This window comes from Pseudomonas brassicacearum subsp. neoaurantiaca (genome assembly GCF_013608025.1).
GTDB lineage: Bacteria > Pseudomonadota > Gammaproteobacteria > Pseudomonadales > Pseudomonadaceae > Aquipseudomonas.
In genome coordinates this window covers 57,672-115,342 of record NZ_VDLV01000010.1, presented here as the reverse complement: position 1 = coordinate 115,342, position 57,671 = coordinate 57,672, and the positions used below count along the sequence as shown (strand labels likewise).

The following is a 57,671-nucleotide window of genomic DNA, read 5'->3' as shown; positions in this document are numbered from 1 at the left end:
TTTTTGCTGACCGTTGATCTCCAGGTAATCGTTGAGTGTCCAGGGAATGATCAGGTCGAGGTTGCGGTAGGCCAGGCCGACACGGCTGCAAGCGGTGAGTGTCAGCAGCAGGGCGAGGAACATGGCGGTGCGTGTTAACCAGCGCGACATGAGCGAGTCCTTGCGAAAGCGGAGGTGCTTTGTTTGAGCATGGCAGGCGCGCGGCAGTTCAGCCGATTGAATAAGTAACGCTTAGTAAAAAGGATGGGCCATCTTCAGGGTCAGCAGGCTATCGCATTCGCTGTTGTGGCCGGAGTACGCCGAGCAGCTGGCACCGCTGAGGCTTGAGTCGCTGTAGATCAGGTCCAGGTCGATGCCCCGCCACGGACGGGAAATTTTCAGCGACCAGTCACTGAAACTGCCTACATAACCGTCTTCCACCGAGACTGGAGTATTGAGTTGGTGGGTGGTGTATTTGGCGCTGATGCCGATGCCGAAGGGCACGTTGCCACCGAGGTCGGCAAACAGGGTGCTGTTCTGTTTATCCGGGTCGTTGCTCAACGCCGCACCGAAGCGGCTGCCGAGGATGGTCAGGCCGCCATAGAATTCCTGGCTGTCGAGGGTGTCGACGGTGGGGTAGCTGTAGTGGATCAGGCCGACTTCGTAGCCCAGGGTCTGGTCGAAAGGGTGTTTGAAGCCCATGTAGGAATCGACTTCAAGGTCGGCGGAGTAGCCGGCACTGGGTGACCATTGTCCGACGTACCAGCCACTGTCGTGGCTCAGGTCCAGGCCGCCGTGGAACGAGCCGGTGCTCGACGGTGTGACAAGGCCTTGGGCCATGCTGCGGCTGGGAGTTGTGCCAAGCTTGAGGTCGAAGTCACCGAGCTCGCGCTGGAATACCTGCCCATAGGCAAAGGGGCAAGCGAGCAGGCTGAACGTCAGCAGGACAACAGGAATGCGCATGCTTCACTCCATCAATAGCGAGGAGCAGGGAACCGTAACCAAGCTGGAACGCTTGAGCTAGAGAGGTGCAAGCATACCGGCGAATGTTCGGCAGCGATGGCCGTTCGTCGATTTCTGCGGGAATGGATATCAGGAGAGGGGTTCCAGCCCAAGCGCTTCGGGATTCAAAGCGCTTTGGGACCAGGTGACGCGGGGGATTACTTCTTGCCCAGGCTGATCTGCTTGGACGGACCGAAGGTCTGGCCGCTGACACCTTTGGCAATCTGCTGGATTTCACCGCCGGACTTGAGGAACGCAGCAATTTGGTCGTTGATCGACTCGCTGGTTTCAACGGCTGGAGCTGGCTTTGCTTTGCTGTTGGATGCTTTTACGCGCATGACGGCCATTAACCTATGGATAATTAATTGGGCCAGGCATCGTACAGGAAATACTTGACAATTGCTTGGCAAATATCCCCTTGGATTATTTTCGACAAGGCCTGAATATTGACCGATTCATGCCCGTTTATTACCGCTAAGCCACTGTTTTTAAATAACAACCGTTCCTTTTATACAAAGCTGAAACGGGGCGGATCGAGCCCTTCGCCGTCTGACGAATGGCTTTGTCAAGGGCGAAAACCCTTGAAAATCAAGGCCTACGCGGTCAGATCTTTCAACGTCACGAATCGCACCGCAAAACCGGGTAGAATGCCGCCCACGCAATGAGGGTATTTGGAAATGGCTTTAGTCGGGCGCTACAACAGTTTGCAAGTGGTTAAACACACCAACTTCGGTTTATACCTGGACGGCGGTGCGGACGGTGAAATCCTCCTGCCCAACCGTTATATCCCCAAGGATATTCCCAGTGAAGATGAAGACTGGCTCAATGTTTTCATTTATCTGGACAGCGACGACAAACTGATCGCCACCACGGAAAAACCGAAAGTCCAGGTTGGGGAATTCGCCAGCCTGAAAGTGGTTGAAGTCAACAGCATTGGCGTGTTCCTGGACTGGGGCCTGCCAAAGGATCTGCTGCTGCCGTATTCCGAAGAAAAACGCCAGCTGACGGCGGGCGAGTACTGCGTGGTGCACGTCTACCTCGACAAGCACACCCGCCGCATCACCGCCACGGCGCGGTTGGATCGTTATCTGGACAAGACCCCGGCCAACTACACGCCTGGGCAGGAAGTTGATTTGCTGGTCGCCGAAGCCACCGACATGGGCTTCAAGGCGATCATCAACAACAAGCACTGGGGCTTGATCCACAAGAACGAAATCTTCAAGTTCATGCGCGCCGGCAAGCAGGAAAAGGGTTTCATCAAGGAAATCCGTCCGGACGGCAAGATCAGTTTGAGTTTGCAGCCGGTGGGCCAGGAAGCGGCCACCAGCCTCAACGCGAAGATCCTTGCCAAGTTGCGTGAAAACAACGGCACGCTGCCGGTCAGCGACAAGAGCGACCCGGTGTTGATCAGCAGTCTGTTTGGCGTGAGCAAGGGCAACTTCAAGAAGGCCATTGGTGCGCTGTACAAGAATGGGCAGATTGTCATTCATGCTGATCGTATTGAGCTGACTTGATCGTTAGGCCGAGCAAACCACCGTTGGCTAGGTCATCCTGTGGCGAGGGGATTTATCCCCGCTGGGCTGCGAAGCAGCCCTGATTCGAACGCCTCGGTGTACCTGCCAGATTGAGTGGTTATTTTGGGGCTGCTCCGCAGCCCAGCGGGGATAAATCCCCTCGCCACAATCTTCGCTGTATACAAAAATCCCTGCACCTTAAGCATGCATCCGCGCCCCGTTCGTGGGCGTTCTGCTGTGTTCATTCGGTTTTTACCTGCGCTGAAAAGCACGGTTTGTCTCGCATCCAGCGCCCATGGCACGCATTCTGCCTAGCAACCCGTATACAAACCACGCCGGCTCCCGTGCGCAGTGTGGTGGACAATCAACTCGGGGGCACGGCGGCACCCTAAGGAGCCCCGCAATGTCCGAGCAATTGCCCAACGGCTACAGCCCCCGTCTCTATAACGAAGACCTGGGCCCGCTGCCGCAGAAATGGAATTGGTACAACATCTTCGCGTTCTGGATGAGTGATGTGCACAGCGTCGGCGGTTATGTGTTTGCCGCCAGCCTGTTCGCCTTGGGCCTGGCGAGTTGGCAGGTGCTGATTGCGTTACTGGGCGGGATTTGCATCGTGCAGTTGATCGCCAACCTGGTCGCCAAGCCGAGCCAACAGGCGGCGGTGCCTTATCCGGTCATTTGCCGGCTGGCATTTGGCGTGTTCGGGGCGAATATCCCGGCGGTCATTCGCGGGCTGATCGCCGTAGCCTGGTATGGGATCCAGACGTACCTGGCCTCCAGTGCGCTGATCATCGTAGTCCTGCGGTTTTTTCCTTCGATGGAAGCCTACGCGACGCCTCACTTTGCCGGTTTGTCCTACCTGGGCTGGTTCGGTTTCCTCAGCCTGTGGTTCGTCCAGGCATTGGTGTTCTGGACGGGCATGGAGTCGATCCGTCGTTTTATCGATTGGGCCGGGCCGGTGGTATACGCCGTGATGTTCTTGCTGGCCGGTTGGATCGTCTGGAAGGCTGGTTGGAGCAACATCAGTTTTACCTTGGCGGAAAAATCGCTGTCCGGCTGGCAGGCATTCGGACAAGTGATCGTGGCGACGGCTCTGGTGGTGTCGTACTTTTCCGGTCCAACCTTGAATTTCGGTGATTTCAGTCGGTACTGCCGGAGTATGTCTGACGTACGTCGCGGCAATTTCTGGGGGTTGCCGGTGAATTTCCTGGCGTTCTCCCTGGTGACCGTGGTGATCGTTTCCGGCACGTTGCCGGTGTTCGGTGAGATGCTCCACGATCCGATCGCCACCGTGGCGCGCATCGACAACAACGTTGCCGTCCTGCTGGGCGCCTTTGCCTTCGTCACCGCGACCATCGGCATCAACATCGTCGCCAACTTCGTCTCCCCGGCCTTTGACTTCGCCAACGTCGCGCCGAGCAAGATCAGCTGGCGCGCCGGCGGCATGATTGCGGCGGTGGCCTCGATTTTCATCACGCCGTGGAACCTGTTCAATAACCCTGAAGTGATCCACTACACCCTGGACGTGCTGGCGGCGTTTATCGGCCCGCTGTTTGGCATCCTGCTGGTGGATTACTACCTGATCAAAAAACAGCAGATCGATGTCGACGCACTGTTCAATGACGGCCCGACTGGGCGTTATTACTACAGCGGGGGAATCAACTGGACGGCGGTGAAGGCGTTGATCCCGGCGACGCTGATGGGCGTGGCGATCACTTTCACGCCGTTCCTTCAACCGATGGCCAACTTTGCCTGGTTCACCGGTTGTTTCCTCGGCGGCGTGTTGTATTTCGCCTTGGCGCGACGCGAACCTTTCCCACAACTGAACACCTCGCTGAACCCGGCAGGCCAGGCCTGATCAACGCAGGGCAGTTTGGGCGCAGCGTTTCGCTGCGTTTTGGTTGGCGGGCTGCAGCAACAGGCCGCCCGCCAGCACCAAGCCGCTGCCGGCAATGATCAGTGCGGGTTGCAGGCCGCCGCTGAAATGGCTGCTCAGCGCCGCCAGCAAGGGGCCGCTGAGTTGGCCAATGGCAAAGCAGGCGGTCAACAGACCTGCGTTGCGCTGGGTGGCGTGGGGTGCCAGCTCTCGGGAGCGCAGCATCACCAGCTGCATGCAGGCCAGGAACGGCGTGCCACAGAGAAGCACGCCCAGCGCCAATCCTGCGCCGCTGCCCAGCAGACAGGCAAACACACCAGCGGCTTGCAACCACAGCGTCGCCGTCAGCCAGCGGCTGGTGGTGTTCGGGTTGGGCCGGCGCAGGCTCACCAGCAGTACACCGATGGCAGCGGCCAGGCCGAAGCAAGGCCAGAACAGATCCGCTTGCCATTGCCCGTGGAATTGCGCGGAAGCCATCTGCGACAGGAACGTCGCTGGAATGATGTAGCCCACGCCGTACAAGGCGTAGACCACGCCGAGTCGGGCGATGCCGTTATTGCTGGATACAACGGCGGGCGCAGCATGGGATGCCGTCGGCGCAGGTTTTGGCAGGACCGGCAGGATCACGAGCAACATCACCAGTGCAGCCCCGGCGTACACCAGCCACAACACATCGGAGGTCTGGCCCAGCAGGTTCGAGCCAAGGGCCAACAACCCTGTGAGAAAAATCCCCAATCCCGGTCCGGCGAATACCAGTGCGCCGAGCCGTGGCCGTCCCGCCGCCGCGGCCAAGGGTTGGCTCAGGGCCGTGATCATCACCATCACCCAGGCACTCGCCACGCCCGTGCCAAAGCGCAACGCCAGGTGCGGCCAGAAGCCCCAGGCCCAGAACGACGCCAGGGTCAGCAGCACGCACAGCCAGAGGCCGCCGAGCAGCCGTCGCCGCACCTGTTCCGGGCGACGGGCGAACATGGCGTCCAGCGCACCGAGGAAATAACCCAGGTAGTTGGCGGCGGCGATCAGACCGGCGGCGGTCAAGTCCACCTGACCTTCGCCGATCAAATGAGGTAACTGCGGTGTAAGGGCGAAGCGGCCGATGCCCATGGCCATCATCAGGGCAATGAAGCTGGCGAGCAGGCGAATCAAGGGCGACATGGTCGATCTCCGGCGTCGAGGTGATTGACCGTCAGGCTAGGACTGATTGACTTTCATTAAAAATGAATAATAGTGAGTAACTTGTTCTTTTTTGGAGAGGGTCGTGGAGTTCAGCCAGTTACGGATTTTCCAAGCGGTGGCCGAAGAGGGTTCCATCACTCGGGCCGCCGAGCGTCTGCACCGGGTGCCGTCAAACCTGTCGACGCGGCTCAAGCAGCTCGAAGAGCAGTTGGGCGTGGATCTTTTCCTAAGAGAGCGTCAGCGGTTGCAGTTGTCGCCTGCGGGAAAAGTCTTGTTGGACTATGCGACCAAGCTGTTCGCCCTGCATGACGAAGCCCACGCGGCGGTGCAGGGCGGCCAGCCGGCCGGGGATTTTGTCCTCGGCACGATGTACAGCACGGCGGCGACGCATTTGCCGGACCTGCTGGCGGCTTATCACCGGGCTTATCCGGCGGTGAACCTGCAAGTGCAATCGGGACCGAGCGGAGAATTGCTTGAAGGCCTGCTCACCAATCGCCTCGATGCGGCGCTGGTGGATGGTCCTTTGGAACTGGCGGGATTGGATGGCGTGCCGTTGTGCGACGAGCGGTTGGTGCTGATCACCGAGGCCGATCATCCGTCAGTGCGCAGTGCGCTGGACGTTCAGGGTCGCGCGGTGTTCACCTTCCGGCGTGGCTGTTCGTACCGTATGCGCCTGGAAGCCTGGTTCGCCCACGACCATGCAACCATGGGCCGGGCGATGGAGATCGAGTCGTATCAAGGAATGCTCGCGTGTGTCATCGCCGGGTCCGGTGTGGCGCTGATGTCCGAGTCGATGCTCGCCAGCCTGCCGGGTCGCGAGCGCGTGAGGGTGCATCCGCTGGCCGAGCCGTTTGCCAGCGCGACAACGTGGTTGATGTGGCGCAAAGGCATGGTTGGCGCCAACCTGAACGCCTGGGTCGAATTGCAACAACAAGACTGGCCGCGCGCGCCAATGATCCCGGCGCAATCGGCTTGAACTCACCACCTGGGATTTGGATCAATTCAGTAACAGATCATTGCAATCTGTAACGAGCATTGAACAGGACTTCGGACTATTATCAGTGCGAAGGGGCCACAGAAATCTGCCGCTCGCACCACCTGAGGGGGCACCACGATGAAAGAGAAAATCCAGAACTGGCTTCATGACCTGGGTGTCGCGCTTGGACTGATCGAGCCGCCCATGCAGCCGATACCGATCCGCACTGACGACGAGCAACGCCGCCGCCAGCCGCGCCGCCGGTAAACCCACTTTTTTAGAGAGATCGCAGTCTCGGGCTGTTTCAGTTGAAACAGCCCGGGACTGCGATCTTTTTATTTGCGATGTGAACCCTGTGGCGAGGGAGCTTGCTCCCGCTGGACTGCGAAGCAGGCCCCGGCGTCCTGTCTGGCACACTGTGGTGATGGATGCATCTTGGGGCTGCTGTGCAGCCCAGCAGGAGCAAGCTCCCTCGCCACTGGGGACCCATGTTTGGCAAAAAAAGGGGTATGGCCACCGACGCCATACCCCTCGAAGAAAACCGTTCGTACTCCTCTTATCAAACCGCCTTGGCCACCACGTTCGACCGTGGTGACAGCAGGCTGACCACCACAAAACTCACCAACGCCACGCTCAGGCTGTAATAGATCGGCGTATTCGCGTCCAGACCATCCTTGAACATGAAGAACAGCGCGGTCACGAAGCCCAGCGACATGCTGGTGATCGCGCCCGCGGTGGTCGCGCGTTTCCAGTAGATGGCGCCGATCAGCGGGATCAGCATGCCGCCCACCAGCAGGTTGTAGGCCAGCGTCAGGGCGCTGATCACGTCGCTGACCACCAGTGCGATCGCCAGCACCACCGCGCCCAACAGCAGGGTCGCGATGCGGTTTTCATGGACGTCGCCGTTGCCGCTTTCACGGCCCTGGCGCAGACGTGGCAGCAGATCCTGGACAACGGTGGTGGACGCCGCGAGCAGGCCCGCCGCTGCGGTGGACATCAGCGCCGCGAGGGCTGCGGCGATCACCAGGCCGCGGATCCCGTTGGGCAAGCTGTGTTGCACCACGCTCGCAAAGGCGTTGTTGACGTTTTCCAGGTCCGGCAGCAACACCTTGGCGGCCATGCCGATCAGCGCGCCGGCCAGGCCGTAGAGCACGCAGTACAGGCCGGCGGCGGTGCCGGCGACTTTGGCCACGCCTTCGCTGCGGGCGGTGAACACCCGCTGCCAGATGTCCTGGCCGATGAAGATGCCAAAAAAGTAGATCAGGAAGTACGTGACGATGGTGTCCCAGCCAATGGCGGTGAAATCGAAATAGCGCGCCGGCAAGGCCGCCACCATCGCGTCCCAGCCGCCGGCGTCACTGATGGACATCGGCATCAGCAAGAACACCAGGCCGATGGTCATGATCAGGAATTGCACGATGTCGGTCAGGGTCAGCGACCACATGCCACCGATGGTGGAATACAGCACCACCACGCCGCCGCCCACCAGGATCGAAACCCAGAAGGGCAGGCCGAACAGCACTTGCATGACCGTGCCGATGGCGATGGTCGACGTGGCGCCGATCATCAGCGCGTAGACCAGCATGATCAATGCGCTGGCGTGGCGCGCGGCCGGGTTGTAGCGGCGCTCCAGCACCTGGGTCACGGTGTAGATCTTGAGCTTGAGCAACGGCTTGGCAAGGAACAGGCTCAGCCCGACGATGCCCAGGCCGATGGCGCCGCACAACCAGAATCCGGAAATGCCGTGGACATAGCCCAGGCGCACGGTGCCGATGGTCGATGCGCCGCCCAGCACGGTGGCGGCCATGGTGCCCAGGTAAAAGCCCGGGCCGAGGTTGCGCCCGGCGACGAGGTAGTCGTCACGGGTCTTGGCGCGGCGCATGCCGTACCAGCCGAGGGCGATCATGCCGGTGGCGTAGATGAGAACGACGATTAAATCCAAGGCCATGATGGCGTGTCTCCGATTTTATTTTTTATGTACGGGATGAAGTGCTGCTGTCCCTGGCGAACGAGCTTTTGTGGCGAGGGAGCTTGCTCCCGCTCGACTGCGCAGCAGTCGCCGCTTTTCAAGTCGGAAAACCTTGGGGTCGCTGCGCAACCCAGCGGGAGCAAGCTCCCTCGCCACGGGAATTGGTCAGTCAGGCGGTCTGCCGCAGTTCTGACGGGGTGAGCGGATCTGTGCTCCGCGGATCCTGCGGCCCATACACGGCCGCCGGTTCTGGAAACAGCCCCAACAACGTCAGGTACACCACCGAGGCCAACCCCAGGGTCACCGGCAGGCTGATGTCGATCCCGCCGGCCAGTTCGCCCAGCGGCCCGACGAATTGCCCCGGCAGGTTGACGAAGCACAGGCCGACCAATGCGCTGGGAATCCACGCCCCCAGGCCACGCCAGTTCCAGCCATGGCTGAACCAGTAGCGCCCGCCGGTTTCGCCGCGGGTGAACACTTGCAGGTCATCCGGGCAGTAGAAGCCGCGGCGCACCAACAGGCCGATGATCATGATCACCATCCACGGCGTGGTGCAGGTGATGATCAGCACGGCGAAGGTCGACACGCTTTGCACAAGGTTCGCCGCGAAGCGACCGATGAAGATGAAGGCGATCGACAGCACGCCGATCAGCAGCGTCGCCTTGACCCGCGACAGCAGCCGTGGAAACACGCTGGACATGTCCAGCCCGGTGCCATACAGCGACGTGGTGCCGGTGGACATGCCACCGATCACCGCGATCAGGCACACCGGCAGGAAGAACCACGTCGGCGAAACTGCGAGCAGCCCGCCCACGTAGTTGTTGGCCGCGATGTAGTCCGGCGCCTTGATCGCCACGATGGTGGCGGTGGCGAGGCCGAACAGGAACGGGATCAGCGTCGCCAGTTGCGCGGCGATCACGGCCAGCATGATGCGCGGCTTGGGCGTGTTGCGCGGAATGTAGCGCGACCAGTCACCCAGGAAGGCGCCAAAAGAAATCGGGTTGCTCATCGCGACCAGCGCCGCGCCGATGAAGGCGGCGTAGAAACCCGGCTGGCCGAGGGCGACCGTGCCGGCGAACTGGCTGTCGAAGCTTGGCGCGAAGGCGAAGATGCCCAGCAGGAACAACAGGCTGGCGGCCCACACGGCGATGCGGTTGACCCACAGCATGAAGCGGAAGCCGTAGATGCACACCGTCAATACCAGCAGGGCGAACAGGCCGTACGCCAGGCCCAGGCTCAGGTCGGTTTCCGGTACGCCGATCAGTCGCTTGGCGCCGCCGATCAGTGCATCGCCCGAGCTCCATACCGACAGCGAGAAGAACGCGATGGCGGTCAGCAGCGACAGGAACGATCCGACGATCCGCCCGTGCACGCCGAAGTGCGCACCGGAAGACACCGCGTTGTTGGTGCCGTTGAGCGGGCCGAACAGGCCCATCGGCGCGAGGATGATCGAACCGACCAACACCCCCAGCACAATCGCCCAGACCCCGGCCTGGAACGAAAGGCCGAACAGCACCGGGAAACTCCCGAGCACGGCGGTGGCAAAGGTGTTGGCGCCGCCGAAGATCAGCCGAAACAGATCACCCGGGCCGGCGGTTCGTTCATGGTCCGGGATCTGCTCGACCCCGTTGGTTTCAATCTGCGTAAGGCTTTTATCGTTATTGTTATGCATGATCTGCTCCGATCATCGAGGCGCGCTCATCGTGCGTGAACGTCGCCTGCTTGGCTAAGGGGGTGGCAGCCCTTCCGGCATTGCGGACAAATGTTCATGACAGGCCAGCCATAGGCCTTGTTGTTCTTGGCGAAACACAATGGTTTCGCGCTCCTGGCTAAAGTGAAGCTCCCCTTGCATGCGCAGCTCGGTGGCCACGTCATGGATGAAAATCGCCACGTCCCCTTGCAGGCTGACGAAGGCGTTGCTCGAGGTGCAGCTCAGCACCTCGAAGCCATCCTCGGACCGCCAGAGATCCCACAACACCTGGTAGGCATCGCGCGACAGCAGGGGGTGTTCGAGGGTGTAGAACACGAAACTCGCATCGGCCGTGAACGCGCCAAAATAGGCGTCGCGGTCATTGCGGGCGAAGGCCGACACCAGTTTGGCGGCGGCCTCGAGGACTTGGTCTCGATCGTTCATGGCCGCGCCTCAGCGATGGACCACGCCGGGCAGTACGCAGAGCATCTCGTACAGCAGGTTGGCGCCCAGCAGCGAGGTGTTGCCGGTGGTGTCGTAGGGCGGCGAAACTTCTACCAGATCGCAACCAACCAGGTCGAGGCCCTGGCAGCCACGGACAATTTCAATCGCTTGGATAGTGGTCAAGCCACCGATTTCCGGGGTACCGGTGCCCGGTGCCCAGGCCGGGTCGATGCCGTCGATGTCGAAGCTCAGGTAAACCGGACCGCCGCCGACTTTCTCGCGCACTTCGGCCATGAGGGGGGCCAGGGATTTGTGCCAGCACTCTTCGGCCTGGACCACGCGGAAACCCTGGTTGCGGCTCCAGTTGAAGTCCTCGGCGGTATAGCCCTGGGCGCGCAGGCCAATCTGCACCACGCGGTCGCAATCAAGCAGGCCTTCCTCCACGGCACGGCGGAAGGTGGTGCCGTGGGCGATTTTCTCGCCGAACATGTGATCGTTGACATCGGCATGGGCGTCGATGTGCACGAGGCCGACCTTGCCGTGTTTCTTGTGGATCGCCCGCAGGATCGGCAGGGTGATGGTGTGGTCACCGCCCAGGGTCAGCGGGATGACGTCGTGTTCGAGGATCTTGTGGTACGACTCTTCGATGATCCGTACCGCGTCCAGCAGGTTGAAGGTGTTGATCGCCACATCACCGATGTCCGCCACCGACAGCGAGTCGAACGGCGCGGCACCGGTGGCCATGTTGTAGGGGCGGATCATCACGGATTCGGCGCGGATTTCGCGCGGGCCGAAACGGGTACCGGCGCGCAGGGACGTACCGATGTCCAGCGGCACGCCGACGAATGCAGCGTCGAGGCCGGCAGCGGTTGGCAAATGGGGAAGTCGCATCATGGTGGCGATGCCGCCGAAGCGCGGCATTTCGTTGCCGCCCAGTGGTTGGTGAAGAATCTTGTCCACGGGTAGGGCCTCATCGTTTGTTTTATTTATCAGGCGCCGATTCTGCGAAAAGCCGTTGCCCTGAAGAATCGCTGGCGGCAAATACTTAGTTCAGATTTTTCTAAACTAATCGCGGGCGGGGCGATAGACTCCGCATCAGTGCGATCCCAGGGGGCAGATGATTCCTCCTGTGGCGAGGGAGCTTGCTCCCGCTGGGCTGCGAAGCAGCCCCAAAACCCTTCACCTCGGTGCATCAGGTAGATCGCGTGGGCAGGTTTTGCGACGGCTGCGCCGCCGAGCGGGAGCAAGCTCCCTCGCCACAAGAGCGCTACCAAGCCCTGAGTAATTCGGAGACACCCCAATGGCCAACGCTCTACCCGACCTGAAACTGCTGCGCATCTTCGTCAGCGTCGTCCGGCACCAGGGGTTCGCCAATGCCCAGCACGAACTCAACCTGTCCACGTCGGCCATCAGCACCTACATGAGCCAACTGGAATCGGCCCTCGGCCTGGTGCTCTGTCATCGCGGCCGGGGCGGGTTCAGCCTGACCAGCAAAGGTGAGTTGTTCCATCAGGAAACCTTGCGCCTGCTCGGCGAGCTCGAAGGCTTCGAGCAATATGCCGCCGCCCTCAAGGGCGAGTTGCGCGGCACGCTGAACCTCGGGGTGATCGACTCCACCGTCAGCGACAAGGCCTTGCCGTTCGCCGAAGCCATCGGCGCGTACAGCCAGGAACATCCGGCGGTGCACCTGCACCTGTCGGTCCTGAGCCCTTACGAATTGCAACTCGGCGTGCAGGACAACCGCCTGGACTTGGCCATCGGCGCGTTTTCCACGCGCATGAGCGGGCTGGTCTACATGCCGTTGTACCGTGAGCAGCACTGGTTGTATTGCAGCAATCGCCATCCGTTGTTCACTGAACGGCGCATCCCCGAACAACTCATCACCCAGCAACGCATGGTCGGGCGCGGATATTGGAGCCAGGCAGAATTGGCCCGCCATGGCTTCAAGCACAGTGCGGCGACAGTAGAAAGCATGGAAGCCCAGCTGATCCTCGTGCTGTCGGGCGCCTACATCGGTTATCTGCCCGAGCACTACGCCCAGGCCTGGGTCGACAAGGGCGACTTGCGCGTGCTGCTGCCGGCGACGTTTGGTTATCAGGCGCCGTTTTCGATGATCGTGCGCCGTGGCCGCAGCCGCGAGCCGCTGATCCAGACCTTCCGTGATTTGCTCAAAGCTCAACTGAACCAGGCCTGACCATGTCCAGAATCCACTGCCCGCGCTGCCAACGACCGCAAAGTCATTGCCTGTGCCCGTTGATCCCCAGCCTCGACAGCCGCACCCGCGTGCTGCTGTTGCAGCATCCCAGCGAAGTGAATCACGCCTTGAACACCGCCCGGTTGGCGGCGTTGGGGCTCAACAATGCCGAGCTGATCGTGGGTGAAGTGTTCGAGGATTTGCCCCGGCTGCTCAACCAACCGGGTTACCGGGCGCGGTTGTTGTTCCCCGCTGACGATGCGCAGCCAATCCAGGCCTATGGCGCGTCGGATGAGCCATTGCTCTTGGTCGTTCCCGACGGCACCTGGCGCAAGGCCCGCAAGATCTTGCACCTCAACCCGCTGCTGGCGGCGCTGCCGAGGGTGACGTTGGCCGACGGCGGCGTGTCCCGCTACCGCTTGCGCAAGGCGCCAGGGCCGGGGGCGTTGTCGACGGTGGAGGCCATCGTGCAGGCCTTGCAGGTGCTGGAGGCGCCGGCGAGCTTCGAGCCGTTGCTGAGGCCGTTCGAGGCGTTGATCGAGGGCCAGATTGCGGCGATGGGAGAGGAGACCTATCAGAAAAACCATGGAAGTGAATAGCGGCCCCGTGGCGAGGGAGCTTGCTCCCGCTCGGCGGCGTAGCCGTCGTAAAACCTGCTGGCGCGGTCTGCCTGACACTACGAGGTGGATGGTCTTGGGGCTGCTGCGCAGCCAGCGGGAGCAAGCTCCCTCGCCACAGGGTTGAGTGAAGTCCGGATCACCGTTCGCGCATCGCCTCGGTCCGCGCCTTCAGCACCGGTTTCAGCAGGTAGTCCAGCACACTTTTCTCCCCAGTGATGATGTCCACCGTCGCCACCATGCCCGGGATGATCAGCAACGGTTTCGCATCCCCGCCCAAATGGTTCCTGTCGGTCCGCACCTGAATCAAATAGAAGCTGTTGCCCTTGTCATCGGTGATGGTGTCGGCGCCGATCAGTTCGAGTTTGGCGCTCAGGCCGCCATAGATCGTGTAGTCGTAGGCACTGAACTTGACCATGGCTTTTTGGCCAGGGTGCAGGAACGCCACGTCTTGTGGCCGGACCTTGGCTTCGATCAGCAGGTTGTCCTCCAGGGGCACGATTTCGATCATGTCGCTGCCCGGCTGGACCACGCCGCCGATGGTGTTGACCTTCAACTGCTTGATCACCCCGTGCACCGGCGAGACCACGGTGGTGCGGGTCACGCGGTCGTCGATGGCGATGCTCGTGGCGGTGATTTTCGACAGCTCGGTGCGTTTCTCGTTGAGGTCTTTCGCGGCATCGGAACGGAAGCTCTGTTCCGATTCGTCGATCTTGCTCTTGATCTCATTGATCGCTGACTCAGCCCGAGGAATCGCCAAAGTCGTGGCGTTGAGCGAGCCGCGGATTTCCACTGCGCTGCGCTTGAGCCGGAGGATTTCGACGGGTGAAACCGCCCCGGTGCGCACCAGCGGCGCCGACATGTTCATCTCTTCTTGCAGCAAGGCCAGCGCCGAGCTGAACTGGCCTTGCTTGGAGCGAAACTCGGCGAGCTCCTGGGTTTTCTGCCGCAGCTGTTCGGTCAGGGTCCGCTGCTCGCTGGCCAGGCGCCGCTGACGTTGCTCATGGAGCGCGCGCTCGTCTTCGGCCACCTGCGGCGCCTTGCCGGTCACTTCGCTGGATAACTGCATGGGTCGTCCTTCAGCCTCTGCCGACAAGCGTTCGACCTGTGCCATCAGCGCATATCGATCTGCCTCGCTCTCACCCTTGTTCGACAGGAACCGCGTGTCGTCCAGGCGCAGCAGGGTGTCGCCCTTGTTCACCATCTGGCCTTCGCGCACGAAAATCTCGGTGACGATGCCGCCTTCGAGGTTCTGGATCACTTGGATCTTGCTCGACGGAATCGCCTTGCCTTCGCCGGTGGTGACTTCCTGCAGCACCGCCAGTTTGGCCCAGACCAAACCGCTGATGATCAGCCCTGCGGCCAGCCACACGGTGACGCGCGACCGGCGCGGCGAGTCCTGCAGCGTCGCGCCGGCAGTTTCCGGCATGAACTCGCTTTCGGCGCTTTTGCTGAAACTTCCGAAGTAGCTTCGGGCGGCTGAATCCGGTGTATGAACGGCCATGGGGCGGTCCCCGTCAGTGAGAGAAAATAAAGCCGAATACTCTTGTTGTCATAGGCAGAACACTGCTTTTGTGGCGAGGGAGCTTGCTCCCGCTGGGCTGCGAAGCAGCCCCAAAAACCATTCACCTCGGTGCATCAGTTAGATCGCGCGGGCAGGTTTTACGACGGCTGCGCCGCCGAGCGGGAGCAAGCTCCCTCGCCACAGGTGTTAACCATGTCCCCGGACCAAACAGGGTATGTGTCGGCTTCTAAACCGCCGCTGAGCCCACCCGCCCTTTGCGCAACGCCTCGATCACCGTTTCCTTCGGCCCATCCGCCACGATCCGTCCGTTATCCAGTACCACCAAACGATCCACCAGGCTCAGCATCGAGGTGCGGTGGGTGACCAGCAGCACGGTCTTGCCCTGTACGTGGGTATGAAGTTTCTGCCGCAGGGCGTCTTCGCTGCTGTTGTCCATGGCGCTGGTGGGTTCGTCCAGCAGCAGGATCGGCGGGTCGAGCAACAAGGCCCTGGCCAGCAAAACGGCCTGGCGCTGGCCGCCGGACAGCAATTGCCCGCGCTCACCCACCGGGCGATCAAAACCCTGCGGATGCTGGCGCGCCAGTTCGGTGACACCGGTCAGTTCTGCCACTTCGAGCATGCGTGCGTCGCTGATGTAGCGGGCACCGAGAGTGAGGTTATCGCGCAGGCTGCCGGCCAAGAGCGGCAGGTCATGGGCGACGTAACCGATCTGTTGGCGCAGGTCGGCGACGTCCAGTTGCCGCAGGTCCAGGCCGTCCAACAGCAACTGGCCTTCCTCGGGTGCATAAAAACCCATCACCAGTCGCGCCAGGGTGCTTTTGCCCGAGCCGCTGCGGCCGATGATCCCGACTCGTTCGCCCGGCTTGAGGCTGAAACTGACGTTCGCCAGCGCTGGGGTGTTCTGGCCGTTGTAGTGGAAGGTCACGCCGCTCACGTCCAGCGCGCCTTGCAATTGGGTGCGGTCTAGCGGGCGCTGCTTGGCATCGCGTTCCTGGGGCAAAGCCATCAGGGCATCAGTGCTGCGCATGGTGAGCTGGGCCTGCTGGTAACGGGTGATCAGCCCGGCGATCTGGCCCAACGGCGCGAGCACCCGGCTGCCGAGCATACAGGTCGCCACCAGCGCACCGACGCTGAGGTTGCCGGCGATGATGCTGTAGACCCCGGCGACGATCGTGGTCATGCCCGCCAACTGTTGGAGGAACAGCGTGCCGTTGGTCGCCAGCGCCGAGAGGTTGCGCGCATGGCTGTCGAGGCGGGTGAGGGCGCCGTGGGTGCTTTCCCATTGATGCTGGCGCTCGCTTTCGGCGCTGCAGGCCTTGAGGGTCTCCAGACCGCCGAGGGTTTCGATCAGCAGGGCCTGCCGTTGGGCGCCCAAGGCCAGGCTCTTCTGCACGGTGTCGCGCAGGCGCGCCTGGATGATCATGGCGAAGACAATGGTGATCGGAAACGCCACCACGGGGATGACCACCAGCCAGCCGCCCAGCAGGCCGATCACCACCAGCATCAGCAGGGCGAAGGGCAGGTCGATCAAACTGGTTAGCGTCACCGCCGTCAGGAATTCCCGAAGCCCCTGGAAGTCATGGATGCTCTGGGCAAAGCCGCCAATGGTCACGGGCTTGGCTTTCATTGCCATGCCGGTGATGCGTTCGAACAGGGTGGCGGAGAGAATCACGTCGGTTTTCTTGCCAGCGGTGTCCAGCAAATGAGCCCGCACCACCCGCAACACCAGTTCGAAACCGGTGCCGATCAACAGCCCCACGGCCAGCACCCACAGCGTCGATGTAGCCTGGTTCGGCACCACGCGGTCGTAGGTCTGCATGACGAACAGCGGCACCATCAGTCCCAGCAGGTTAATCAGGAAACTCGCCAGGATCGCATCGCTGTACAACCAGCGCGACAGTTTCAAGGTGTCGCGAAACCAAGCTTCGACTCGCGGCACCAAGGGCGCGCGCAGGTCTTCGAGTTCGTGACGCGGCCGGGCGAACAAGGCCTGGCCGCTGTAATCGGCGGACAGCTCTTCGCGGCTGACCCATTGTTCGCCGCCATCGGCCTCGCTGGGCAGGATCAGCGCGCGACCGTCTTCGCCCCAGCGCCGCAATATGGCGCAACGACCCCCGGCGAGGATCAGCATCACCGGCAGGTTGAGCGCCGAAATGTCCGCCAGGTCGCGACGCAACAGCCGCGCCTGCAAGCCGGCCCGGGCCGCTGCGCGCGGCAGCAGGTCCAGGCTCAAGCGTTGGTGCGCCATAGGAAGCCCGGCGCTGAGGCTGGCGCGGCTGACGGTCGCGCCATGGAGTTTGCAGAGGATCAACAAACCGTCCAGCAAGGGATCATCAAAGTTCAAGCGCGGGTCGGCACTCGGGGTTGCGGGTTCCATGCTGGTCACGTCGGTCGCTCCCACGGGATTACTTCAGTTCCGGCAGCCGTGCCTGGTTCTTGACTTCGGTCTGCGCGACCGCATCGGCCGGCAGCACGATCCGCTGCTTATGCAGCAGCAGGCCCATGTTTGCCAGCACCCGGTACATCGAGAACTCCTCGGTGTAGCGCACCTCGGTGTAGCGACGGTTGGCGTTGTACAGCTCGTTTTCGCTGTCGAGCAGGTCGAGCAGGGTCCGTTGGCCGAGGCCGAACTGATCCTGGTAAGCGGCGCGCACGCGGGCGGTGGTGTCGGCGTATTCGCGAGCCGTCGGGGTCTGTTTGCGTGCATTGGTCATCGCGTTCCAGGCCAGGCGCGTGTCTTCGTTGAGCTGGCGCAAGGCGTTGTTGCGGATGTCCATGGCCTGGTTGATTTGATGGGCGTTGGACGCCAGCCGCGCCTTGTCGCTGCCGCCGCGGAACAGGTTGTAGTTCATCACTACGCCGACCCGCCAATTATTGTCGTGACCTTCTTCACCACCGATGTTGTTGTTGGCGCCCACCGCAGCCTCGGCGTCGAAGCGCGGGTAGAACGGTGATTTCGCCACTTCATATTGGCTTTCGGCGGACTGGATGTCGGCCTGGGCCGATTTCAGGTAAGGGTTGTTATCCACCATGCTTTGCTGGGCTTCGCGCAGTTCGGCAGGGATCTCGCCTTTGGTGGATGGCGGCGTCTCCAACTCATCGGGCATGCGCCCGACCACGCTATAGAAGTTCGCCTCGGCGTCGGCCAGGTCAACCTGGGCGGTGTCGTAGTTGTTTTCCGCCAGGGCCCGACGGGCATTGGACTGGTCGGAGTCGGCGGTGCTGCCCACGCCACGTTCGGTGCGCAGGCCGATCTGGTCGTTGACCCGCAGGTGCGCCTGCAGGTTGTTCTTGGCCAGGGTCAGCAGCTCTCGACGCTTGAGCACTTCCAGGTAGACCTCGATGGTGCGCAGGGCCAGGTCTTGCGCAGTGCCCTGGGCGTAATAGGCCCGGGAATTGACCACCCCCTGGGTACGCTCGACTTCATTGGCGGTATTGAACCCGTCAAAGATCATCTGCCGCAGGCGCAGCTCCGACTGGGTGTAGGTCAGGATGTTCGTGTGGTGGTTGCCCAGCGCCCGGGTATTGGTGTTGTCGCTGTAGCCGCGACCATATCCGGCGTTCAAATCCACTGATGGATAAAAGCCCCCTCTTGCCACTTTGACGTCTTCGTTGGCCGACAGGCGGCTGTCCACCCGTTGTGCCAATTCGGGGTGCGTCGCGATGGTGCTCTGGATGGCTTCGGTCAACGACATTGCCTGCGCCTGAGAAGAACAGGCCATGGCCAGCAAAACCGCGCTGCAGAGGGGTGTAAGAACGCGCATGGGGTGTATCTCCTGAGGTCTGTTGTGCTTCGTTGTCGCCAGAAAATTGACGTTTAAAAGATCAAAACCGTTTCAACCTTGTAACAACACAGCTAAGAACATCCTGCGCAAAACCTAAGAAGAATTTCTCATAACGCATATTTCGAAAAAATCTTATGTCCTTGGAAAAAACCGGCACATTGTTCAGAGCGAGAGCCTTTGTATTTGCGGGTTCTGACGGTTTTAAGACGTCAATAAAAAGTTCCATTCAAATTTTGAAACAACGTGAAGAACTGCAAAAAAGTTGAAAAATGGGGCGTTTTTGGGTGACGGTTTTTTGTCATTCTGGCAAAACGCTAGTGTCGCCAGGCCCCGTGAAAGCTGGCAGATTTTCCAGACTCTGACGGTCGACTTGAGCACGACTTCTTCACCCAGACAGATGCCGACCACGGTTGGCAACGGAGGGAATGCACATGGCAGCGCTCATCGGTACCGTCAGTAAGGTGGTAGGGCAGGTTTTCGCGGAGGCCGCCGGTGGGTTGCGACGCCCACTGGTCGAAGGCGATCGGTTGTATGCCGGCGAGCACTTGATCACCGGTGCCGAAGGCGCAGTGGCCGTGCATTTACAGAACGGCCATGAATTGACGTTGGGGCGCGGCAGCGACCTGACCTTGACCTCGCAACTGCTCGCCAATCAGGCCCCGCACGTCGACACGCCTGAAACGTCGGCGCCGAGCGATGCGCAACTGACCGATGTGCAAAAGCTGCAGCAAGCCATCGCGGCCGGTGCCGACCCGACCCAAGCCGGCGAAGCCACGGCAGCAGGACCCGGCAACGCAAGCGCGGCGGGCGCGCTGGGGGGCGGGCACAGTTTTGTGCTGTTGGAGGAGGTCGGTGGACAAGTCGCTCCACAGATCGGCTTTCCCACGGCGGGGTTCAATGGAATTCCGGAATTTCCCCAGTTGGAATTGGCGGCCGATCCTGATGGCCGCGACGACGGTACCGTGCCGCCAGTAACGCCCGAGACACCGGACAATCCCGTCACTTTGGACGGCCTTACCGTGGACGGCGGAGAACTGACCGCCAACGAGGCCAACCTCGCTGACGGTACCGCCAGCAATCCAGGCGCGTTGGTGCAAAGCGGTACGTTCACGGTTTCTGCACCCGACGGGCTGAGCAGCCTGAGCATCGGCGGCATCAGCGTGATTAGCGGCGGCGTGCCCGCAGGTTTCCCACAATCCGTCACCTCGCCCTTGGGCAACACCCTGACCGTTACTGGCTATGACCCGACCACCGGCGTTGTCAGCTACAGCTACACCCTGAACGACAATGAAACCCATCCGGTGGGCGGCGGTGCCAACAGCATCAACGAGCAATTCCCAGTGGTGGCTGTCGACACCGATGGCGACACCGCCAACGGAACCCTGGACGTCAACATCACCGACGACGTGCCCCAGGCGATCGACGACAGCCACGCCAGCACGGCCTCGGAAACCCTTGTCACGCTCACCGGCAATGTCTTGCCCAACGACCACCAAGGCGCCGACCGTATTCCCACCGGCCCCGCCAGCGGGCCGATTATCGGCGGCACCTTCACTGGCACTTACGGCACCCTGGTGCTCAATCCCAACGGCACCTACACCTACACGCTGAACACCAGCGATCCGCAATTCGTCGCGTTGCACGGCGGTGGCAGCGGCACCGAAACCTTCACCTACACCCTGACCGACGCCGACGGCGACACCAGCACCGCCAATCTGGTGCTGCAAGTCCACAACAACGACGATCCAGTGATCATCACCGGCCTCGACACCGAAGGCGGCGAGCTGACGGTGCAGGAGAAGAACCTCAGCGACGGCAGCAGCCCGGACGCTCCGGCGTTGACCCAAAGCGGCACCTTCACCGTGACCGCGCTGGACGGTGTGCAAACCCTCAGCGTTGGCGGCATCACCGTGGTCAGCGGTGGCGTAACCGCTGGCTTCCCACAATCGATCACCACGGCGCTGGGCAACACCTTGACCGTGACCGGCTTCAACGCCGCGACTGGTGTGGTCAGCTACAGCTACACCTTGCTCGACAACGAAGCGCATCCAAATGCGAACGGCGCCAACAGCCTAAGCGAGCAATTCACCGTGGTCGCCACCGACGATAACGGCACCACCGCCACGGGCAATCTGGATGTGAATATTGTCGACGACTTGCCCACTGCCCACGCGGATTCCGCCTCGGTGGATGAGGGCGGCACCGTCAGTGGCAACGTGTTGAACAACGACGACGGCGGTGCCGACGGCCCCGCCGCGAGCGGCGCGGTGGTCGGTGTTCGCGCTGGCGGCGATACATCCACGTCGGCCATCGGCGGCCTCGACACGCAGGTTAACGGCGCCTACGGTTACCTGACCCTGGACACCAACGGCAATGCGGTTTACCACAGCAATCCGAACACCGTCAGCGCACCGGGCGCCACCGACGTGTTCACCTACACCGTGCGCGACGTCGATGGCGATGAAAGCACCACGACCATCACCATCGATGTGCACGCCAGTTGCTTCGTCGCCGCGCCGGATCATGAAGTCAGCGTGCATGAAAGCGCGCTCGACCTGAATCAGGACGGCCAAGACCTTGCCCCCGGCACGGTTACCGGCAGCGACCCGAGCGCCACCGGCGAAACCGCCACGGGCAGCCTCGTGGATGCGGTCACCGGCGCCATTGGTGCCGTCACCTTCGCCCTCGTCGGCAGTGCCACGGGTGCCCACGGTCAACTGCTCCTCAACCCCGACGGCTCTTACACCTACACCCTGACCTCGCCAGCCTCCACTTCACCCGCCGCCAACGACGGCCCGAACGTGCTGAGCGAAAGCTTTATCTATCAGGCCACCGATTCACTCGGCAACACCGTCACCAGCACCATCGTCATCAATATCGTCGACGACGTGCCCCAGGCTCACGCTGATAACGCTTCGGTGATAGAAGGTGGGATGGTCAGCGGTAACGTATTGGATAACGACGTGCTTGGCGCCGATGGCGGCGCAGTGATAGGCGTGCGGGCCGGCAGCGACACGTCGAGCCCGGCCACCGGTGGCTTGAACACACAAATCAATGGCACGTATGGCTACCTGACCCTGGATGCCAATGGCAACGCGGTCTATCACAGCAACCCCGGCTCCGTGGGCGAAGCGGGCGCCACCGACGTGTTCACCTACACCGTGCGCGATGCTGATGGTGACGAAAGCACCACGACCATCACTATCGATGTGCACAACAGTTGCCTGGTCGCGGAAACCGATCATGACGTCACCGTCTTCGAGAAAGCCCTCGACCTGAAACAGGATGGCCAGGACCTGGCTCCCGGTACCGCGACGGGCAGTGAGCCGGGTTCCACCAGCGAAACCGCCAGCGGTACCCTGGTGGGCTCGGTCAGCGGCGCCACCGGGGCCGTGACGTTCACACTGCTGGGCGACGCTACTGGCGCCCACGGCCAATTGCTGCTCAATCCCGACGGCTCCTACACCTATACACTGACTTCACCGGCGACCACCTCGCCCCACGCCAACGACGGCCCGAACGTGTTGAGCGAAAGCTTCACTTATCAGGCCACCGACGCCCTGGGCAACAGCACCACCGGCAACCTGGTGGTCAGCATCGTTGACGATGTGCCCACGGCCGTTGCGTCCGAACGCTCGGTCACGGCGACGGAGATCGATTCGAACCTGCTGATCGTGCTCGACGTGTCCGGCAGCATGGACGATGCTTCCGGCGTGGCGGGGCTTTCGCGGCTGGACCTGGCAAAACAGGCCATCAGCGCCTTGCTTGATAAATACGATGACCTGGGCGATGTGAAAGTCCAGCTCGTGACCTTCAGCACCAGCGCCACCGACCAGTCGTCGGTGTGGGTAGACGTGGCGACGGCCAAGACGCTTCTCAGCAGTCTCTCGGCAGATGGCATGACCAACTACGACGCAGCGGTGGCAGCGGCCAAGACCGCGTTTCTCACCTCTGGCCAATTGACCGGCGCGCAGAACATCGGCTACTTCTTTTCCGACGGCAAGCCCACCTCGGGCCAGGAAACCGGCACCGCGGATGAAGCGGCGTGGAAAGCCTTCCTCGACGCCAATGGCATCAAGAACTACGCCATCGGCCTGGGCAGCGGCGTCAGCAACGCCCACCTCGATCCGTTGGCCTATGACGGCAGCACTCACACCGACACCAACGCGGTGGTGGTCACCGACCTGAACCAGCTCAACTCAGTGCTCTCGGGCACTGTCCAAGGTATCCCGGTGACGGGCAACCTGTTGGGCGAGGGCGGTTCGTTCGGCGCCGACGGCGGATTTATCAAAAGCCTGGTGGTGGATGGGACGACCTACAGCTACAACCCGGACGCCAACGGTGGCCAAGGTGCGCTGACCGCCAGCGGCGGGACCAACCACGGTACGTTCAACACCGCAACCAACACCGTGAGCATCGCCACCGACCATGACGGCACCCTGGTGGTCAATCTTGACACCGGTGCGTTCAGCTACACCTCGCAGACCACCACCAGCACCTTGATCACCGAAAACATCGGCTACACCGTCAGCGACAACGACGGCGACCTGGCGGGTTCCAGCCTGGTGATCAAGGTCGTGCCCAACAGTGCGCCGGTGGCGATCGCCGATAACATCATCACCAACGTACTGTCAGGCAATATCGTGGTGCCCGGGGAGTTGCTGCTGGGCAACGACAGCGACGCCAATGGCGATCCGCTCACGGCTTCACCCACCGGTTTCAATACGGGCTGGGCCGTCAAAGGTGGGGACTTCACCGGCACTACCGGCACTGCCAGCTTCACCGGTAACAATGTCCAATCGATCAACCTCGACCGCAGCGCCTTCGTCGCCAACGCCGTGAGCATGACGGCGATGCTGGTGGTCAGTGGCGCGCTGGGGGCGGTGTCGAACAACAACGCCAACGATGAAGACCGGCTCAACATCAGCCTCAAGCAAGGCGAAACCCTGACCTTGGACCACAACCTCGCCGCCGGTCGCATCGCCATGGAATACTCCCTGAACGGCGGGCCTTTCGTCGCGATCAATGACGGCGCCTCGTTCACTGCCGCGGCGGATGGCAACTACCAGATCCACATCACCAACATCCCCAACCCTGGCAACGGTAACGTCAATGGCTCGGAAAGTTATCAACTGACCATGACGGTCAATTACGCCGGCGCCCAGGACAGCACGTCGGATTATCACGGTACCTATACCGCCAGCGACAACCACGGCGGCAGCGACAGCGCCGCGGTCGACATCAGCTATCAAGCGGGCCACACCCTGACCGGGACGGCGGCTGACGATGTGCTGCTGGCCGACAATGGTGACAACGTGCTGAACGCTGGTGATGGCAATGACATCCTCAGCGCGGGTACGGGCAACAACACGATGCATGGCGAGGCGGGCGATGACTTGCTCTACAGCGGCAGCGGTAATGATTTGCTCGACGGCGGCACTGGCAACGACACAGCCAGCTACGCCCACGCCACCGCTGGCGTCACCGTGAACCTCGGCCTACTGGCCGCGCAAAATACCCTGGGGGCTGGAACAGATACCCTGGCCAGCATCGAAAACCTCGTCGGCTCGAACTTCAACGACACCTTGACCGGCGACAGCGCGAGCAATCGCATCGACGGCGGCCTGGGTCATGACGTGCTCAATGGCGGTGGCGGCGATGACATCCTGATCGGCGGCCTGGGCAACAACACCCTCACCGGCGGCAGTGGCGCCGACACCTTCCAATGGCAGGCGGGCAACAGCGGACACGACGTCATCACCGACTTCACCCCGGGCCTCGACAAACTCGACCTGTCCCAACTGCTACTGGGCGAAAACGGCAGCGCCGCCTCCCTGGACGACTACCTGCACTTCACCGTCACGGGTACCGGCGCATCCGTCATCACCAGCATCGACGTCAGCAGCACCGCCGGCGCCACGCCGAACCAGACCATCGACCTGGCCGGCGTCGACCTCGCCACGCATTACGGCGTTACGCCGGGATCGGGCGGGATGGTGGGTGGGGCGGACACGGCGACAATTATCAACGGCATGTTGAACGATCATTCACTGAAGGTGGATACGGTGTGAAGCCAAGAACCTGTGGCGAGGGAGCTTGCTCCCGCTCGGCTGCGCAGCAGTCGTGAAACCGGCTGGCGCGGTCTGCCTGGAGGAGTGTGTTGGCTGATTTCAGGGCGGCTTCGCCACCTCGCGGGAGCAAGGCTTCCTCGCAACGGGAACACCGAATCATTGCTCAGCGGGTGCGCAGCGTCTTCTGCCTGAGGATATAAACCGTCACCAGCACCGCGCTGGTCAGCATGAATCCCCGCGCCCACGGCAATGGCACCAGATAGCAGGAAAACAGGATACTGGCCCACATCAAACCGATGGCGTAGACCTTGCCCTTGAGGGGAATGCCGTTGCCACTGAGGTAGTCTTTGATCCACGGACCGAGGCGGGGGTGTTCGACCAGCCATTGATAGAAGCGGGGCGAACTGCGGGCGAAGCACGCGGCGGCCAGGAGCAGGAAAGGGGTGGTGGGGAGCACGGGAACGAAAATGCCAATGACCCCCAGCACTACGCTCAGCCAGCCGATGGCCAGCAGAGCGTAACGCAGGATCAGCGGGCGGTTGCCGACTGGCGAGGGCACCCGGTCACTCAGTGGTGGCGAGGCTTGAGGATCGCCGGTTTCTCGTCCGGGGCGTTGCACAGCAGGTACAGGGCGGTCAGCGCTTCGGGGATCTGCACGATCATGTCGTCCATCAGGTTCGCGTCGGCGGCAATGTCCGAAAACTCTGGTTGCTCGTCGAACAGGCCCGAACCGACCATGATCGGCAACAGCATTTCGCTGACTTCTTCTTCCGCGGTTTCGAACCAGGCGGCTTCGCGCAGGAACACGCCTTCCATGAAACCGATGCACCAGCCGCGCAGTTCCGAATCGTCCGGGTCGTCGCCCAGGTCCAGCTCGCACGGCAATTCGAACTCTTCATCGGAGGCCAGTTGGCGGGCGATGTGGGCCTTGAGGCCGACCAGCGTGGCTTCGATTTCGGCGCGCTGGGCTTCGTCGCTGTAATGCGGCTCTTCGGCGAACAGGGCGTCGATCCACTCACGGTCCGGCACCGGCTCGGAACAGATCGACAGGGCGGTCAGATAGCCATGAGCGGCCACGTAGTCCAGCGCCTCTTCGTGCAGCTCATCGGCGTCGAGGAAGACTTGCAGGCGGGTCAGTTGCTCAGCGAAGGACATTACGGGCTACCTTGGGGAATAAACAATGCGGGAATTCTAGGCCTTCTTGAGCGGGCAGGCCAGCCGCGTAGTGGATTTGCCTTTTTGTTGGCCGGGCTTGACTCAATGTCAGGGCTTCCTGTGGCGAGGGAGCTTGCTCCCGCTGGGGCGCGCAGCGGCCCTGTTTTTTGGGGCGGCTTCGCCACCCAGCGGGAGCAAGCTCCCTCGCCACAGGTTCGGTGGGACCCCGGCGTTGATCATCAAACCTCTGGTCAGCAGCCCCCTTCGCAACGAAGCCCTCGGGTATACTGCCGCGTTTTGTGATGCCCTGCGGTCGGTTGGAAACGCGCACTTACGATTTGCCGGTGCAGCGTTTGTGATTCTGAACCAGCCTTGCAGGGATGTTTCGGTGATTTTGGAGTTTCTATGCTCGAACAGGCTCAACGCGTTCTCAAGGACATCTTCGGCTACGACAGTTTCCGTGGCCGCCAGGGTGCCATTATTGAGCGCGTGGCCAGCGGTGGCGATGCCCTGGTGCTCATGCCCACCGGCGGCGGCAAGTCGCTGTGCTTCCAGGTGCCGGCCCTGCTGCGCAACGGCCTGGCGGTGGTGGTTTCGCCGCTGATCGCCTTGATGGACGACCAGGTCGCTACCCTTGAAGAATTGGGTGTCGCCGCTGCGGCGCTGAACTCCACCTTGAGCGCCGAGCAGCAACGGGACCTGGCCGCGAGGATCAAGCGTGGCGAGGTGAAGATGCTTTACCTGGCGCCGGAACGCCTCGTGCAGCCGCGCATGCTGGCGTTTTTGCAGAGCCTGGAAATCGCCCTGTTTGCCATCGACGAAGCCCACTGCGTGTCCCAATGGGGCCATGATTTCCGTCGCGAATACCTGCAACTGGGGCAATTGGCCGAGCTGTTCCCCGACGTCCCGCGTATCGCCCTGACCGCCACCGCCGACAAGCGTACCCGCGAAGAAATCGTCGACCGTCTGCATCTGCAGAACGCCGAGCGGTTCCTCTCCAGTTTCGACCGCCCGAACATTTTCTACCGCATCGTGCCCAAGGAGCAGCCACGCAAGCAGCTGCTGGCGTTCCTTGCCGAGCGGCGCAGCGACGCGGGCATCGTCTATTGCCTGTCGCGCAAGAAAGTCGAGGAAGTGGCGGCGTTCCTCAGCGAGCAGGGTTTTCCGGCATTGCCTTATCACGCCGGCCTGCCCAACGATTTGCGTGCCTATCACCAAAAGCGTTTCCTCAACGAGGAAGGCCTGATCATGGTGGCCACCGTGGCGTTCGGCATGGGCATCGACAAGCCCAACGTGCGTTTCGTCGCTCACCTGGATTTGCCCAAGTCCCTGGAAGCCTATTACCAGGAAACCGGGCGTGCCGGTCGTGACGGCTTGCCAGCCGATGCCTGGATGGCCTACGGCCTGCAAGACGTGGTGATGCTCAAGCAGATGCTGCAGAACTCCGAAGGCGATGAGCGACACAAGCGCCTGGAACAGCACAAGCTCGACGCCATGCTGTCGCTATGCGAAGAGACACGCTGCCGCCGCCAGACCCTGCTGGCCTATTTCGACGAAGACATGCCCCAGCCCTGCGGCCATTGCGACAATTGCGTCGATGGCGTGGAAACCTGGGACGCCACGGAGCCGGCCCGCCAGGCGTTGTCGGCGATTTATCGCACGGGCCAGCGCTATGGCGTCGGGCATCTGGTGGATGTGTTGCTGGGCAAGGACAACGAGAAAGTCCGCAGCTTCGGCCACCAGCACCTGTCTGTGTTCGGCGTGGGTAAAGACCGCAGCGAGAGCGAATGGCGCTCGTTGTTCCGACAGCTCGTGGCGCGCGGCCTGGCGGACATCGACCTGGAAGGCTATGGCGGCCTGCGCCTGAGTGCGACGTGCCGGCCCTTGCTCAAGGGCGAAGTCACCCTGGAGCTGCGCCGCGACCTCAAGCCGGCGACCGCGGTCAAGAGCAGCAAGAGCCAGGCCAGCCAACTGGTGCGCGGCGAAGAGCGCGATCAGTGGGAAGCGTTGCGGGCACTGCGCCGCAAGCTGGCCGAAGAACACGGCGTACCGCCGTATGTCATCTTTCCCGATTCCACGTTGCTGGAAATGCTCCGCAGCCAACCGACTTCCCTGGCGGAAATGGCCCGGGTCAGCGGCGTCGGTGCGCGCAAGCTGGAGCGTTATGGCGAGGCCTTCCTCCAAGTGCTGGGTGGCGAAGCCGAGACCCCGCCGGCGGTGGCCGATGTTCGCCACGAACTCATCACCCTGGCGCGGGCCGGCATGACCCCGTTGCAGATTGCCAGTCAATTGCAGTGCTCGGAAAAGAATGTCTACACGATGCTGGCCGAGGCCATTGGTCAGCAACAGCTTTCCTTGGAACAGGCGCTGGACCTGCCCGAAGAATTGATGGGCGAGGTCCAGGATGCGTTTCTCGACGGTGAAGGCGAGCTGCCTCCCGTATCGGAAGTCGCCGCGTTGTTCGCAGGACGGGTTCCGGAAGGGGTCTTGTATTGCGTCAGGGCTGCGCTGCAATCGGAATTCGAAGTCTGATCAAACAGTTACGCTCCTTTAACGATTCACTACAGCGCGAGCCTTGCTTGAATCCGAAGGTCATGCTTAGCTGACTAATAATTAGTTTTTCTCTATTTCAGATCTGATGAGTTTTTTATGCCTTTGACCGATCAACACCGTTTTGGCATGCAACTGGCGCAGATGTCCCGTGGCTGGCGCGCCGAGCTGGACCGTCGCCTCGCCGGGCTGGGCCTGTCCCAGGCGCGCTGGCTGGTGCTGCTGCACCTGGCCCGTTTCGAACAGGCCCCGACCCAGCGGGAGCTGGCCCAGAGCGTTGCCGTTGAAGGCCCGACCCTGGCCCGTTTGCTCGACAGCCTGGAAACACAGGGTCTGGTTCAACGCCAGGCCGTGGCCGAGGACCGCCGCGCCAAGAAGATCGTACTGTGCGCGCCGGCGTTGCCGCTGATCGAACAAATCGAAACCATTGCCACGCAGTTGCGCCGGGAATTGTTCGAAGGCGTCGACGAAGCGGACATGCGCGTCTGCATGCGGGTCCACGGCACGATCCTGGCCAACCTGGAAAGATCCTGAGGCATATCCCTGACGCCAGACTTTTGAGATTCGGCGGTTAGCGAACTATAACCAGTACTAAGCGATCGTATTGGAAGCGTTTCGCACAGGTCGTTGATCAAAGGGATACCCATGCTTGAAAGTTTGCAGTCCACGTTGCGCAGTTGGATCAACGTGTCGGTCGTCGTGGGTGCCCTGGGGTTTCCAGCCTTGGCGTCGGCGCTGGGGCTCGGGGAAATCACGCTTCACTCCGCCTTGAACCAACCGTTGCGCGCCGAGATCGCCCTGGTTGATGCGGCGGGACTCAGCGAGGGTGATCTTTCCGCCAGCCTGGCGAGTCCGGACGACTTCAGCCGTTCCGGGGTGGAGCGGGTGTTCTTTCTCAATAACCTGCGGTTCACCCCTGTGCTGCGGGGCGGACGCAGTTTCATCCGGGTGACCTCCAGCAAACCGGTGGAAGAACCATTCCTCAACTTCCTCGTACAGCTCAACCAGCCCAACGGGCGCCTGTTGCGCGAATACACCGTGCTGATCGATCCGCCCGGTACGCCAGGCCTGGTGCCGACCGTTGACGAACCCTCCAGCCCAGCCGAGGCGACACCCGCCATCAAGCCGCCCCCGGCGACACAGGGCAAGCGCTATACCGTCGTGCAGGGCGATAATCCCTGGGTGATTGCCAAGCGCTTGCATGATGCGGGCAGCAATGCTTCGGTCAATGAACTGATGCAGGGGATCCAGGCGCTGAACCCTGGCAGCGAGCGACTTTCCATCGGCCAGCGCTTGTTGTTGCCCGATTCGGCGATCTTGCCAGCGCCAGCCCAAAAACCTGCCGCCCCGGCTCCCGCCGCCACCGACGGTAATACCGAGCAACTGGCCGCCAGCGTGCTGCAAAACCAGCAGCAACAGCAGACCATCGAACAATTGCAGGCCCGGATCCAGGCCCAGGACCAGGAAATCGCCGGGCAACGCCAGCAGATCAGCGAGCTTCAAGCGCAGCTGACCCAGGCCTCACCACCTGCGATCACTTCGGAACTCGCGCTCGAACCTGCCGAATCTACTGCACCCGTCGAATCCGCTCCGCAAGCCGAGACGGCGCCAGTGGCGGAAACCGAAGGCATCGACTGGCTGTGGGTGGGCGGATTGGTGGGGCTGCTCGGGTTGCTGGCGCTTTTGCTGTTTGTCCGCCATCGGCAACAGCAGGAGACGGCGGCCCCGGTGCCATTGGCCGATCGCCCCGACCTGGCCCTGAATGACGACACCGACACCTACGCAGATGGCGCGGACTTGGAGCCCCCCGAAGTCGCCGCGTCGTTCAACAACGGCGATGCTCCCCTGGGCGATGTGCTCGAGGGCGTTGGAATTTACCTGACCTATGGCCGCTTCACCGAAGCCGCAGGACTGCTGCGCGCGGCATTGCTGGCCGAGCCGGAGCGTACCGATCTGGGGCTCAAGTTGTTGGATGTGCTGGGCAAGCAGGGCGACGTCATCGGCTTCCAGGCCCAGGAGAACCACCTCTTGTCCCAAGGCGTCGATCGCCAGACGCTGGAAGAAACTCGCAAGCGCTACCCCAAGATCGCCATGGTTAACGCCCCGATGGAGACATCCGCGCAGCCCCTGGCCCCAATGCCCGCCCCCGAACCTGTTGCGGCGCCCAGTGATGAATTCGAGTTGAACCTGGATGGGCTCTCCCTCGAAAACAGTTGGGACCTGGCCGATGACCCCTCGACGGCTCCTGCACCAGCTACGCCGCCGTCTACAGGCGCCGACACGCTGGCGCTATCGGGCTTCGACGAACCGGACCTGCAATGGGGCGCACCGTTGGAAACCGAGTCGCTGGATGATGATTTCCTCGATGGGTTTGCCGACGAAGAGCAGGCGCTGGAGCTGGAACCGCTGTCCGTTGAACCTGAGTTCGAGTCACTGTCCCTGGAACCTGTGTCCTTCGAGCTGCAGGCGTCGGAGCATTCGGAAAAGCTGGAAGAAGCCCAGAATTGCATCGACGAGGGCGACCTGAAGAGCGCCATCACCCTGCTGGAAGAGTTGCTGCAAGAGGGCGATGAACCGCTCAGGGAAACCGCCCGTGTTCTGCTGGCCGGGATTCGTTGAGATGATTGCACGGCCGACGCAGATCCCCTGTGGGAGCGAGCCTGCTCGCAAAGAGGCCATCACCTTCAAAATATTCATCGACTGACACTCTGCCTTCGCCAGCAGGCTCGCTCCCACATAAGGCTAGGTGCAGGGCTTAGAACGTCTGCCCCAGGTTCAAGTACACCGCCTGCTCATCGTCATCATTGAAGCCGTAGCTGAAGTTCAAGGGGCCCAGCGGCGTATCAAAGCCGAGGAAGACACTGGCGGCGTTGATGTAGCCGCTGTCGAACTCGTTGTCGTTGTTCCAGGCCCGGCCACGCTCGAGAGAACCGCCGATGTACAGCGGGAAGTCCAAGGGCAGGTAGGCTCGCGGCGTGAGCCGGCGGTAATACACGGCGCGCATCAGGCTCATGTTCTGGCCGGATATCCCATTCTCGCGAAAGCCCGACAATTGCCGCGCGCCGCCGAGCACGAAACTGGAGGTCACGACTTCGGCCGTGTCCAGCGTTCGACCGTAGCGCCCGCCAAGGATGAAGGTGTCCGGGCCGCTGCTCAGAACCTTGTCCAGCTTGAATTCCCACTGGCGATAACGTTGATCGGACCCCAGGCCAGGTTCGTATTGGCGCCAGGACAGGCCGATGTCTTCACCTTCATGGGGGAAGTAGACGCTGTCCAGGGAGTCGAACGAATACTTGAGCTCGTAGAAGCCTTCGTTGAAGTTTTCGCTCGGCTGGTCGTGATCGCCAATGCGCACATCAGCCTTGCCCCAAGCCTGGCCAACCCCGAAGCGGATCTCTCCGCTGTTACCGATCTGGCGACCCAGGTTCAGACCGAAGCCATAGCGCTCGACCCGATATTGGGCGACCGGATCGTTATCGAGAATCGACTCGACGTTGCGCGACTCGAACTGCCCGTAAGGCGCGATGAAGTAGCGTGAGCCGACGTCCAGTGGCTGATAGAACTCGCTGTACAGCTCCTGTTTGTCGCCGATCTGCGCCCGGGTCAACCATTCGGCGCCCAGGCGATTGATGCCGTTGACCCGGTAACTGGCGCCGAGGTTGAAGGCGCTGTCGCCGCGCATGTCGTCCGACAGGCTCAGGCCCACGCGCAAGTAATCAGTGCCGGTGCGCCTGCCCCGGGCGTTGATCACCAGCGTGTTGTCCGGGCCTTTATGCACCACGCGGTATTGCACCTGCTCGAAGTAATCCAGGCCGTACAGCGTGCCCATGTCGGTTTGCAGGCGCCCCAGGTCCAGCGGTTCGCCGATTTGCTGGCGGATGTAATAGCGGATCACGTCGTCGCCGACTTTAGAATCGTTTTCCACCCGGATCGCGGTGATGACCGGAGTTCGCTCGCTGGGTGTACGCGCCGCCATCAGCACGGCGTCGGTCGGCTCGGCGGGCCGCAAGTGCGCCAGGCGCGCTTGGAGTATCCGTGTGGCGCGGTAACCGGCATCGATCATGTCACGGGCTCGACCGAAGTCGGTGGAGCCGAAACTCGCCAAGGCCGGTTGGATCAACACGTCTTGTTTGCCCAAAGTGGCTAGCTGCTCTTCGGAGTTGCGCCGGGTCATCAGCGTCGTCGACTGATTCAACACATCCACTACCGTGACCAGTTGCTTGCGGGTGCGCAGTGGCGTGCCGATGTCCACGACGATGGCCACATCCACGCCCATTTCCCGAGCCACGTCCAACGGGATGTTGTCGGCCATGCCGCCGTCAACCAGCAGGCGACCGTCCAGCTCCACCGGCGCAAACACGGCGGGGATCGACATGCTGGCGCGGATGACCTTGGGCAAGTGACCCTTGCGAAACACGACTTTTTCGCCGGTGGCGATGTCGGTTGCCACGGCGCGGAAGGGGATCGGCAATTTATCGAAGTCTCGGGTGTCACTGGCGTGGGCCAGCAGGCTTTCCAGGAGCAGGGCAAGGTTCTGTCCCTGGATCACCCCCAGCGGCAGGCCGAGGCTGCCGTCGTCGCGAAAGCTCAGTTTCTGTTTTACCAGGAAATCCCGGTCGTCCTGCTTGCGTCGAAAGGGTACGTCCTTGCGCGGCGGGGCATCGGACAGGGCTTGCTGCCAATCGATGCCCAGGGCGAGCTTCTCCAGTTCATCGATCTTGTAGCCCGAGGCATAGAGCCCGCCGATGACTGCGCCCATGCTGGTGCCGGCAATGGCATCGATCTTGATGCCTTGTTCTTCCAAGGCCTTGAGCACGCCGATGTGAGCCAGGCCACGGGCTGCGCCACCGGACAGTACCAGGCCGATCTTCGGGCGCGGTGTTTCGGCAGCGGGCTCGTTGGCATGGCCGAGCAGGGGCAATAATAGAAGAAGCAGGCAAGGCAGCAGGCGGCGCATGGTCGATCTCGAAGCGGGCGATCAAAGGCGAGTAGTATAACGACGCCTTTGGAGCCAGGAGTTCACCCGCAATGAGTACGCACAAACCGGAAATCGTCATCACCTACTGCACCCAGTGCCAATGGCTGTTGCGTGCCGCCTGGCTGGCCCAGGAACTGCTCAGCACATTCGGCGACGACCTCGGCAAGGTGTCCCTGGTGCCGGGCACCGGTGGGGTTTTCCACATTGGCTGCGATGGCACCCAGATCTGGGAGCGCAAGGCCGATGGCGGATTCCCCGAGGCCAAGGTGCTCAAGCAGCGGGTCCGCGACCAGATCGACCCGGAGCGTGACCTGGGGCACAGCGACAAGTCCAGTAATCGGGCTCAGTGAGACGGGGCCTGGGCGCCGGTGCTGGATTTCTTCGTGCCGTCCATTTGGCTCGACACCACGATCGCAACGATGATCAGCACGCCACCGAGCAACATGCGCAGTGTCGGATTTTCATCGAACAGCAGCCAGGCGATGGTAATGCCGTAGACCGGCTCCATGGCGAACACCACGGCAGCGGTGCGGGCCTTGATCACCGCCAGGCTGGCGACGAACAGGCTGTGGGCCAGGCCGGTGCAGAACACCCCGAGCAGGCCGATCCACAACCAGTCGAGCGGGCGAACGTCGCTCAGTTGCGGCGCAGCCATCGGCAACAGGCAGAGGCCGACCACAACGTTCTGGCACAGCGCGGCCTGTACCGGTGGTACGTGGGCGGAGCCGGCGCGGTTGGTCAGCGACAAAAGTGAGAACAACAGTCCCGAGGCCACCGCCCAGAGCAGGCCGGTGGTGGCGCCGCTGGCCAGGTCGAAGTCCGGCGTAACCAGCACCAGGCCGATGCTCACCAGGACCACGAGGAGGATTTCGTTGGCGCGGATTCGCTCGCGGAAAACCAACCCTTCGAGCAGCACGGTAAAGGCCGGGAAACTGGCGAATCCCAGCGTGGCGATCGCGACGCCGGCGACTTTCACTGAAATGAAGAAACTCACCCAGTGCCCGGTCAGCAAGAGGCCGCCCAGCAGCAACCGGCGCATGTCCCGGCCCTGGAGTTGCTGCCAGCGGGTAGGGCTGGCGAATCGGGCAAATGCCGCCAGGGCCAGCACGGCGAATACGGCGCGGCCAAACACGATCACGGCGGGCGAGGCCGCGGCGAGTTTGCCGAAGACGCCAGTCAGGCCGAACATGAGTGCGCCGATGTGCAGGGCGCCGAGGGCGGTACGGGGTGTCATTGCAATCCTTGGTGAACGGTTGGACGTTCGGGTATTAAGCCCGTCGCCAGCCGTATTTGTCTGTCGCGATCCTAGCGATTTTTAGCGCAAGACTAGCGTGGCCGCCGAAGCTTGCCCGGCGAGGCACCGAATTCGCGTTGCACGGCTGCGGCGAAAGCGCTCTGCGAGCTGTAGCCAACCCGTTGGGCAATCTCACCGATCGGCAGCTGCGAGTCACGCAGCAACGCCACGGCCTTGTGCAAGCGGCGGCTGCGGATGTATTCCATCGGCGTCTGCCCGCATTCGGCGACGAAACGGGCATGCAGGCGCGCGCTGGAAAGCCCGGCGACGCGCGCCAGGTCTGCTACTTGGAGTGGATAAGCGGCGTATTGGTCGATATGAGCGTTGAGTGCGGCATAGGGCAGGCGCCGGCCACCGGTGGTTTCCTGGCGCCCGCCGTTGAGGCTGGCGAGCAACAGCACCGCGCCTTGCTGGGCGATCACCGGGTCGTCCACCGGGCTGCCGGCCAGCCAACTGACCAAGTGGCTTTGCCCTGCATCCAGCGCCAGGCGAGTATTGCTGTCGAGCAAGCGACGGCTCGCGTCGGCATGATCGCCCAGGCATTGCCCGACCCACTCATCGTCCGGCACGTCCAGCACCAGGCAACGGCTGCCCTGGGGACTGCCGCACGCATGATGGGCGCCCGCCGGCACGACAACGAAACTCTGCTGCACCACCTGGCTGCCACGCCCCTCGACTTCGAAGTCCAGCGCGCCAGACAAGCCGAACACCAGTTGCGCGTGGTCGTGGCTGTGGACGATCAAATCGTGGCTGTAGTGGCGTAGCGTGAGGATCGGTCTCATCGCAGTCTCCCGTGGCTGGTGGTCAGTCTACACCGAGGGCGCGGCGCCTCGCGCTGTCATGCAATCGACTTATTGCTGTCATGGGTCATTAACCGCTGGGGTGCACTGTGGTGAAAACGATCAGAGGGTTGCCCAATGACCAGCGCCGAGCTCGCCAGACCCAGCCGCAAGCAGCGTGTACGCACCCTGTGGATTTCCGATGTGCACCTGGGCACCCGGGATTGCCAGGCCGAGCACCTGTCGCATTTCCTCAAGGGCTACCACGCCGACAAGATCTACCTGGTGGGCGATATCATCGACGGCTGGAAGCTGCGTGGCGGCATGTATTGGCCCCAGGCCCATACCAACGTCATTCGTCGCCTGCTGACCATGAGCAAGCGTGGCACCGAGGTGATCTATGTCACCGGCAACCATGACGAATTCCTGCGGCGTTATTCGAAGCTGATCCTCGGTAATATCCAATTGGTGGACGAGGCGGTGCATGTGACCGCCGACGGTCGGCATCTGCTGGTGATTCATGGCGATCAGTTCGATGTGATTACTCGTTATCACCGTTGGCTGGCGTTCCTCGGGGATTCGGCCTACGAATTCACGCTGACGCTGAACCGCTGGCTCAATCACTGGCGGGCCCGTTATGGCTATGGCTACTGGTCGCTGTCGGCGTACCTGAAGCACAAGGTCAAGACCGCCGTCAGTTTCATCAGCGACTTTGAAGAAGCCATCGCCCATGAGTGTGTGAAGCGTGAACTGCACGGCGTGGTGTGTGGGCACATCCACCATGCCGAGATTCGCAAGGTCGGCGAGGTGGAATACCTCAACTGCGGCGACTGGGTCGAATCCTGCACCGCGCTGATCGAGCATTGGGACGGAACAATCGAGTTGTATCGCCTGGCGGACGCCCAGGCGCGGGAGGCGCTGCTCAAGGCTGAGTTGAAAGTGGCTGAGCCTGCCTAGGGCGCGTACATAAAACCCGTGGCGAGGGAGCTTGCTCCCGCTGGGGTGCGCAGCAGCCTCCTTTTTGTGAGCGCTTCGCACTCAAGCGGGAGCAAGCTCCCTCGCCACGGGATTTGCTGCGTCTGCAAAAGCTCAGGCTTGTTCTGCCATCGCCGCCTTGTAGATGGACTGCTTCGGCGCGGCAAACACTCTTTCCAGCATCGGCTCGAAGAAACTCAGCGGCAGCGTGTCGTACTCCGGATCGAACGCCGCCGCGTCGTATTTCGCACAGAATTCGATAGTCGCCTGGTACTGCGGATGTTCGCAAAACTGCTCGCGCAGGTGCCGGTCCATGCCCAGGTGATGGAAAAAGTAATAGCCCTGGAAAATCCCGTGTTTCTCCACCATCCACAGGTTCTCGGCGCTGACGAACGGCTTGAGGATCGCCGCGGCGATGTCCGGGTGGTTGTAGCTACCCAGCGTGTCACCGATGTCGTGGAGCAGGGCGCAGACCACGTACTCCTCGTCCCGCCCGTCACGGTAGGCGCGGGTGGCGGTTTGCAGGGAATGCGTCAGGCGATCCACCGGGAATCCGCCAAAATCGCCGTCGAGCAATTTCAGATGGGCCAGAACCCGCCCTGGCAACTGCCGCGCGTAGGCGCTGAAGTCTGCCGCAATGATCGCCCAGTCTTCCCGGGTCCCGTCCTGCATGTGGGTGAAGCGCGCATGAGCGTCCACTGGCAATCCTCCTAGAACGCCACCTTGCCCAGCAGCATGTCGCGGTACATGACGAAGTCACCGAGCAGGCTGTAGAGCGGATGTTGGAACGTGGCAGGACGGTTTTTCTCGAAGAAAAAATGCCCGACCCAGGCAAAGCCATAGCCCGCCACCGGTAGCGCAACCCACAGCCACCAGGCGCCCACGACCAAGGCCATGGCGAAAACCAGCAAGACCAGCGAGGTGCCGACAAAGTGCAAGCGTCGGCAGGTGCTGTTGCTGTGTTCGCCGAGGTAGTACGGGTAGAACTCGGCGAAGGTGTTGAATCGTCTAGCGTTTTCCACGACTGCGCTCTCTGTGGTTATTGTTCTGGCGATCGATGTTTTCCAGCTTGTTAACAAGTCTAGAGTGCTCATTTGTAACGGCCAGTGACAATCAGCGCCACTTTAGTATCCTTCGCAAATCCAGCCGTACCCTGCGGCTCGTCATGCAAGTGAACGTCATGAGCGAACGAACCACTTCTTCAAGTTGGGCGATGGGGATTGTCAAGGCGTTGGAAATGGACGGCCTGGACTGTCGGGCGCTGTTCAAGCAATTGGGGTTGGATTTCGAGGCGCTGGACGATCCCGACGCGCGTTTCCCCCAGGATTCGATGACGCGGCTCTGGCAACTGGCGGTGGAGTTATCGGGCAACCCGGCCATCGGCCTGAACCTGGGCAAGGTGGTGCGCCCGGCATCGTTCCATGTGGTCGGTTACGCGTTGATGTCCAGCCGCACGCTGGCCGAAGGCTTCCAGCGGCTGGTGCGTTATCAGCGGATCATTGCCGAGAGCGCTGACCTGAGCTTCCGTCACTTGGAAGAAGGCTACGGGTTGATCCTGACGGTCCATGGCGATCACCTGCCACCGACCCGGCAAAGCGCCGAAGCGTCGCTGGCGTGCGCGCTGGCCCTGTGCAACTGGCTGACCGGACGGCCATTGCATCCGGTGAAGGTGCTGTTCCAGGGCGCCGAACCCATTGACGTTGCACCTTATCAACGAGCCTTCGGCGCGCCGTTGGTGTTCGATGCTTCCTGCGATGCGCTGATCTTCCAGCGTGGCGACATGGAGGCGCCGTTGCCCACCGCCAACGAGGCCATGGCGCTGCTCCATGACCGGTTTGCAGGGGAATACCTGGCGCGGTTCTCTGGCAGTCGCGTAACCCACCAGGCGCGACAAGTGCTTTGCCGACTGCTGCCCCAGGGCGAGCCCAAGCGTGACGTGGTGGCGCAGACGCTGCACCTGTCGCAACGGACCTTGCAGCGGCGCTTGCAGGAAGAGGGCACCAGCTTCCAGAGTCTGCTGGACGACACGCGGCGCGAGCTGGCCGAGCAATACCTAGCGCAGCCGAGCATGACCTTGCTGGAAATCGCTTATCTGTTGGGGTTTGCCGACCCGAGTAATTTTTTTCGGGCCTTCCGCCGTTGGTTTGGTACCACGCCCGGCGAATACCGGGTACGGGGCGTGGCCAAGCCGGTCAGTGACGCCAGAACGCCGGAATACACAGCACGAACACCGTGATGATCTCCAGTCGGCCCAGCAACATGCCGCCCGACAGAATCCACTTGGCCGCGTCCGGCAGCGGGGCAAAGTTGCCTGCCGGGCCAATAGTCTCGCCAAGTCCCGGGCCGACGCCAGACACGGTGCTCGCCGCGCCGGTCAACGCCGTCATCCACTCCACGCCCAACAGTGACAGCAGCAGGGCGATCACGCAGATGGTGATGGCGAAGAAGAACGAAAAGGTCAGGATCGATCGCACGATTTCTTCGTCGAGGCGGTGGCCGTTGTACTTCTGCTTGATCACCGCACGCGGGTGAATTAGCTGATTAAGGTTGGCCCGGAGCAGGATATAGGCAACCTGGAAGCGGAAAATCTTGATCCCTCCGGCGGTCGAGCCCGAGCAGCCGCCGACGAATCCCAGGTAGAAGAACAGCATCAGGGAGAAATTGCCCCACAGGCTGTAGTCCCCCAGGGCGAAACCGGTGGTGGTGACGATGGATGTCACGTTCAGCGCCACGTGCCGCAGCGCGTCGAGCCAATGCAGGTCGGTGGTTGCCCAATACCACGTGCCGAGCACCAGCCAGGTGATCAACAGCACGCCGATCAGCCCTTGGACTTGCTGGTCCTTGATCAACGCGCGGCGATTGCCTCGCAGCATCGAAACGTACAAGGCGAACGGCAGGCTGCCGAGGATCATGATGACGATCACGACCCAATGCACCGCGGGCTCAGTCCATTTGGCCAGGGACAGGTCCGAGGTGGAGAAACCACCGGTGGAGATCGCCGACATCGAATGGTTGATCGCATCGAACAGGCTCATCCCGGCCCACCAGAGCGCCAGCGTGCCGAGGATGGTGATGCCCACGTAGGACGCCACGATCAGCCGCGCCACCATGTGCGAGCGCGGCATGACCTTTTCCGAGCGGTCGGACGATTCAGTCTGGAACAGCCGCATGCCACCGATGCGCAACAACGGCAGGATCGCCACGGCCATGCCGATAAAGCCGATGCCGCCGAGCCAGTGCAGCAGAGAGCGCCACATCAGGATTCCCGGCGACATCGTGTCCAGACCGCTCAATACCGTCGCCCCGGTGGCGGTAATCCCCGACATGCTCTCGAAGAATGAGTCCGTGTAACTGATGTGCTGGGTCAGCAAAAAGGGCAGCGCGGCGAAGACACATACCACCAGCCAACTGCTGACCGTCAGCAGGTACATGTCCCGGGGGCGCAGGTGCACGTGTTCCGGACGTCCGGGAAGGATCAGGGCCAGGCCGGCGACAAAGGTGATCATGCTCGACCAGAGGAACGACGGCAGGTCACTGGTGCGTTCGAAGACCAGCAGCGTCGCCATCGGCACGACCATGAAGATCGCCAGGGTGATCAGGAAGATGCCGATGATGAAACCAATGATCCGCAGGGTCGGCAACGCCATGAAGTCCGCTCGGGCTGAAGAGGAAAAGGCGCCATTCTACCTGCGACAGGTGGCATGTAAACCGGCGTCCTACTTCGCTTGTAACTGAATTTGAGCTAACGAACTGGTCGCACAAGCCTCTAGAATAGCCGAACAATTTTTCCAGGAGGTGGCCGATGCAGGCTCTCGACGCTTTGCTCAACCGTGTTTCCGTCCCGCGCCTGGTGGACCCGGCGCCCACGCCCGAACAGCGCGAAGTGCTGTTTGCTGCCGCGATGCGTGCGCCTGATCATGGTCAGTTGCGGCCATGGCGTTTCCTGACAGTCGAAGGGCAGGCGCGGCATCGCATGGGTGAACTGCTGGCCGAAGCGGCACGGTTCAACGACCCGCTGGTGGCCGAAGCCGTGGTGGAAAAGGCGCTTAACGGCCCGCTGCGCGCGCCTCTGGTCGTGGTGGTGATCGCTCGTCTGCAGGACCATTTCAAGATTCCGAAATCCGAGCAATTGCTGGCGGCCGGCTGTGCCGCCCATGGCATCCTCCTGGCGGCTTATGCCCAGGGAATCGGCGGGGTGTGGCGCACGGGTGAACTGGCTTACTCGCCGCATGTGGCCAGGGGGCTGGGGCTTGAAGAGGGTGAAGAGGTGATTGGTTTTCTTTACCTGGGTACACCGCAGAAAGAAGCGCGCACGGCACCGCAGGAAGATATCGGGCAGTTTGTCCAAGAGTGGACGGGCCTGTAACTTCTCAAGGGCGGCGGATGACTTGAGGCTGTTTTGATCCACTGTGGCGAGGGAGCTTGCTCCCGCTGGGCGGCGAAGCCGCCCCAAAGTGTCGAGCAGAGACAGCCTGACACTCCTAAGCGTCTACTTCAGGAGCGTCTACTTTAGGGCTGCTGCGCAGCCCAGCGGGAGCAAGCTCCCTCGCCACGAGACCAGCAGCGACAGAAAGCTATTTGCAAACATCCGCAATCGCCACCGCCAGCGCATCCAGGCGTGTCGCATCGATGCCGGCGACGTTCGCCCGGCCGGTGCCGACCATGTAGACGCTGTGGCGCTCGCGCAGTTGCTTGACCTGTTCCGGTGTCAGGCCGGTGTAGGAAAACATCCCGCGTTGCACGCCGATATGGGCAAAGCGCTCACGCAAGCCGTGGGGTTCGAGCGCTTCCAGCAGGCCGCTGCGCAGTTGCGCGATGCGCAGGCGCATGGCTTCCACTTCGTCGGCCCACAAGGTCTTGAATTCCGGATTGCCGAGGATCGTCGCCACCACCGCCGCGCCATGATCTGGCGGCGTCGACCACAGGTTGCGGGCGATGTTGGCCAGTTGACTGCGGATGTCCGTCAGCTTTTCGGCATCGCGAGCACAGACGATCAGCGCACCGGTGCGGTCGCGGTACAGGCCGAAGTTCTTCGAACAGGAACTGGTGACCAGCACTTCGGGCAACGCTTCGGCAAATAAACGTACGGCCCAGGCGTCTTGCTCCAGCCCATCGCCAAAGCCTTGGTAGGCGAAGTCGATCAACGGCAGCAGATCGCGACTGCGCACCACGTCCAGCACTTGGCGCCATTGGTCGTGGGACAGGTCGAAGCCGGTCGGGTTGTGGCAGCAGGCGTGCAGCAGCACCACGTCGCCCTTCGGCACTTGGCCCAGGGTCGCCAGCATGGCCTCGAAATCCAGGCGATTGTCAGCGCCCACGTAAGGGTAATGACTGGCCTTGACGCCAGCGGTGGCGAAGATGGTTTCGTGGATCGGCCAGGTCGGGTTGCTCAACCAGACGCCACGGCCCGGCAGGCATTGGGCAATGAAATCGGCACTCAAGCGCAGGGCGCCGGTGCCGCCCGGGGTCTGGGTGGCGCCGGCGCGCTTGCCGGCGATCAGCGGTGAGTCTGCGCCCAAGACCAGTGCATTGATCAACTGGCCGAACGCGGCGTCGCCATGACCACCGATGTAGGTCTTGGTGACCTGGCGATCCACCAGTCGCTGCTCGGCCTGTTTCACGGATTGCAGGATCGGCGTCAGGCCCTGGGCATCCTTATAGACGCCCACGCCCAGGTCGAACTTGCCAGGGTTGCTGTCCGCCCCGTAGGCCTCCATCAGGCCGAGGATCGGGTCGCCGGGCACCCGGCCGATGCCATCGAAATGCATTACTTGCGGCCCTCGGCGGTCTTGCCCACTTCGTCGGTGCGAGCGGCCATGATGAAGTCGTTGCGGTGCAGGCCCTTGATGGAGTGGCTCCACCAGGTGACGGTGACTTTGCCCCACTCGGTGAGCAGGCCAGGGTGGTGACCTTCGGCCTCGGAGATCTCTCCGACAGCATTGGTGAACGCCAGGGCGTGCTTGAAATTCTTGAACAGGAAAACTTTCTCCAGTTGCATCACGCCGTCGCGCACTTCGATGTTCCAGTCCGGGATCTGCTTGATCAGTACCGGCAGTTCTTCGTCGCTGACTTGCGGGGCGTCGGCGCGGCAGGCTTCGCAATGGGCTTGGTTCAGAGTGTTCATGGTGTGTTCCCGGATCGAATATTTGGAAAACGTCGATGCACCCACGCTAAAGCAAAGCCGTGTCGTACAACAGACTCAATTGAGATCAAAAATGGCGGTTCACGCCGCTTTCGGTGGAAATTTCGGTGCGTGCAAGCCCAGTTCCCGGCTGCGTTTGACCATCCCCATGATGTCTTCGTGGGCCAGGTCGAACAGGCGCTTGAGTTCAGGCAGCACGAAGTACACGGGTTGCAGGATGTCGATGCGATACGGCGTGCGCATGGCTTCCAGCGGATCGAAGGCTTGGTGCTCCGGCTCGTCCGACAGGGAGTACACGGTTTCCTTGGGCGACGAAAGAATGCCGCCGCCGTAGATGCGCCGGCCTTGCGAGGTTTCGACCAGGCCGAATTCGATGGTCATCCAATACAGGCGGGCGAGGTAGACGCGTTCTTCCTTGGAGGCTTGTAGGCCGAGTTTGCCGTAGGTGTGGGTAAATTCAGCGAACCAGGGGTTGGTCAGTAGCGGGCAGTGGCCAAAGATCTCATGGAAAATGTCGGGCTCTTGCAGGTAATCCAGTTCTTCCCTCGTACGAATAAACGTTGCGACGGGAAACTGCTTGCTGGCAAGCAATTCGAAAAACGTCTGGAAGGGGATCAGCGCCGGCACCCGGGCGACTTGCCAGCCCGTAGTTTCGCCGAGGACTTTGTTGATTTCCCCCAACTGCGGAATGCGGTCGTGGGGCAGGCCCAGCTTGTCGATGCCGTCCAGGTATTCCTGGCACGCACGGCCCTCGAGGACTTTGAGCTGGCGGGTGATCAGCGTGTTCCACACCGCGTGTTCTTCGGCGGGGTAGTGGATAAAACCTTGCGCATCGGGCTCGCGGGCCACGTACTGCGTCTGCTTCATGCTGCTCTCCTGCTGATTTACTGGTTTGTTGTTATGTCCAGCGATGCATTAGAGATAACTCGAAGCAGCGGTGTTCGCAGCAGGCTGTCCTGGCGTCCGGCGGTGCGTAAGCGCAAATATCGTAAAGTTTTCGTTACGTATCTCGGCGCGGTACGGTGTTCCAGGCATTTTTTGTTGGGAAACCTCCTACAACTGTCACATAATCTTGACGGCTATTTGCGCCGCCATGCAAAAAACCTCATGGCGAGCAACCGGTCCGCACCCTGTAGGAGCTGCCGAAGGCTGCGATCTTTGATCTTGATCTTTTCGCTTGAGATTTAACAGCCTGCGAAAAGATCGCAGCCTCGCTTCGCTCGGCAGCTCCTACGGGCGGAAGCAAGCTTGCTTGCCACGGATTTCCAACAAACATCGGGCCTCTTATGCGTATCAAAGTCCATTGTCAGAACCGCATCGGCATCCTGCGGGATATCCTCAACCTGCTGGTGGAATACGGCATCAACGTCGCCCGAGGTGAAGTGGGGGGCGAGCATGGCAACGCGATCTACCTGCACTGCCCGAACCTGATCAACATCCAGTTCCAGGCGTTGCGTCCGAAATTCGAAGGCATTGCCGGGGTATTCGGCGTCAAGCGCGTAGGCCTGATGCCCAGCGAGCGTCGGCACATGGAGCTCAACGCCTTGCTCGGCGCCCTGGAGTTCCCGGTGTTGTCGATCGACATGGGTGGCTCCATCGTCGCGGCCAACCGGGCGGCGGCGCAATTGCTCGGGGTGCGAGTGGACGAGGTCCCGGGAATCCCGTTGTCCCGCTACGCCGAGGATTTCGACTTGCCTGAGTTGGTGCGCGCCAACCAGTCGCGGATCAACGGGTTGCGGGTCAAGGTCAAGGGCGACGTGTTCCTGGCCGACATCGCACCGCTGCAATCGGAGCACGACGACAGCGAGGCCATGGCCGGCGCGGTGTTGACCCTGCACCGCGCTGATCGGGTGGGCGAACGCATCTATAACGTGCGTAAGCAGGAACTGCGCGGTTTCGACAGTATTTTCCAGAGCTCGAAGGTTATGGCAGCGGTGGTCCGGGAGGCCCGGCGCATGGCGCCGCTGGACGCGCCACTGTTGATCGAAGGCGAAACCGGCACGGGCAAGGAACTGCTGGCCCGCGCGTGTCACCTGGCGAGCCCGCGCGGGCAATCGCCGCTGATGGCGCTCAATTGCGCCGGGTTGCCCGAATCCATGGCCGAGACCGAGCTGTTCGGCTACGGCCCTGGCGCCTTCGAAGGGGCCCGGGCCGAAGGCAAGCTCGGGCTGCTGGAACTGACGGCGGGCGGGACGCTGTTTCTCGACGGGGTTGGGGAAATGAGCCCGCGCTTGCAGGTGAAACTGCTGCGCTTCCTGCAGGACGGATGCTTTCGCCGCGTAGGCAGTGATGAAGAGGTGTACCTGGATGTCAGGGTGATCTGCGCGACCCAGGTCGATTTGTCCGAACTCTGTGCCCGAGGCGAATTCCGCCAGGATTTGTACCATCGGCTGAATGTGCTTTCCCTGCACATCCCACCGCTGCGGGAATGCCTCGACGGGCTGGCCCCGCTGGTCGAGCATTTTCTCGACCAGGCCAGTCGCCAGATCGGCTGCCCTTTGCCAAGGCTGGCACCGGCGGCGATGGACCGTCTCAGTCACTACCACTGGCCGGGCAACGTCCGGCAGTTGGAAAACGTGTTGTTCCAGGCGGTTTCCCTGTGCGATGGCGGGACGGTGAAGGCCGAACATATCCGCCTTCCGGACTACGGCGTACGCCAACCCCTCGGCGATTTTTCCCTTGAGGGTGGCTTGGACGAGATCGTTGGGCGTTTCGAGAAAGCGGTGCTGGAACGTTTGTATTCCGAGCATCCGAGCAGTCGGCAACTCGGTAAGCGGCTGGGGGTTTCTCATACGACCATTGCTAATAAGCTGCGTGAGTATGAGGTGGGCAAGTCCGAATTCTAGATGGTATGGGATTTGCTATATCCCGTCCTGTCCACGCTTTTTCTTATTGGGTGGCGATTTTTTGACAGGGCAAAGCCCGGTTTCCGCCGCGTGGTGAGGTTCAGGATGCAAAAGAAAATAGCCGTGGTGCAGTCGAATTACATCCCTTGGAAGGGCTATTTCGACATGATCCACAGCGTCGATGCGTTCATCCTCTATGACGATGTGCAGTACACCCGTAACGACTGGCGCAACCGTAACAAGATCAAGACTGCCCAAGGCGAGCATTGGCTAAGTATCCCGGTCAAGACAAAGGGCCGTCTCGGCCAGTTGATCAATGAAGCCCAGATCACCAGTCCGGATTGGGCCCCGGCGCATTGGAAGACAATAGAGCAGAGCTACCGCCGCGCGCCATGCTTCGCCCAGATGGAGGCGCCTATCCGTGCGCTCTACGAACAGGCTGCCGAGTTCACCCATCTGACCCGCATCAATCAACTTTTCATCGCCGGCTTATGCCCCCTGCTGGGGATTCACACGCCACTTTACCGTTCCGAGGAACTGGGTGGCGCAGAGGGCAGGAACGAGCGCCTGATTCACCTGTGCAAGACCCTCGGTGCCAACGAATACCTTTCCGGTCCTGCGGCCAGTCACTACCTCGACGAAGCGGCCTTCGCTGCGAATGGGATCACGGTGTCGTACATGAGCTATGCCGGTTACCCCGAATATCCGCAGGTGTATGGCGACTTCCAGCATGCGGTAAGTGTCATCGACCTGTTATTCAACACCGGCGCGGATGCATCGGCTTTTCTGAAGAAAGGGGCTGCCTGAGCGGGCCTTGCGACACCCCTGATTGATTTGATTCTGGAGATTGCACCCGATGTCGAACCTCGCGCAGCTGGACGCTTACTCGCACGAACAGGCGTTGGCGCGCCTGCGGCTGATGTATGCCAAGCCCGAACACCCATATTACTTCCTGGCACCGGCATACCGTGAGTCGTCGTCGGGCGTCGTCTCGCTGCATTACCTTTGCCATATGCTCAATCTCAGTGGTCGTGAGGCTTACATCTGTGGCACCGAAGTGGTCAATCCAGACCTCAAGACGCCAGTGATCACCTCCGCAATCAAGCAGCGCCACATAGCATCGGGCAAGGTGCCGATCGCGGTTTACCCCGAAGTGTTTCCAGGCAATCCGCTCAACTGTCCGGTCGTGGCGCGTTTCCTGTTGAATTTCGAGGGGTTTCTCACCGGCAAAGGCATGAACGCCGCGCCCACCGATTTGTTGTTCTATTACGCGGCCCGGCTCGCCGAGCACCGTGGTGACCTTGCCGGCGACCTGTTGTGCCTGCCGGCGGTCGATATCGAAATGTTTTCGACGGTGGGCGCTGGCGCCGTGCGCAAGGGCAGCTATCTCTACCAGAACCGCCACCCGTTGGATCAGGTCGACTACTCGCTGCTGCCAGCGGATGTTCGTCTGCTGAGCATGGCCAATCCTGTATCCCTGCCTGAGCTGGCCGAGCTACTGCGCAAGGCAGAGGTGATGTATTCCTATGAATGGTCGATGACCTGCGTAATGGCCGTGCTGTGTGGATGTCCGGTGATATTCATTCCGGGACATGGCGTCGACCAGCCGCTGCTCGACACCAGCTTCTTTGGCAGCGTCGGCTTTGCCATGCTTGATCAGCCGGACGCGCTGGATCAGGCCCGAGCAAGCCTTGATGACGCCCTGCCACGTTACGTTGAACGCACCGCGTCGTTCTGGCAGCAGCTGGATGTGTTTATCGCCAAGACCCAGGCGACGGCTGCCCGAGAGGCCGTCGGTAACCGTCTGGGTGTGCTGGACTGGTTGCGTCAACGCTACCCGTTGGCGCAGCAGTTGCGTTTGATCAATGAACGTTTGGCGAGCTCGGCGGCGCCGAGCTTCACTGTCCTGGTCCGTGATGACGGCAATCGATTGGCGCTGGCGCACACCCTGGACAGTCTGGATCGACAGTTGTACCAGCGCCTCCATGTTTGCGTAATGGGGGAGGCTGATCCCGGGCGTGTCAATGTCCAGTGGTTGGCGTGCGATCCCAAGCAGCCGGTGGAAGCGATCAACGGCTTGCTCGCCAGCACCCAGACCGACTGGTTACTGCTGGTCGAGGCGGGCGAAGAGCTCACCGCTGCGGGGCTGCTGATGATGGCTCTGAATCTGCTCGATGCGCCTGACAGTTGTCTGGCGGTGTTCGCCGACGAGGCGTTGCGTATGGGCGGGGTTGTCAACCTTTCGTTGCGGCCCGACCTCAATCTGGATTTACTCCTGGCGTTTCCCTCCAGCCTTTCCCGTCATTGGATGTACCGTCGTGAGGTGCTGATGCGCCTGAGCGGTTTTGACAATGGCTGCGGTGGCGCCTTCGAGTTGGCTTATCAGCTGCGCCTGATCAGCGAGCAAGGCATGGCGAGCATTGGCCATGTCAGCGAACCCCTGCTGATCGCCAACGAGCTGCGGCAGTCGGCATGCGCTGATGAGCGCGCCGCCATCGACGCCCACTTACAGGCGCGTGGCTATGGCCAGGCCCAAGCGATAGCACTGGAGCCAGGTCGTTATCGTGTCGATTATGGGCACGAGCGACAGGCCTCGGTCAGTATCCTTATCTATCTGGAAGGGCAGTTGGATAATTTCCAGCGTTGCCTGGAAAGTTTGCTGATGCAGACTGACGCTGTGGATTTTGAAGTCTTGCTGATCGAGCCGGGCGCCGATGACCCCGCATTACTCGAGTGGCTGGGCTTGGTCGAGTCGATGGGCGAAGGCCGGTTCCAGGCATTGCGTTTCATGCCGGGACAGTCTCGTGCGGCCATGTGCAACGCGGCGGCGCAAGACGCGCGGGGTGAATACCTGCTTTGGCTCGATGCGCAAAGCGTTGTGCTTGAGGCGGGGTGGCTGCAAGCATTGCTTAATCATGCCCAGCGCCCGGAAATCGGGGCGGTGGGCGGCAAGTTGCAGGATAGCCAGGGGCGTGTGCGCCAGGCCGGACTCGTATTGGGACTTGGGGGCATTGTCGGCGGGGCTTTCGGGGGGTTGTCAGCTGAGGCTGCGAGTGACATGGGGCGGCTTGGGCTTGAGCAGAACTGTTCCGCGGTGGGCGGCGAATGCCTGATGTTGCGTCGAGCGCTGTTCCTTGAGGCCGGCGGCTTCGACATCGATCCATTGCTGGCGCCCTGGACACACGTTGATTTGTGCCTGAAGTTGCAGCGGGCAGGTTATCTGAACGTCTGGACGCCCTACGCACGTATTTTGATGGACGCTGTGTCAAATCTGCGCGCCAGTAGCGAGCAGGAGGACGCCATGCTGGCGCGCTGGTTGCCGCAGTTGGCCCACGACCCTGCCTACAACGCTAATTTTTCATTGCGCGCCGGCGAAGGTTTCTCCCGGGAAAATTCGGACCTGTGCTGGTATCCGTTGCAAGGCAGCGTACCGAGGATGCTGGTTTGCGTCACCGATCAGCAGGTAGCGGCCTATTCTCGACTGGTTCAACCGTTCAGTACCTTGCTTGAAGCGGGGCAGGTCGAAGGCGTGGCGGTTTCGAGTCTGTTGTCGCCGGTAGAAATAGAGCGCCTGGCGCCGACTACCGTGGTGTTGCAGCGTCCTCTGGATGACGCCGGGCTACTGGCCCTGAGCCGCCTGAGGGCGTTCTCCAAGGCGTTCACGGTCTACGATCTGGACGGGTATTTGCCGGAAATGGACTTGAAGGTTGATTGCTCCGCCGAGGAACTGCTGGAGCGCCTGCGGTTCGGGATGCTGCAGGTCGATCGGGTACTGGTCCCCACGCCTGCGCTGGCCGAACTGCTGCAAGGCCAGCACGACGACATTCGCGTGCTGGAAGCCCGGCTGCCGGCCGCGTGGGGGCGTGTGCAAGGCAAGCGACGCGTGGGGGCCAAGCCGCGCCTGGGCTGGCTGGGCGGCAAGGATACCCAATTGCTGGCCGATGTGGTGCCTGCGTTCGCCGGCGAAGTGGATTGGGTGGTGCTGGGTGACTGCCCCGCGGCGTTGCAGCCTTTCCTGAAAGAGCAGCACCCCAATGTCCCCCAGCAGCAATTGGCAACGGCCCTGGCCGCGTTGAACCTGGACCTCGCGCTTGTGCCCATGGCGCACTCCCTCGGCAACGCCTGTTCAGGTGACTTGCGTGTCTTGCAGCATGCCGCATGCGGACATCCGGTCATTTGCAGCCGGGTGCCCGGTTTCGTCGGGGGCGAGGTCTTGCCGCTGACGCGAGTCGATAACCAGGCGCAAGACTGGGTCAGGGCGATTCGCTTGCATCTGGAAGACCGTGAAGCCTCTGCGACGCTGGGGGACGCCTTGCAATCGACCGTGCGGACACAATGGCTGCTCGAAGGCGAGCGCCTGGAGGCCTGGCGACAAGCCTGGCTGCCTGATTGATCCGTACTGACTATTACTTTTGCCGCGCAGCGGAGTGCATGTGACATGAGCAACGATCTGGATACGTTCATCGCCGCCTACAGCGACAGCTTTGGCTACGCGTATGACAACAACATCATTCTCAATTGGTATCCCCAGCGCATCATGGCGCTCTGCACCCAGGCGCAAAGCTTGCTGGAGCTTGGCGTTGGCCATGGCTTCAGCACCCATCGCTTTTCGCAGTTTTTCCGCGAACACGTGGTCATTGATGGCTCCGCCTCGGTGATCTCCCAGTTCAAGGCCCAGTACCCGGACAATGCGGCCGAAGTCGTCGAGAGCTACTTCGAGACGTTCGACACCGACAAGCGTTTCGACCTCATCGTGATGGGGTTTGTGCTGGAGCATGTCGAGGATCCACAGGTCGTGCTGCAACGGTTCAAGCATTTTCTTGCGCCGGGTGGCCGCTGCTTCGTGCTGGTTCCCAATGGCGAGTCGCTGCATCGACGGTTCGGTCACGCGGCTGGACTGTTGGGCGACATGATGGCGCTGGGCAGTGGCGATCTGGAACTGGGCCATGTGCGCAGCTACTCGCTACAGACCCTGACCGCTGAACTGGAAGCCGCCGGGCTCCAGGTCGTGCGCAAGGAAGGTGTGTTCCTCAAGCCCTTCACCACCGGACAACTGAAAGCGTTGAACCTGGGGGCGGACATCGTCCAGGCCATGTGCACTGTGGGCATCGATTATCCGGAGCTCAGTTGTGCGCTGATGTTTGAAGCAACAGTCGCCCCGTCATGAAAAGCCTCGTAATTGGCAGTACATCCGTCATCGGCGGTGCGGTCGCCCTTGCGTTGTCGCGCCTTGGCGAAGTCAAGTTGGCGGGGCGCCGGGATGCCGATATTGCCTTTGACTTGAGCCGCCATGAGCCTTGCGCTTGCGACGAGCGCTTCGACGTCGTCGTGCTGGTCGCTGCCGATTTCGGCGGTCGCCAGCCGGACGACCTGGTGCGCGCCGAACAGGTCAACAGCGTCGGTACGTTGGCGGCCTGCCGCTTGGCTGAACAGTGCGGGGCGCGTCATTTCATTCTCCTGTCGTCGCGTTCGGCCTGCGACCGGCCGACGGATCCCTACTTCGGCATCTATTCGCTGTCCAAGCGTCATGCCGAGGAAGTGGCGAGCCTGTATTGCCAGGAGCGCGGCCTGACGTTGACGGTGCTGCGCATCAGCCAGGTCTACGACAGCGGCGAGCAATGCCGGCCTCATCAACCTTTGTTGTACGCCATCGCGGACAAGGCGCAGGCGGGGCAAACCGTCGAGTTGTATGGTCGCAATGACGCCAGGCGCAATTACCTGCATTTGAGTGATCTTGCCGAGGTCTGCGCGCGGCTGGCGGAGAAGGGCATTGCTGGGTTGTACAACTGCGGCCACCCCGAATCCCCCCGTCTTTCGGAAATCGCCCAGGCCGCCTTCGAGGCGTTTGGCCAACCGTCGGCTGTGCGCTTCCTGCCGGAGAAAAGCGACATTCCTGATCTGCCTCCTTTCGACCTCGCGCATGAGCTGTATGAGCGAATTGGTTTTATCCCGCGAATAGACGTTCGCCGGGGCTTCGAATTGATGAGGGCGCACCGGGAGAGCTTGTCATGAAGACCGTCATGGTGACTGGCGTAGGCGCCATCATGGGTTATGGCCTGCTCAAGTCGTTGCGTGCGGCGGACCCGTCCGTTCGCCTGGTTGGCACCGATATCTATGATGATGCGGTCGGTCGCGGCTGGAGCGATGTGTTCGCGCAAGCTCCGTTGACCGCCGACCCGGGGTACGGCCAATGGCTGGGCGATACGCTGGCGCGGCACCACGTCGATTTGCTCATTCCCGGGATCGAACAGGATCTTCACTGGCTGTCAGACCACCGCGCATTATTGGCGGAGTCTGCTTGTCAGGTCGTGCTCAATAATCAGAACCTGATCGAGCTTTCCAGGGACAAGTGGGCAATGGACCAGGCATTGGTGGCGCTGGGCGATGCCAGTCGCATTCCCAGCCTGCTGTCGGGAGATTTTCACTCGCTCAAGGCGGCCTTGGGCCTGCCGTTCCTGCTCAAGCCACGCCGGAGCTATGCCTCCAAAGGGCTGGTCTGGGTTCGCGAGGAGGGCGATTTCATCCCCCACGCCGCGCTGCTCGGTGAGCACCTCATGGCGCAGCCGATTATTGGCAGCGCGGCCGATGAGTTTACGGTGGCGGCGTTTGGCGACGGTCGAGGCGATACGGGTCCAATGATTGCCTTCCAGCGCAAGCTGGCTTCCGATGGGTCCACCGCCAAGGCTTGGGTATACCAGGATGATTCGCTGGACGACGTGGTCGCCCGGTTGTGCCGTGCCTTCAAGCCGGTAGGGCCGACCAACTTGCAGTTCCGTCGTGGCAAGGACGGCTCATGGAGCCTGCTCGAGATCAATCCGCGTATTTCCTCGACCAGCTCGATACGTCGCGCGTTTGGCTACAACGAGGCCGCGATGTGCCTGGATTATTACCTCGACGGCAAGACGCTGGCCCGGCCAACCATTCGCAGTGGTTTCGCTGTTCGTTATATAGAGGATTTCATTGTCTATGATCGGGATCATTTCTGACGTACATGGCAACTACAGCGCCCTTCGAACGGTGCTTGCCAAGCTTGATGCGCTCGGGGTGTCGCGGATCATCTGCCTGGGCGATACCGCCGGTTACTACAGTCAAGTCAATGAGTGTTGCGACGCCCTGCGCGAGCGAAACATATTCTCGGTGATGGGCAATCATGACTGGTACCTGGCCAGGAATGAGCGATGCCCTCGTTCCAATAGCGCCAATGTCTGCCTTGACTATCAACAGCGGGTCGTCACTTCGCAGAACCTGGCTTGGCTGGGATCGCTCCCGGAGCGCTCCACAGAGGATGGACTGAGCGTCGTCCATGGTGGCTGGAACGATCCGCTGGACGAGTACCTGCGCCCCTCACAGGCGTACTTTGCACCGTTGCCCGGCCAATATTTCGCATCGGGTCATACCCACGTCCAGCACCTTTGGAGCGGCGAGGGCAAGGCGTACTGCAATCCCGGTTCAGTTGGCCAACCACGTGATGGTGATCCCCGGGCAGCTTTCGCCACTTGGGATGGCGAAGCGTTCAACCTGCACCGGATTGAATACGATATCGGTGAAACCCAGCTCGCCATGAAGAGTGCCGGCTTTACCCCTTACTTCTATGAAAACCTTGATATTGGCAGCCAGATCGGTGGGCGGATCAGTGCGGTTTGAGGTTTTTTGCTGTGTGCTACTCACTACCATGCCCGCCCAGGGAAGTTCGCAATGAGCAAAGAAACGATCCTCTTCAACCGCCCGTTCATGACCGGCAAGGAGCTGGACTACATTGCCCAGGCCAAGTTCGGCAACATGCTCGCCGGTGATGGTCCGTTCACCAAGCAATGCCATCGCTGGCTGGAGTCGCACACAGGCTGCAACAAGGCGTTGCTTACCCATTCATGTACCGCAGCGCTGGAAATGGCGGCGTTGCTGCTGGACATCCAGCCTGGCGACGAAGTCATCCTGCCTTCGTTTACCTTCGTCTCCACGGCCAACGCTTTTGTGCTGCGTGGCGCTGTGCCGGTTTTCGTCGATATACGTCCCGATACCCTGAACCTGGACGAGCGCCTGATCGAGGCGGCGATTACGTCGCGGACCAAAGCTATAGTGCCCGTCCACTATGCCGGCGTGGCCTGCGAGATGGACACGATCCTGGCGATTGCGCACAAGCATGGGCTGGCGGTGGTGGAAGACGCTGCGCAAGGCGTGATGTCGACTTACAAGGGGCGGGCGTTGGGCAGCCTCGGCGACCTTGGGGCGTTCAGTTTCCACGAAACCAAGAACGTCATTTCGGGGGAGGGCGGGGCTTTGCTGGCCAATAACCCTGTAATGGCATTGCGTGCTGAGATCATCCGCGAAAAAGGTACCGATCGCAGTCGATTCTTCAGGGGTGAGGTAGATAAATACACCTGGCAAGAGGTGGGTTCCTCGTTCCTGCCGGGAGAGATGACCGCGGCCTTCCTCTGGGCCCAGTTGGAAGAGGCTCAGTCCATCACCAATCGCCGCTTGGCAATCTGGGATCACTACCATGGCGCTTTGGCAGAGCTTGAGCTGCAAGGATTGTTGCGTCGTCCGATAGTGCCTGAAAATTGCCAGCACAACGCTCACATGTATTACGTGCTGCTGGCCCCTGGTGTCGAGCGCCAAGTTGTTCTTGAAAAACTCAAGAGCCATGCCATCTACGCGGTGTTCCACTACGTACCGCTGCATTCGTCGCCCGGCGGAGTGCGGTATGGGCGTGTGCACGGCTCAATGGAAATTACCGATGGCTATTCCGAGCGTCTGTTGCGATTGCCGCTATGGCTCGGTTTGACGAACGAACAGCAAGACCGGGTGGTCGATGTGCTCGGCGATGCGTTGGCGGCGCTTGCCACCTAGCGGCATAACTCCGCCGGTTTTTCGACTTCGACATAACGCATCCACACCCTGCGCCGCCCCGGGACCCTTTATTTTCCGGGGCTTGGCCCGCCAGAAAAAAGTTGGTCTGCAATTTGCTTAAGGCTGTGCAACACAGCAGTGGGCGGCAAACGTCCGGCATGCAGAGGAACGACAGTGGACAAGTACCTTTATGTGGCAATGACCGGCGCCAGCCAGAACGCACTGGCGCAGCGGGCCCATGCCAACAACCTGGCGAACATTTCCACCAACGGTTTTCAGAAAGACCTGGAGCAGGCACGTTCGATGCCGGTGTTCGGCGACAGCTTTCCGGCGCGGGCGTTTGCCATGTCCGAGCGGCCTGCCACTGACTTCACCCCGGGAGCGCTGGTGCAAACCGGTCGCGACCTGGACGTGGCGGTCAGCGGGCCGGGCTGGATGGCCGTGCAGAACCCCGACGGCGGTGAAAGCTACGTGCGCACCGGCAGCCTCAATGTTGACGCCCTGGGCGTGCTGCGGGCCGGCAACGGCATGCCGGTGATGGGCAATGGCGGTCCGATCGCCGTACCACCGGAGCAGAAAATCGAAATCGGCCAGGACGGCACCATCAGCATCCGCGCCATGGGCGAAGGCCCGCGTGTGATGGCTGAAGTGGACCGCATCAAGCTGGTCAATCCTGACCTGAAGAATATGACCAAGGGCCTGGACGGTTCGATCCGCACCAAGGACGGCCAGCCGGCGCCCATCGATGCCAACGTGCAGTTGGTGTCTGGGTTCCAGGAAGCGAGCAACGTCAACGCCGTGGATGAGATGACTTCGGTGCTGGCCCTGGCCAAGCAATTCGAGCTCCACGTCAAGATGATGAACACCGCCAAAGAAGGCGATGAAGCCATGGCTCGGGTCTTGCAGATCTAATCATTAATTACAGCGCTGCGCCGAAAAACAGGCGTACGAGGAGAATCGAATGCTTCCGGCTCTATGGGTTGCCAAAACAGGTCTGTCCGCCCAGGACACCAACCTGACCACCATTTCCAACAACCTGGCGAACGTTTCGACCACGGGTTTCAAACGTGATCGCGCCGAGTTCCAGGACCTGCTGTACCAGGTAAAACGCCAGCCAGGCGCCCAGTCGACCCAGGACAGCGAACTGCCGTCGGGCCTGCAAGTGGGTACCGGTGTGCGCATCGTCGGCACCCAGAAGAACTTCAACGCCGGCAGCCTGCAGACCACCGAGCAGCCGCTGGACATGGCCATCGACGGTCGCGGTTTCTTCCAGATCCTGCAGCCGGACGGCACCACGTCCTACACCCGTGACGGTACCTTCCACCTCGACTCCAACGGCCAGATCGTCAACGCCAGTGGTTTCGCCTTGGAACCGGCCATCATCATCCCGAACGATGCCCAGACCTTCACCGTGGGCCGCGACGGTACCGTGTCCATCACCGTGGCAGGCAACCCGGCCTCCCAAGTGATCGGCAACCTGCAGACCGCCGACTTCATCAACCCGGCCGGCCTGCAAGCGGTGGGCAACAACCTGTTCCTGGAAACCGCCGCCAGTGGCGCGCCGCAAATCGGCACGCCTGGCCTGAACGGTTTCGGCACCACACTGCAGAACACCCTGGAAACCTCCAACGTGAGCACGGTCGAGGAGATGGTCAACATGATCACCACCCAGCGCGCCTACGAAATGAACTCCAAGGTGATCTCCACCGCCGACCAGATGCTCTCGTTCGTCACGCAGAACCTGTAATCGCGTCGCAACATTCGTCATTACGTAGACAGGGCGGCCCCAGGGTCGCCTGCAACACCAAGAGGTAGGGTCATGAATCGCTTCGTATCTGTTCTGGCATTGAGTGGGATCACCGCACTGGCGGGCTGTGTCGCGCCAACGCCAAGGCCCAATGACCCGTACTACGCTCCGGTGTTGCCGCGCACACCGTTGCCGGCGGCGGCCAACAACGGTTCGATCTACCAGGCCGGTTTCGAGCAGAACCTATACAGCGACCGCAAGGCTTTCCGGGTCGGTGACATCATCACCATCACCCTGAACGAGCGGACCCAGGCCAGCAAGAACGCCAACTCGCAAATGGACAAGACCAGCCAGACCAGCGTCGGCCTGACGTCGTTGTTCGGTTCGGGCTTGACCACCAACAACCCGATCGGCAGCAACGACCTGAGCCTCAACGCCGGCTACGGTGCCGACCGCGCCACCAAGGGCGACAGCAAGTCGGGCCAGAGCAACAGCCTGACCGGTTCGATCACCGTGACCGTCGCCGATGTGCTGCCCAACGGCATCATCGTTGTGCGAGGCGAGAAGTGGCTGACGCTCAACACCGGTGACGAACTGGTGCGTATCGCCGGCATGGTCCGGGCCGATGACATCGCCACCGATAACACCGTTTCGTCCACTCGCGTGGCCGATGCGCGCATCACCTATTCGGGCACTGGTGCCTTTGCCGATGCGAGTCAGCCAGGTTGGTTCGACCGTTTCTTCCTCAGCCCGAAGTTCCCTTTCTAGGTGATCAAGTTGAATCTTAAGCAGCTGTTGATCGGTGCCCTGGTGATGTCGGCAGCCTTCACCGCTCAAGCCGAGCGCCTGAAGGACATCGCCAGTATTTCCGGCGTGCGTTCCAACCAATTGATCGGCTACGGCCTGGTCGTGGGCCTCAACGGTACCGGCGACCAGACCACCCAGACTCCGTTCACCCTGCAGACCTTCAACAACATGTTGTCGCAGTTCGGCATCAAGGTGCCGGCCGGCTCCGGCAACGTGCAGTTGAAGAACGTCGCGGCGGTGTCGATCAGTGCTGATCTGCCGGCGTTCGCCAAGCCAGGTCAACAAGTGGACATCACCGTGTCGTCCATCGGTAACTCCAAGAGCCTGCGTGGCGGCACCTTGTTGCTGACGCCGCTCAAGGGTATCGACGGCAACGTCTACGCCATCGCCCAGGGCAACCTGGTGGTGGGCGGTTTCGACGCCGAGGGCCGCGACGGTTCGAAGATCACCGTCAACGTTCCGTCGGCCGGTCGCATCCCTGGCGGTGCGTCGGTTGAGCGTGCGGTGCCGAGTGGTTTCAACCAGGGCAACAGCCTGACCTTGAACCTCAACCGTTCCGACTTCACCACGGCCAAGCGCATCGTCGACAAGATCAACGACATGCTCGGCCCAGGCGTGGCCCAGGCCATCGACGGCGGCTCGATTCGAGTCACCGCGCCACTGGATCCGAGCCAGCGGGTCGACTACCTGTCGATCCTGGAAAACCTCGAAGTCGATCCGGGCCAGGCGGTGG

The 57,671-nt window shown here is 61.6% G+C and carries 48 protein-coding genes (2 of these 48 cut by a window edge); 26 read left to right on the top strand and 22 right to left on the bottom strand.

What is annotated here, in order from left to right; translation table 11 throughout:
- From FHK92_RS07290 to FHK92_RS07280, 3 genes are all read right to left on the bottom strand, one after another.
- Positions 1 to 150, bottom strand: the 5' end (the start) of a protein-coding gene (locus tag FHK92_RS07290; RefSeq protein WP_181287476.1) for a DUF6279 family lipoprotein. It extends 717 nt beyond the left edge of the window; only the first 150 of its 867 coding nucleotides appear in the window; the start codon lies at positions 148 to 150; the stop codon falls past the left edge of the window.
- A gap of 81 nt (positions 151 to 231) precedes the next feature.
- Entirely contained in the window at positions 232 to 942 is a 711-nt protein-coding gene (locus tag FHK92_RS07285; protein WP_181287475.1) for a TorF family putative porin, read from the bottom strand.
- 197 nt (positions 943 to 1,139) lie between these two features.
- Positions 1,140 to 1,328: a hypothetical protein gene (locus tag FHK92_RS07280; protein WP_018607615.1), complete on the bottom strand. Its 189-nt coding sequence runs from the start codon at positions 1,326 to 1,328 to the stop codon at positions 1,140 to 1,142.
- A gap of 330 nt (positions 1,329 to 1,658) precedes the next feature.
- On the opposite strand from FHK92_RS07280, the gene FHK92_RS07275 reads away from it, so the two are divergent.
- Both FHK92_RS07275 and FHK92_RS07270 read left to right on the top strand, forming a co-directional pair.
- A complete protein-coding gene (locus FHK92_RS07275; protein ID WP_181287474.1) occupies positions 1,659 to 2,495 on the top strand; it encodes a CvfB family protein in 837 nt (278 codons plus the stop codon).
- A gap of 403 nt (positions 2,496 to 2,898) precedes the next feature.
- Positions 2,899 to 4,353: an NCS1 family nucleobase:cation symporter-1 gene (locus FHK92_RS07270; protein ID WP_181287473.1), complete on the top strand. Its 1,455-nt coding sequence runs from the start codon at positions 2,899 to 2,901 to the stop codon at positions 4,351 to 4,353.
- Here the strand turns inward: FHK92_RS07270 and FHK92_RS07265 are convergent, their stop codons facing one another.
- On the bottom strand, positions 4,354 to 5,526 hold the full coding sequence (locus tag FHK92_RS07265) for an MFS transporter (protein WP_181287472.1): 1,173 nt from the start codon (positions 5,524 to 5,526) through the stop codon (positions 4,354 to 4,356).
- A 103-nt stretch (positions 5,527 to 5,629) separates the two neighbouring features.
- Here FHK92_RS07265 and ptrR point away from each other — a divergent pair, with 103 nt between their 5' ends.
- Together ptrR and FHK92_RS27745 are read left to right on the top strand one after the other, a co-directional pair.
- A complete protein-coding gene (gene ptrR / locus FHK92_RS07260) occupies positions 5,630 to 6,523 on the top strand; it encodes a putrescine utilization regulator PtrR (RefSeq protein ID WP_181287471.1) in 894 nt (297 codons plus the stop codon).
- A gap of 138 nt (positions 6,524 to 6,661) precedes the next feature.
- Positions 6,662 to 6,790, top strand: a complete 129-nt coding sequence (locus FHK92_RS27745; protein ID WP_256222727.1) for a PA1414 family protein — start codon at positions 6,662 to 6,664, stop codon at positions 6,788 to 6,790.
- A 292-nt stretch (positions 6,791 to 7,082) separates the two neighbouring features.
- On the opposite strand, the gene FHK92_RS07255 is transcribed toward FHK92_RS27745, so the two are convergent.
- The 4 genes from FHK92_RS07255 to speB all read right to left on the bottom strand — a co-directional run bounded on the left by FHK92_RS07255 (position 7,083) and on the right by speB (position 11,586).
- Entirely contained in the window at positions 7,083 to 8,471 is a 1,389-nt protein-coding gene (locus FHK92_RS07255; RefSeq protein ID WP_181287470.1) for a sodium:solute symporter, read from the bottom strand.
- 190 nt (positions 8,472 to 8,661) lie between these two features.
- Entirely contained in the window at positions 8,662 to 10,167 is a 1,506-nt protein-coding gene (locus tag FHK92_RS07250; protein WP_181287699.1) for a purine-cytosine permease family protein, read from the bottom strand.
- 51 nt (positions 10,168 to 10,218) lie between these two features.
- Positions 10,219 to 10,626 (bottom strand): YybH family protein, encoded by a 408-nt coding sequence (locus FHK92_RS07245; protein WP_181287469.1) that lies wholly within the window; start codon positions 10,624 to 10,626, stop codon positions 10,219 to 10,221.
- Between the two features lie 9 nt (positions 10,627 to 10,635).
- Entirely contained in the window at positions 10,636 to 11,586 is a 951-nt protein-coding gene (gene speB / locus FHK92_RS07240) for an agmatinase (protein WP_181287468.1), read from the bottom strand.
- A gap of 340 nt (positions 11,587 to 11,926) precedes the next feature.
- On the opposite strand from speB, the gene FHK92_RS07235 reads away from it, so the two are divergent.
- Positions 11,927 to 12,820 (top strand): LysR family transcriptional regulator, encoded by an 894-nt coding sequence (locus tag FHK92_RS07235; protein WP_181287467.1) that lies wholly within the window; start codon positions 11,927 to 11,929, stop codon positions 12,818 to 12,820.
- Between the two features lie 2 nt (positions 12,821 to 12,822).
- Entirely contained in the window at positions 12,823 to 13,419 is a 597-nt protein-coding gene (locus tag FHK92_RS07230) for a tRNA-uridine aminocarboxypropyltransferase (RefSeq protein WP_181287466.1), read from the top strand.
- A 157-nt stretch (positions 13,420 to 13,576) separates the two neighbouring features.
- On the opposite strand, the gene FHK92_RS07225 is transcribed toward FHK92_RS07230, so the two are convergent.
- The 3 genes from FHK92_RS07225 to FHK92_RS07215 form a co-directional block, all read right to left on the bottom strand.
- A complete protein-coding gene (locus FHK92_RS07225; RefSeq protein WP_181287465.1) occupies positions 13,577 to 14,941 on the bottom strand; it encodes an HlyD family type I secretion periplasmic adaptor subunit in 1,365 nt (454 codons plus the stop codon).
- A gap of 247 nt (positions 14,942 to 15,188) precedes the next feature.
- On the bottom strand, positions 15,189 to 17,348 hold the full coding sequence (locus FHK92_RS07220; protein ID WP_181287464.1) for a type I secretion system permease/ATPase: 2,160 nt from the start codon (positions 17,346 to 17,348) through the stop codon (positions 15,189 to 15,191).
- A gap of 19 nt (positions 17,349 to 17,367) precedes the next feature.
- Positions 17,368 to 18,726, bottom strand: a complete 1,359-nt coding sequence (locus tag FHK92_RS07215) for a TolC family outer membrane protein (protein ID WP_181287463.1) — start codon at positions 18,724 to 18,726, stop codon at positions 17,368 to 17,370.
- A gap of 452 nt (positions 18,727 to 19,178) precedes the next feature.
- Here FHK92_RS07215 and FHK92_RS07210 point away from each other — a divergent pair, with 452 nt between their 5' ends.
- Entirely contained in the window at positions 19,179 to 24,818 is a 5,640-nt protein-coding gene (locus tag FHK92_RS07210; protein WP_181287462.1) for a retention module-containing protein, read from the top strand.
- 163 nt (positions 24,819 to 24,981) lie between these two features.
- Here FHK92_RS07210 and FHK92_RS07205 read toward each other — a convergent pair whose 3' ends face one another.
- Positions 24,982 to 25,377, bottom strand: coding sequence for a YbaN family protein (locus FHK92_RS07205; protein ID WP_181287461.1), 396 nt, complete (start codon positions 25,375 to 25,377; stop codon positions 24,982 to 24,984).
- 8 nt (positions 25,378 to 25,385) lie between these two features.
- Positions 25,386 to 25,973 (bottom strand): UPF0149 family protein, encoded by a 588-nt coding sequence (locus tag FHK92_RS07200; protein WP_030141133.1) that lies wholly within the window; start codon positions 25,971 to 25,973, stop codon positions 25,386 to 25,388.
- A gap of 405 nt (positions 25,974 to 26,378) precedes the next feature.
- Here FHK92_RS07200 and recQ point away from each other — a divergent pair, with 405 nt between their 5' ends.
- The 3 genes from recQ (at position 26,379) to FHK92_RS07185 (ending at position 31,142) form a co-directional block, all read left to right on the top strand.
- A complete protein-coding gene (recQ, locus tag FHK92_RS07195; RefSeq protein WP_181287460.1) occupies positions 26,379 to 28,505 on the top strand; it encodes a DNA helicase RecQ in 2,127 nt (708 codons plus the stop codon).
- 117 nt (positions 28,506 to 28,622) lie between these two features.
- On the top strand, positions 28,623 to 29,057 hold the full coding sequence (locus FHK92_RS07190) for a MarR family transcriptional regulator (RefSeq protein WP_030141131.1): 435 nt from the start codon (positions 28,623 to 28,625) through the stop codon (positions 29,055 to 29,057).
- A 111-nt stretch (positions 29,058 to 29,168) separates the two neighbouring features.
- Positions 29,169 to 31,142 carry a FimV/HubP family polar landmark protein gene (locus tag FHK92_RS07185; RefSeq protein ID WP_181287459.1) on the top strand — a complete coding sequence of 658 codons (1,974 nt, stop codon included), beginning with the start codon at positions 29,169 to 29,171 and terminating at the stop codon, positions 31,140 to 31,142.
- 136 nt (positions 31,143 to 31,278) lie between these two features.
- Here FHK92_RS07185 and FHK92_RS07180 read toward each other — a convergent pair whose 3' ends face one another.
- Positions 31,279 to 33,480, bottom strand: a complete 2,202-nt coding sequence (locus FHK92_RS07180; protein ID WP_181287458.1) for a patatin-like phospholipase family protein — start codon at positions 33,478 to 33,480, stop codon at positions 31,279 to 31,281.
- Between the two features lie 71 nt (positions 33,481 to 33,551).
- On the opposite strand from FHK92_RS07180, the gene FHK92_RS07175 reads away from it, so the two are divergent.
- Positions 33,552 to 33,851, top strand: a complete 300-nt coding sequence (locus tag FHK92_RS07175; protein WP_181287457.1) for a SelT/SelW/SelH family protein — start codon at positions 33,552 to 33,554, stop codon at positions 33,849 to 33,851.
- On the opposite strand, the gene FHK92_RS07170 is transcribed toward FHK92_RS07175, so the two are convergent.
- Positions 33,845 to 34,735, bottom strand: coding sequence for a DMT family transporter (locus tag FHK92_RS07170; protein ID WP_181287456.1), 891 nt, complete (start codon positions 34,733 to 34,735; stop codon positions 33,845 to 33,847). The genes FHK92_RS07175 and FHK92_RS07170 overlap by 7 nt on opposite strands.
- A gap of 92 nt (positions 34,736 to 34,827) precedes the next feature.
- Positions 34,828 to 35,577: a helix-turn-helix transcriptional regulator gene (locus FHK92_RS07165; RefSeq protein ID WP_181287455.1), complete on the bottom strand. Its 750-nt coding sequence runs from the start codon at positions 35,575 to 35,577 to the stop codon at positions 34,828 to 34,830.
- 135 nt (positions 35,578 to 35,712) lie between these two features.
- On the opposite strand from FHK92_RS07165, the gene FHK92_RS07160 reads away from it, so the two are divergent.
- Positions 35,713 to 36,531, top strand: coding sequence for a UDP-2,3-diacylglucosamine diphosphatase (locus FHK92_RS07160; RefSeq protein WP_181287454.1), 819 nt, complete (start codon positions 35,713 to 35,715; stop codon positions 36,529 to 36,531).
- 132 nt (positions 36,532 to 36,663) lie between these two features.
- Here the strand turns inward: FHK92_RS07160 and FHK92_RS07155 are convergent, their stop codons facing one another.
- Positions 36,664 to 37,248: an HD domain-containing protein gene (locus FHK92_RS07155; protein WP_181287453.1), complete on the bottom strand. Its 585-nt coding sequence runs from the start codon at positions 37,246 to 37,248 to the stop codon at positions 36,664 to 36,666.
- An 11-nt stretch (positions 37,249 to 37,259) separates the two neighbouring features.
- A complete protein-coding gene (locus tag FHK92_RS07150; RefSeq protein ID WP_181287452.1) occupies positions 37,260 to 37,571 on the bottom strand; it encodes a DUF962 domain-containing protein in 312 nt (103 codons plus the stop codon).
- 158 nt (positions 37,572 to 37,729) lie between these two features.
- On the opposite strand from FHK92_RS07150, the gene FHK92_RS07145 reads away from it, so the two are divergent.
- Entirely contained in the window at positions 37,730 to 38,785 is a 1,056-nt protein-coding gene (locus tag FHK92_RS07145) for an AraC family transcriptional regulator (protein WP_181287451.1), read from the top strand.
- On the opposite strand, the gene FHK92_RS07140 is transcribed toward FHK92_RS07145, so the two are convergent.
- Positions 38,742 to 40,196: a TrkH family potassium uptake protein gene (locus FHK92_RS07140; protein ID WP_181287450.1), complete on the bottom strand. Its 1,455-nt coding sequence runs from the start codon at positions 40,194 to 40,196 to the stop codon at positions 38,742 to 38,744. The two genes, FHK92_RS07145 and FHK92_RS07140, sit on opposite strands and share 44 nt — an antisense overlap.
- A gap of 155 nt (positions 40,197 to 40,351) precedes the next feature.
- Between FHK92_RS07140 and FHK92_RS07135 the strand changes: the two genes are divergently transcribed.
- Entirely contained in the window at positions 40,352 to 40,915 is a 564-nt protein-coding gene (locus FHK92_RS07135; protein ID WP_181287449.1) for an NAD(P)H nitroreductase, read from the top strand.
- A gap of 208 nt (positions 40,916 to 41,123) precedes the next feature.
- Here FHK92_RS07135 and FHK92_RS07130 read toward each other — a convergent pair whose 3' ends face one another.
- The 3 genes from FHK92_RS07130 to phhA all read right to left on the bottom strand — a co-directional run bounded on the left by FHK92_RS07130 (position 41,124) and on the right by phhA (position 43,603).
- On the bottom strand, positions 41,124 to 42,317 hold the full coding sequence (locus FHK92_RS07130; RefSeq protein ID WP_181287448.1) for an amino acid aminotransferase: 1,194 nt from the start codon (positions 42,315 to 42,317) through the stop codon (positions 41,124 to 41,126).
- Entirely contained in the window at positions 42,317 to 42,673 is a 357-nt protein-coding gene (locus FHK92_RS07125; RefSeq protein ID WP_181287447.1) for a 4a-hydroxytetrahydrobiopterin dehydratase, read from the bottom strand. The genes FHK92_RS07130 and FHK92_RS07125 overlap by 1 nt, the downstream gene beginning before the upstream one ends.
- 99 nt (positions 42,674 to 42,772) lie before the next feature.
- Positions 42,773 to 43,603 (bottom strand): phenylalanine 4-monooxygenase, encoded by an 831-nt coding sequence (gene phhA, locus FHK92_RS07120; RefSeq protein ID WP_309109598.1) that lies wholly within the window; start codon positions 43,601 to 43,603, stop codon positions 42,773 to 42,775.
- Positions 43,604 to 43,977: 374 nt separating this feature from the next.
- On the opposite strand from phhA, the gene FHK92_RS07115 reads away from it, so the two are divergent.
- From FHK92_RS07115 to FHK92_RS07060, 12 genes are all read left to right on the top strand, one after another.
- Entirely contained in the window at positions 43,978 to 45,537 is a 1,560-nt protein-coding gene (locus FHK92_RS07115; protein ID WP_181287445.1) for a sigma-54-dependent transcriptional regulator, read from the top strand.
- 105 nt (positions 45,538 to 45,642) lie between these two features.
- Positions 45,643 to 46,344 (top strand): WbqC family protein, encoded by a 702-nt coding sequence (locus tag FHK92_RS07110; RefSeq protein ID WP_181287444.1) that lies wholly within the window; start codon positions 45,643 to 45,645, stop codon positions 46,342 to 46,344.
- A gap of 49 nt (positions 46,345 to 46,393) precedes the next feature.
- Positions 46,394 to 49,930 carry a glycosyltransferase gene (locus FHK92_RS07105; RefSeq protein WP_181287443.1) on the top strand — a complete coding sequence of 1,179 codons (3,537 nt, stop codon included), beginning with the start codon at positions 46,394 to 46,396 and terminating at the stop codon, positions 49,928 to 49,930.
- A gap of 45 nt (positions 49,931 to 49,975) precedes the next feature.
- A complete protein-coding gene (locus FHK92_RS07100) occupies positions 49,976 to 50,704 on the top strand; it encodes a class I SAM-dependent methyltransferase (RefSeq protein ID WP_181287442.1) in 729 nt (242 codons plus the stop codon).
- Positions 50,701 to 51,549, top strand: coding sequence for an NAD-dependent epimerase/dehydratase family protein (locus FHK92_RS07095; protein ID WP_181287441.1), 849 nt, complete (start codon positions 50,701 to 50,703; stop codon positions 51,547 to 51,549). The genes FHK92_RS07100 and FHK92_RS07095 overlap by 4 nt, the downstream gene beginning before the upstream one ends.
- On the top strand, positions 51,546 to 52,523 hold the full coding sequence (locus FHK92_RS07090; protein WP_181287440.1) for an ATP-grasp domain-containing protein: 978 nt from the start codon (positions 51,546 to 51,548) through the stop codon (positions 52,521 to 52,523). Before FHK92_RS07095 ends, FHK92_RS07090 begins: the two co-directional genes overlap by 4 nt.
- Positions 52,504 to 53,181, top strand: coding sequence for a metallophosphoesterase family protein (locus tag FHK92_RS07085; protein ID WP_181287439.1), 678 nt, complete (start codon positions 52,504 to 52,506; stop codon positions 53,179 to 53,181). The genes FHK92_RS07090 and FHK92_RS07085 overlap by 20 nt, the downstream gene beginning before the upstream one ends.
- 51 nt (positions 53,182 to 53,232) lie before the next feature.
- Positions 53,233 to 54,384: a dTDP-4-amino-4,6-dideoxygalactose transaminase gene (gene rffA, locus FHK92_RS07080; RefSeq protein WP_181287438.1), complete on the top strand. Its 1,152-nt coding sequence runs from the start codon at positions 53,233 to 53,235 to the stop codon at positions 54,382 to 54,384.
- 174 nt (positions 54,385 to 54,558) lie between these two features.
- Complete coding sequence (locus tag FHK92_RS07075) at positions 54,559 to 55,296, top strand: flagellar basal body rod protein FlgF (RefSeq protein ID WP_144928307.1); 738 nt, start codon at positions 54,559 to 54,561, stop codon at positions 55,294 to 55,296.
- Between the two features lie 49 nt (positions 55,297 to 55,345).
- Positions 55,346 to 56,131, top strand: coding sequence for a flagellar basal-body rod protein FlgG (flgG, locus tag FHK92_RS07070; RefSeq protein WP_030141115.1), 786 nt, complete (start codon positions 55,346 to 55,348; stop codon positions 56,129 to 56,131).
- 72 nt (positions 56,132 to 56,203) lie between these two features.
- Positions 56,204 to 56,899 (top strand): flagellar basal body L-ring protein FlgH, encoded by a 696-nt coding sequence (gene flgH, locus FHK92_RS07065; protein ID WP_030141114.1) that lies wholly within the window; start codon positions 56,204 to 56,206, stop codon positions 56,897 to 56,899.
- Positions 56,900 to 56,944: 45 nt separating this feature from the next.
- Positions 56,945 to 57,671, top strand: partial view of a flagellar basal body P-ring protein FlgI gene (locus FHK92_RS07060; protein WP_161798353.1) — the 5' portion only. The gene runs 344 nt beyond the window's last position; only the first 727 of its 1,071 coding nucleotides appear in the window; its start codon is at positions 56,945 to 56,947; its stop codon lies off the right edge, out of view.

Bases quoted from the DNA above. Each gene is read 5' to 3' on its own strand.
- FHK92_RS07280 (WP_018607615.1), bottom strand. From the start codon at position 1,328: ATGGCCGTCATGCGCGTAAAAGCATCCAACAGCAAAGCAAAGCCAGCT.
- FHK92_RS07170 (WP_181287456.1), bottom strand. From the start codon at position 34,735: ATGACACCCCGTACCGCCCTCGGCGCCCTGCACATCGGCGCACTCATG.
- FHK92_RS07145 (WP_181287451.1), top strand. From the start codon at position 37,730: ATGAGCGAACGAACCACTTCTTCAAGTTGGGCGATGGGGATTGTCAAG.
- FHK92_RS07180 (WP_181287458.1), bottom strand. From the start codon at position 33,480: ATGCGCCGCCTGCTGCCTTGCCTGCTTCTTCTATTATTGCCCCTGCTC.
- FHK92_RS07270 (WP_181287473.1), top strand. From the start codon at position 2,899: ATGTCCGAGCAATTGCCCAACGGCTACAGCCCCCGTCTCTATAACGAA.
- FHK92_RS07185 (WP_181287459.1), top strand. From the start codon at position 29,169: ATGCTTGAAAGTTTGCAGTCCACGTTGCGCAGTTGGATCAACGTGTCG.
- FHK92_RS07215 (WP_181287463.1), bottom strand. From the start codon at position 18,726: ATGCGCGTTCTTACACCCCTCTGCAGCGCGGTTTTGCTGGCCATGGCC.
- FHK92_RS07175 (WP_181287457.1), top strand. From the start codon at position 33,552: ATGAGTACGCACAAACCGGAAATCGTCATCACCTACTGCACCCAGTGC.
- FHK92_RS07135 (WP_181287449.1), top strand. From the start codon at position 40,352: ATGCAGGCTCTCGACGCTTTGCTCAACCGTGTTTCCGTCCCGCGCCTG.
- recQ (WP_181287460.1), top strand. From the start codon at position 26,379: ATGCTCGAACAGGCTCAACGCGTTCTCAAGGACATCTTCGGCTACGAC.
- flgH (WP_030141114.1), top strand. From the start codon at position 56,204: ATGAATCGCTTCGTATCTGTTCTGGCATTGAGTGGGATCACCGCACTG.
- rffA (WP_181287438.1), top strand. From the start codon at position 53,233: ATGAGCAAAGAAACGATCCTCTTCAACCGCCCGTTCATGACCGGCAAG.
- FHK92_RS07105 (WP_181287443.1), top strand. From the start codon at position 46,394: ATGTCGAACCTCGCGCAGCTGGACGCTTACTCGCACGAACAGGCGTTG.
- FHK92_RS07095 (WP_181287441.1), top strand. From the start codon at position 50,701: ATGAAAAGCCTCGTAATTGGCAGTACATCCGTCATCGGCGGTGCGGTC.
- FHK92_RS07225 (WP_181287465.1), bottom strand. From the start codon at position 14,941: ATGGCCGTTCATACACCGGATTCAGCCGCCCGAAGCTACTTCGGAAGT.
- FHK92_RS07165 (WP_181287455.1), bottom strand. From the start codon at position 35,577: ATGAGACCGATCCTCACGCTACGCCACTACAGCCACGATTTGATCGTC.
- FHK92_RS07255 (WP_181287470.1), bottom strand. From the start codon at position 8,471: ATGGCCTTGGATTTAATCGTCGTTCTCATCTACGCCACCGGCATGATC.
- FHK92_RS07235 (WP_181287467.1), top strand. From the start codon at position 11,927: ATGGCCAACGCTCTACCCGACCTGAAACTGCTGCGCATCTTCGTCAGC.
- FHK92_RS07125 (WP_181287447.1), bottom strand. From the start codon at position 42,673: ATGAACACTCTGAACCAAGCCCATTGCGAAGCCTGCCGCGCCGACGCC.
- FHK92_RS07245 (WP_181287469.1), bottom strand. From the start codon at position 10,626: ATGAACGATCGAGACCAAGTCCTCGAGGCCGCCGCCAAACTGGTGTCG.
- FHK92_RS27745 (WP_256222727.1), top strand. From the start codon at position 6,662: ATGAAAGAGAAAATCCAGAACTGGCTTCATGACCTGGGTGTCGCGCTT.
- FHK92_RS07190 (WP_030141131.1), top strand. From the start codon at position 28,623: ATGCCTTTGACCGATCAACACCGTTTTGGCATGCAACTGGCGCAGATG.
- FHK92_RS07115 (WP_181287445.1), top strand. From the start codon at position 43,978: ATGCGTATCAAAGTCCATTGTCAGAACCGCATCGGCATCCTGCGGGAT.
- FHK92_RS07265 (WP_181287472.1), bottom strand. From the start codon at position 5,526: ATGTCGCCCTTGATTCGCCTGCTCGCCAGCTTCATTGCCCTGATGATG.
- FHK92_RS07285 (WP_181287475.1), bottom strand. From the start codon at position 942: ATGCGCATTCCTGTTGTCCTGCTGACGTTCAGCCTGCTCGCTTGCCCC.
- FHK92_RS07110 (WP_181287444.1), top strand. From the start codon at position 45,643: ATGCAAAAGAAAATAGCCGTGGTGCAGTCGAATTACATCCCTTGGAAG.
- flgG (WP_030141115.1), top strand. From the start codon at position 55,346: ATGCTTCCGGCTCTATGGGTTGCCAAAACAGGTCTGTCCGCCCAGGAC.
- FHK92_RS07275 (WP_181287474.1), top strand. From the start codon at position 1,659: ATGGCTTTAGTCGGGCGCTACAACAGTTTGCAAGTGGTTAAACACACC.
- FHK92_RS07230 (WP_181287466.1), top strand. From the start codon at position 12,823: ATGTCCAGAATCCACTGCCCGCGCTGCCAACGACCGCAAAGTCATTGC.
- FHK92_RS07140 (WP_181287450.1), bottom strand. From the start codon at position 40,196: ATGGCGTTGCCGACCCTGCGGATCATTGGTTTCATCATCGGCATCTTC.
- FHK92_RS07160 (WP_181287454.1), top strand. From the start codon at position 35,713: ATGACCAGCGCCGAGCTCGCCAGACCCAGCCGCAAGCAGCGTGTACGC.
- FHK92_RS07085 (WP_181287439.1), top strand. From the start codon at position 52,504: ATGATCGGGATCATTTCTGACGTACATGGCAACTACAGCGCCCTTCGA.
- FHK92_RS07210 (WP_181287462.1), top strand. From the start codon at position 19,179: ATGGCAGCGCTCATCGGTACCGTCAGTAAGGTGGTAGGGCAGGTTTTC.
- FHK92_RS07200 (WP_030141133.1), bottom strand. From the start codon at position 25,973: ATGTCCTTCGCTGAGCAACTGACCCGCCTGCAAGTCTTCCTCGACGCC.
- FHK92_RS07130 (WP_181287448.1), bottom strand. From the start codon at position 42,317: ATGCATTTCGATGGCATCGGCCGGGTGCCCGGCGACCCGATCCTCGGC.
- FHK92_RS07100 (WP_181287442.1), top strand. From the start codon at position 49,976: ATGAGCAACGATCTGGATACGTTCATCGCCGCCTACAGCGACAGCTTT.
- FHK92_RS07090 (WP_181287440.1), top strand. From the start codon at position 51,546: ATGAAGACCGTCATGGTGACTGGCGTAGGCGCCATCATGGGTTATGGC.